General features: G+C 66.6%; 30 protein-coding genes (1 of these 30 running past the window's edge). 14 read left to right on the forward strand and 16 right to left on the reverse strand.

Annotation, left to right across the window (positions count from 1 at the left end):
• The 5 genes from LC490_RS23385 to LC490_RS23405 form a co-directional block, all read right to left on the reverse strand.
• A partial coding sequence (locus tag LC490_RS23385; RefSeq protein ID WP_223621793.1) for an autotransporter-associated beta strand repeat-containing protein occupies positions 1-9,982 on the reverse strand: 9,982 nt, incomplete at its 3' end.
• 516 nt (positions 9,983-10,498) lie between these two features.
• A complete protein-coding gene (locus LC490_RS23390) occupies positions 10,499-10,819 on the reverse strand; it encodes a hypothetical protein (protein WP_223621794.1) in 321 nt (106 codons plus the stop codon).
• Positions 10,820-11,086: 267 nt separating this feature from the next.
• Positions 11,087-11,467, reverse strand: a complete 381-nt coding sequence (locus tag LC490_RS23395) for a hypothetical protein (RefSeq protein WP_031370128.1) — start codon at positions 11,465-11,467, stop codon at positions 11,087-11,089.
• A 252-nt stretch (positions 11,468-11,719) separates the two neighbouring features.
• Positions 11,720-12,364 (reverse strand): response regulator transcription factor, encoded by a 645-nt coding sequence (locus LC490_RS23400; protein WP_223621795.1) that lies wholly within the window; start codon positions 12,362-12,364, stop codon positions 11,720-11,722.
• Positions 12,361-12,723: an Hpt domain-containing protein gene (locus tag LC490_RS23405; protein WP_031370130.1), complete on the reverse strand. Its 363-nt coding sequence runs from the start codon at positions 12,721-12,723 to the stop codon at positions 12,361-12,363. Before LC490_RS23405 ends, LC490_RS23400 begins: the two co-directional genes overlap by 4 nt.
• A 135-nt stretch (positions 12,724-12,858) precedes the next feature.
• Between LC490_RS23405 and LC490_RS23410 the strand changes: the two genes are divergently transcribed.
• Positions 12,859-14,076, forward strand: a complete 1,218-nt coding sequence (locus tag LC490_RS23410; RefSeq protein WP_161786054.1) for an EAL domain-containing response regulator — start codon at positions 12,859-12,861, stop codon at positions 14,074-14,076.
• A 399-nt stretch (positions 14,077-14,475) separates the two neighbouring features.
• On the opposite strand, the gene LC490_RS23415 is transcribed toward LC490_RS23410, so the two are convergent.
• Together LC490_RS23415 and LC490_RS23420 are read right to left on the reverse strand one after the other, a co-directional pair.
• The gene (locus LC490_RS23415) at positions 14,476-15,507 is read right to left on the reverse strand and encodes a LysR family transcriptional regulator (RefSeq protein WP_223621796.1); all 1,032 of its coding nucleotides are present in this window, start codon (positions 15,505-15,507) and stop codon (positions 14,476-14,478) included.
• Between the two features lie 371 nt (positions 15,508-15,878).
• Entirely contained in the window at positions 15,879-19,655 is a 3,777-nt protein-coding gene (locus LC490_RS23420; protein ID WP_223621797.1) for a response regulator, read from the reverse strand.
• Positions 19,656-19,981: 326 nt separating this feature from the next.
• Here LC490_RS23420 and LC490_RS23425 point away from each other — a divergent pair, with 326 nt between their 5' ends.
• The 3 genes from LC490_RS23425 (at position 19,982) to LC490_RS23435 (ending at position 23,109) form a co-directional block, all read left to right on the forward strand.
• On the forward strand, positions 19,982-20,662 hold the full coding sequence (locus LC490_RS23425) for a response regulator transcription factor (protein WP_031370134.1): 681 nt from the start codon (positions 19,982-19,984) through the stop codon (positions 20,660-20,662).
• On the forward strand, positions 20,643-21,875 hold the full coding sequence (locus tag LC490_RS23430) for a HAMP domain-containing sensor histidine kinase (RefSeq protein WP_223621798.1): 1,233 nt from the start codon (positions 20,643-20,645) through the stop codon (positions 21,873-21,875). Before LC490_RS23425 ends, LC490_RS23430 begins: the two co-directional genes overlap by 20 nt.
• A 142-nt stretch (positions 21,876-22,017) precedes the next feature.
• Entirely contained in the window at positions 22,018-23,109 is a 1,092-nt protein-coding gene (locus tag LC490_RS23435) for an agmatine deiminase family protein (RefSeq protein WP_223621799.1), read from the forward strand.
• 591 nt (positions 23,110-23,700) lie between these two features.
• Here LC490_RS23435 and LC490_RS23440 read toward each other — a convergent pair.
• The 4 genes from LC490_RS23440 to LC490_RS23455 all read right to left on the reverse strand — a co-directional run bounded on the left by LC490_RS23440 (position 23,701) and on the right by LC490_RS23455 (position 29,565).
• A complete protein-coding gene (locus LC490_RS23440; RefSeq protein WP_223621800.1) occupies positions 23,701-24,651 on the reverse strand; it encodes an alpha/beta hydrolase in 951 nt (316 codons plus the stop codon).
• Positions 24,652-24,862: 211 nt separating this feature from the next.
• Positions 24,863-27,286 (reverse strand): penicillin acylase family protein, encoded by a 2,424-nt coding sequence (locus LC490_RS23445; protein WP_223621801.1) that lies wholly within the window; start codon positions 27,284-27,286, stop codon positions 24,863-24,865.
• Positions 27,287-27,411: 125 nt separating this feature from the next.
• Entirely contained in the window at positions 27,412-28,482 is a 1,071-nt protein-coding gene (locus LC490_RS23450) for a helix-turn-helix transcriptional regulator (protein ID WP_223621802.1), read from the reverse strand.
• A 63-nt stretch (positions 28,483-28,545) separates the two neighbouring features.
• Positions 28,546-29,565 carry a sugar kinase gene (locus tag LC490_RS23455; protein ID WP_223621803.1) on the reverse strand — a complete coding sequence of 340 codons (1,020 nt, stop codon included), beginning with the start codon at positions 29,563-29,565 and terminating at the stop codon, positions 28,546-28,548.
• Positions 29,566-29,767: 202 nt separating this feature from the next.
• Here LC490_RS23455 and LC490_RS23460 point away from each other — a divergent pair, with 202 nt between their 5' ends.
• Entirely contained in the window at positions 29,768-32,617 is a 2,850-nt protein-coding gene (locus LC490_RS23460; RefSeq protein ID WP_223621804.1) for a TonB-dependent receptor, read from the forward strand.
• Positions 32,618-32,720: 103 nt separating this feature from the next.
• Positions 32,721-33,530, forward strand: a complete 810-nt coding sequence (locus LC490_RS23465; RefSeq protein WP_223621805.1) for a rhamnogalacturonan acetylesterase — start codon at positions 32,721-32,723, stop codon at positions 33,528-33,530.
• Here LC490_RS23465 and LC490_RS23470 read toward each other — a convergent pair.
• Positions 33,527-35,164: a carboxylesterase family protein gene (locus LC490_RS23470; protein ID WP_223621806.1), complete on the reverse strand. Its 1,638-nt coding sequence runs from the start codon at positions 35,162-35,164 to the stop codon at positions 33,527-33,529. The genes LC490_RS23465 and LC490_RS23470 overlap by 4 nt on opposite strands.
• A 7-nt stretch (positions 35,165-35,171) precedes the next feature.
• Positions 35,172-36,518, reverse strand: a complete 1,347-nt coding sequence (locus LC490_RS23475) for a hypothetical protein (protein ID WP_223621807.1) — start codon at positions 36,516-36,518, stop codon at positions 35,172-35,174.
• Between the two features lie 219 nt (positions 36,519-36,737).
• On the opposite strand from LC490_RS23475, the gene LC490_RS23480 reads away from it, so the two are divergent.
• From LC490_RS23480 to LC490_RS23515, 8 genes are all read left to right on the forward strand, one after another.
• Complete coding sequence (locus LC490_RS23480) at positions 36,738-37,574, forward strand: 2-keto-4-pentenoate hydratase (protein ID WP_223621808.1); 837 nt, start codon at positions 36,738-36,740, stop codon at positions 37,572-37,574.
• Complete coding sequence (locus LC490_RS23485; RefSeq protein ID WP_223621809.1) at positions 37,571-38,566, forward strand: TRAP transporter substrate-binding protein; 996 nt, start codon at positions 37,571-37,573, stop codon at positions 38,564-38,566. Before LC490_RS23480 ends, LC490_RS23485 begins: the two co-directional genes overlap by 4 nt.
• A 64-nt stretch (positions 38,567-38,630) precedes the next feature.
• On the forward strand, positions 38,631-39,107 hold the full coding sequence (locus LC490_RS23490) for a TRAP transporter small permease (RefSeq protein ID WP_223621838.1): 477 nt from the start codon (positions 38,631-38,633) through the stop codon (positions 39,105-39,107).
• Positions 39,107-40,390, forward strand: a complete 1,284-nt coding sequence (locus tag LC490_RS23495; RefSeq protein ID WP_223621810.1) for a TRAP transporter large permease — start codon at positions 39,107-39,109, stop codon at positions 40,388-40,390. Before LC490_RS23490 ends, LC490_RS23495 begins: the two co-directional genes overlap by 1 nt.
• Positions 40,391-40,489: 99 nt before the next feature.
• Positions 40,490-41,566, forward strand: a complete 1,077-nt coding sequence (locus tag LC490_RS23500; RefSeq protein WP_223621839.1) for a LacI family DNA-binding transcriptional regulator — start codon at positions 40,490-40,492, stop codon at positions 41,564-41,566.
• A 1,378-nt stretch (positions 41,567-42,944) separates the two neighbouring features.
• On the forward strand, positions 42,945-43,790 hold the full coding sequence (gene kduI, locus LC490_RS23505) for a 5-dehydro-4-deoxy-D-glucuronate isomerase (protein ID WP_223621811.1): 846 nt from the start codon (positions 42,945-42,947) through the stop codon (positions 43,788-43,790).
• A gap of 10 nt (positions 43,791-43,800) precedes the next feature.
• Positions 43,801-44,574, forward strand: coding sequence for a 2-dehydro-3-deoxy-D-gluconate 5-dehydrogenase KduD (gene kduD, locus LC490_RS23510; RefSeq protein ID WP_223621812.1), 774 nt, complete (start codon positions 43,801-43,803; stop codon positions 44,572-44,574).
• 25 nt (positions 44,575-44,599) lie between these two features.
• Positions 44,600-45,058 carry a cupin domain-containing protein gene (locus tag LC490_RS23515; RefSeq protein ID WP_223621813.1) on the forward strand — a complete coding sequence of 153 codons (459 nt, stop codon included), beginning with the start codon at positions 44,600-44,602 and terminating at the stop codon, positions 45,056-45,058.
• A gap of 12 nt (positions 45,059-45,070) precedes the next feature.
• On the opposite strand, the gene LC490_RS23520 is transcribed toward LC490_RS23515, so the two are convergent.
• The 3 genes from LC490_RS23520 to LC490_RS23530 form a co-directional block, all read right to left on the reverse strand.
• Positions 45,071-46,843: a ShlB/FhaC/HecB family hemolysin secretion/activation protein gene (locus tag LC490_RS23520; RefSeq protein ID WP_223621814.1), complete on the reverse strand. Its 1,773-nt coding sequence runs from the start codon at positions 46,841-46,843 to the stop codon at positions 45,071-45,073.
• A gap of 88 nt (positions 46,844-46,931) precedes the next feature.
• Positions 46,932-47,798: a hypothetical protein gene (locus LC490_RS23525; RefSeq protein ID WP_031370141.1), complete on the reverse strand. Its 867-nt coding sequence runs from the start codon at positions 47,796-47,798 to the stop codon at positions 46,932-46,934.
• Positions 47,795-57,671: the 3' portion of a hemagglutinin repeat-containing protein gene (locus tag LC490_RS23530; RefSeq protein WP_223621815.1), read on the reverse strand. 650 nt of this gene lie beyond the right edge of the window; only the last 9,877 of its 10,527 coding nucleotides appear in the window; its start codon lies off the right edge, out of view; the stop codon is at positions 47,795-47,797. Before LC490_RS23530 ends, LC490_RS23525 begins: the two co-directional genes overlap by 4 nt.

Here is a 57,671-nt window from a genome sequence, read left to right on the forward strand (position 1 = left end):
CCAGCGAGCCCAGGTTGGCGCTCAGGTTGATGTCGTAGACGCGCGTATCCAGGCCGGCGCCGCCGTCGATGGTGCCGAGCACGGTGGTGCCGTCGTGGACGACGAAGCTGTCGTCGCCGTCGCCCAGTGCGAAGGTGCCGCCCAAGGTGTCCAGCGTGCCGACCACGTCGAGCACGTCCTCGCCGGCGCCCAGATCGCCGTTGGCCAAAGCCGAACCGTTGATAGTCACCGTGTTGACGCCGACGCTGCCGGTGATCGCGGTGGCGATGCCCGCCCCTGCGTCCAGACTGCCGTCGACGGTCAACGTGGTGTCGTCGTTCATCGCCACGGTCGGCGTGCTCAGCGCGCCGGCGACCGCGAGCTCGCCGCCGTTGAGGGTGGTGCCGCCGCTGAAGCTTTGGGTGCCGGTCAGGGTCGCGATGCCTGCGTTGTCCTTCTGCAGAAATTCGAAGTTGACCGTATTGCCGGCGCCGAAGCTCAACGCCCCGGCGTTATTGAGCACGACCGTATCGCCGCCGCCGGCGCCGCCGTCGAGCACGCCGCCGAAGCCGCTCAGGTCGGCACCGTCATTGAGGGTCAGGGTGTCGTCGCCGTCGTCGAAGGCGATCGCGCCGCTGCCGGCAATCGCACCGGACACCGTCATCGTGTCGCCGCCGGCCGTGCCGGCGAAGTTGCCGTCCACGTTCAAGGTGGCGCCGTTAGCGACCGTGCTGGTGGCTACGCCACTGACGCTGCCGGCGACGCCGATGTCGAGCGTGCCGCCGTCGACGTTGACGGTGGTGAAGTCCGACGCGGCCGGGCCGTCGATGTTCAAGGTACCGGTGTTGGTCTTGGTCAGGGTCTCGAAGTCGGTGGCGCCGCCGAGGGTTGCGTTGCCGGCGAAGTCGGCGGTCAGAGTGTCGATGCCGGCACCGCCGTCGATCGGCGTGGCCAGGCCGCTCATGTCGGCGCCATCCTGCAGGATCAGATGATCGTCGCCGTCGAGCATGTCGATGACGCTCGATCCGCTGACGTTGCCGGCCACGGTGAAGCTGTCCGCGCCCGTAGTGAAGCCGAAGGCGCCGTCGACGATCAGGTTCGCGCCGTTGGCTACGGTGGCGGTGTTGACGCCGCCGATATCGCCGCCGGCGCCGATGTCGAGGGTGCCGCCGTCGACGTTGACGGTGGTGAACGCCGAGACGGCCGGACCGTCGACGTGCAGGGTGCCGGTGTTGGTCTTGGTCAGGGTCTCGAAGCCGATCGCCCCGCCGAGGGTCGCCGTGCCGGCCAGATCGGCGACGAAGGTATCGCTGCCGGTGCCGCCATCGACGGCATTGCTCAGTCCTGAGAGATCGGCACCGTCCTGGATCGTGAACGTGTCGTCGCCGTCGAGCAGGTTCACCGCGCCGTTGCCGGCGACCGTGCCGGCGACGGTGAAGCTGTCGTTGCCGGTGGTGCCCGAGTAACTGCCGTCCAGGTTCAAGGCCGCACCGCTGGCGATGGTGGTGTTCTGCGCGACCACGCTGCCGGCGGCGTTGACGTTCAAGCTGCCGGCGAGCACATCGACGACGACGAAGTCCGAACCCGCCGGGCCGTTGATGTTCAGCGCGCCGAGGCCGGTCTTGCTGAGCGTCTCGAAGCCCTGTACCGCACCAAGATCGGCGCTGGTGGCGATGTCGGCGTTCAACAGATCGGTGCCGGCACCGGCGGCGACCGTGCCGACGATGTTGGTGCCGTCGTGGATGCTCAGGGTGTCGTCGCCCGCGCCCAGGTCGAATACGCCGCCGTCAGTGTCGAGGCTGCCGGCGACATCGAGGACGTCGCTGCCATCGCCCAGGTCGCCGTTGGCCAACAGGCTTGCGCTCGCCGCAACGTTGATGGTGTTGTTGCCGGCGCTGCCGGTGATGGTCGCTGCGGTGCCGGCTGCCGCCTGCAGGCTGCCGTCGACATTCAGTGTGGTGCCGTCGCCCATCGTCACGGTCGGCGTGTCCAGGCTGTCGGCGACGGTCAGGGTGCCTCCATTCAAGGCGGTGCCGCTGCTGAACCCGTGTGCGCCCGTGAGGAGCGCCTCGCCGCCGTTGTCCTTCTGCAGCGCTTCGAAATTGGCGATGTCGCCGCCGTCCAGCGTCAGCAGGCCGGCGTTGTCGAGCACCACCCGGTCGTCGCCGGCATCGCCGTCGATCGGATTCAGCAGCCCGGCGATGTCGGCGCCGTCGCCCAGCGTCAGGGTGTCGTCTCCCCCGCACAGATTGACGCTGCCGCTACCGCTGACCGTGCCGGACACGCTCAGAGTGTCCGCCTGGCTGCCGCAGCCGAAGGCGCCATCCACGTTCAATGTGGCGCCGGCGGCCACCACGGCATTCAGCGAACTGCCCGCGGAGGCGACGATGCTGGCGCCCGCATGCACGTCCAGGCGGCCTTCGAGCACTTGCACATCCTGCAGGTCGGTGGCGCCCGGGCCGGTGATATTGAGCACGCCGGTGCCGCTCTTGGTCACGCCCTCGAAGTTCTGCAGCGCACCGAGGTCGGCGCTGGTGTTGATGTCGTAGGTGCGGGTATCGACGCCGGCGCCGCCGTCGATCGTGCCGATCACCACGGTGCCGTCGTGAACCACGAAATTGTCGTCGCCGTCGCCCAGCGCGAACACGCCGCCCCCCGTGTCGAAGGTGCCGAGCACGTCGAGCACGTCGTTGCCCGCGCCCAGGTCGCCGTTCGCCAGCAGCGTGCCACTCGCGCCGACACGGACAGTGTTGATGCCGGCATCGCCGGTCAGCGCGGCCGCACTGCCGGCACCGGCCTGCACGGTCCCGTCCACGTTGAGCGTGGTGCCGTCGACGAGGGCGACGGTCGGCGTCTCCAGCGTCCCGTCCACGTCCAGCGTGCCGCCGTCGATCGTCGCGCCGCCGGCGAAACTCTGGCTGCCGGTCAGCGTCGCGGTACCGGTGTTGGTTTTCTGCAACAGTTCGAAACCATCGGTGTTGCCGGCATCGAAGTCGAGCTGGCCGGCATTGTCGAGTACCAGACTGTCGTTGCCGCCCAGGCCGCCGTCGATGGCGTTGTTGAGCACCGCGCCATCCTGCAGGGTCAGGCGATCGTCGCCGCCGCACAGGTCGATGGTGCCGGTGCCGGCCACGGTGCCGGCCACGGTCATCGTGTCGTTGCCGCCACCGCAGCCGTAGCTGCCGTCGACGACCAGGGTCGCCCCGTTCGCCACCGTGGTATCCAGCGTGCTGCCAGGCGCGGGGACCACGCTGCCGGCCGCGGCGATGTTCAAGGTGCCCGCAGCGACCGTCACCGCCGTGAAATCCGAGCTCATCGGCCCGTTGATGGTCAGCACGCCCGAGCCGGTCTTGCTCAGCGTCTCGAAGCCCTGCACGGCGCCCAAGTCGGCGACCGTGTCGATATGGGTGTCGAAGGTATCGTTGCCGGCGCCGGCCGAGACGGTGCCGATGATGTTGGTGTTCTCGTGGATGGTCAGGGTGTCGTCGCCGTCGCCGAGCGCGAACACCCCGCCGGCGGTGTCGAGGCTGCCGGCGACATCCAAGACGTCGTTGCCGGCGCCGAGGTCGCCGTTCGCCAGCAGCGTTCCGCCCGCGCCCACGCTGACCGTATTCGCGCCGGTACTGCCGCCGATCGCGGCGGCGGGGCCGACGCTGCCGCCGACCGTGCCGTCCACGGCCAATGCGGTGTCGTCGGCCAAGGTAATGGTCGGCGTCTGCAGCGTGCCGTCGATATCCAACGTCCCCGCGTCGATCGCGACGCCGCCGCTGAAGCTCTGGCTACCGGTCATGCTGGCGGTACCGGTGTTCTGCTTGGTCAAGGTCTCGAAGCCGGCCGTCTGGCTGCCGTCGAAGACCATCGCCGAGGCGTTGTCCAGGATCAGCCGGTCGCTACCGCCCGCGCCGGCGTCCACACCGCCGGAACCGCTCTCGATAACTGCTCCGTCCCGCAGCGTCAGCACGTCGTCGCCGGCGCCCAGGCCCAAGGTGCCGGCGCCGGTGCCGAGCAGTCCGGCCAGGGTCACCGCGTCGTTGCCGTCGCCGAGGTCGCCGGCCGCGCGTAGCGTGCCGGTGAGACCGACATCGATCGTGTTGACGCCGGCGCTGCCACTGACGGCCGTCGGCGTGTTGCCGGCGGCTTCGACGATGCCGTCCACGTCGAGCACGGTACCGTCGGCCATCGACAGGGCCGACGTCTCCAGCCGGCCGTCCACATCGAGCGTGCCGCCGTCGAGCTCAGTGGCGACGGCGAAAACGTGATCGCCGGTCAGGGTCAGCGCGCCGGTGTTCTGCTTGGTCAGAATTTCGAAGGTGTCGATGCTGCCGCCGTCCAGGGCGTAGCCGAGCGCGGTGTTGACCACCAGGGTATCGGTGCCTCCGCCGGAGGTGCTCATGCCGCCGCCGAGCATTTGCGCGCCGTCGTTCAACACCAGCGTGTCGTCGCCGTCGCCGAGCTGCAACGTGCCCGTGCCGGTATCGAGGATGCCGGTAAGGGCGATCGTGTCGTTACCGCCGCCCAGGTCGCCGGCGGCGCGCAGCGTACCGGCGGTGCCGACGGTGACGGTCTGAGCGCCGGCATCGCCGCTGAGCGCGACCTGAGTGCCGCCCGCGGCCTGCACCGTACCGTTCACCCTCAGCGCGGAGGTCCCGGTCATGCCCACCGTCGCCGTCGCCAGACCGCCGTCCACCTGCAAGGTGCCGGCGGCGATGGTGGTGGCGCCGATGCTGTTGCCGGGCGAGGTCAGCACGCTGGTGCCGCTGCCGATCTGGGCCAGCGTGCCCGGCCCGCTCAGGGTGCCGCTGAAGGTGAAGGTGTCGTTGCGGTTGAGCGACAGGGTCGACGTCGGCGAATCCACGATTACGTTGCCGACGCCGGCATTGCCGGTGGTGCCGCCGTTGCCGATCACCAGGTTGCCGTTGTTGATGACCGTATTGCCGGAATAGGTGTTGTTTCCGGTCAGGATCCAGGTGCCGCTGTCGTTCTTGGCCAGGGTGGTGGCGCCGGTGCCGTTATTGCCGATAGTGCCGCCCATCGTGTTGTTGCCGGCATTGGTGCCGCCCAGGGCGATGGTGCGCGCGGTGTTGGTGCCGCTCAGCGTCACCGGCCCGGTGTTGGTGAACTGCAGCGCGCCGGTGCCCGAAGACTCGATGAAGGTGACACCGGGAGCCAGAGTGAACTGGCGGTTGGTGCTGTCGCCCGCGCCGGTGTAGCGCAAGGTGGAACCGTTGCCGATCACCAGGTTGGCGGCGGCGGCGGACGAGGCGCCGATGCTGCTGGCCAGACCGCCGTCGGCCATCTGGTCGACACTGAGCACGCCGCCGCTGATGGTGGTGATGCCGGTGTAGGTGCTGTTGTTGTTGCTCAGGCGCCAGGTGCCGGTGCCGGTCTTGGTCAGCGAAGTGACGCCCGCGCCGTTGTTGTTCAACTGCGCGGCGAACAGGTTGTCACCGGTGTTGGTGCCGGTCAGGGTGAACGTGCGGGCGACGTTGGCGCCCGCCAGGGTCACCGGCGCGGTGGAGGCGAAATGGACGATGCCGGTGCCGGACGCGTCGAGCGAACCGCCGCTGGTACCCAGAGTGAATTGCCGGTCGGTGCTGCTGCCCGTACCCACGTAACGCAGGGTGCCGCCACTGAGCGTCAGATTGGCGGGGTCGGCGGCGGAGGCGCCGATCGAGCTGTTGACCCCGCCGTTCTCCAGGCAGTTGACCGCCAGCACGCCGGCATTGATCGTCGTCGTGCCGGTGTAGCTGCTGTTGCAGCCTGACAGTGTCTGAAGACCGGGGCCGTTCTTGATCAGGTTGCCGGAGCCGGCGATCGCGCCGGCATAGATCTGACTCAAGCCGTCGCGGATAGTCAGCGTGCCGGTGCCCAAGGCGATGTTGCCGCCCAGGGGGCCGCCGCCGGTCAGAGCGCCCGCGTTGACGTTGAAGTTATTCAGATCCAGCAGTACGCCGGCGCCATTGGTCATCACGAAGGCGTTGGTGGTGCCGAAAGCCGTGGCCGAGCCGGCGCGCAGGGTGCCGCCTCTTACTTGTGTGTTGGCGCCGTAGGCGTTGTTGCCGGACAACACCAGCGTGCCGGGGCCGTCCTTGTATATCTCGCCGCCGCCCGTAACCTGGCCACCGAAGGCGAGCGTGCTAGCAGCGTTGGTCACGTCGATGACGGCATAGCCCGTCAACTGAAAACCGCGATCGATGCTGACGGTCGCGCCGGTGTAGTTCAAGTTGCCGTTGCTGAACACCAGATTGGTCGACGCGCTGCCGGAGGCACCGATGCCGCTGGCCTGACCGCCATTGGCCAGGCAGTCGGTAGTCAGGCTGGCGGCTTGCAATGTGGTGGCGCCGGTGTAGGTATGGTTGCAGCCGTTGAAGATCTGTACGCCGCCGCCCGAACGCCAGACGCCGCCGGTGCCGCTGATCGTGCCCGAGTAATTGCCGTTACCGCCATTGATGCGCAACGTGGCCGAGCCGAGGGTGACGTTGCCACCGTTGGCGCCGCCGCCGTTGAGCGGGCCGATCATATTGTCGAAATTATTCAGATCTAGGGTCACGCCGGCGGTATTGGACAGGTTCATGGCGCCACCGGCGCCGAACGCATTGGTCGCTGTTCCTGCACGCAGCACGCCGCCGGTCACGTTGTTGGCGCCGGTATAGGTATTGGCACCCGACAGCACTAGGGTGCCTGCGCCAGATTTGGTGAATGCGCCCGCCCCCACCGCCGTGCCGCTGACTGTCAGCGTCGTAGCCGAATCGCTCACATCGATGCCAGCGCCGCTCGCGCCCAGGGTGAAACCGCGATTGATGCTGGTGGTCGTGCCGGTGTACTGCAGGCCGCCTCCGTTGAGCACCAAACTGGCCGAGGCGTTGGTGCCCGCGCCGATGCCGCTGACCTGGCCTCCGTTGGCCAGGGTATCGACCGACAACAGGCCGCCCGTGACCGTGACGATGCCGGTGTTGTTGTTGGTGTCGTTGGCCAGGGTCAGCGTACCGGCGCCGCTCTTGGTGAAATCGGCGCCGTCGGCACTGGTCAACAGGCCTTGGAAGGTGAGATTGGTCGCGGCATTAGTCACCTCGATGCCGCTACCCAGGATCGCGCCGGACTTGCCGATGGTGAAACCGCGATCGCTGGTCGTGGTACCGCCGGTGTAGCGCAGCGTGCTTCCTTCCAGCACCAGATTGGTTGGACCGGCCGCGGATGCGCCGATGCTGCTGGCCGCGCCGCCGTTGCCGATGTTGTTGACCGCCAGCGTACCCTGCACCACGCGGGTCGGACCGGTGTAGCTGTTGCTGGCATTGGTAAGCGTGACCAGTCCGGTACCGGACTTGGTGAAACCCGTGGCCCCGCCGTTGTCGACGATCTGCGAGGCGATGGTGAAGTTGCCGGTGCTGTTCTGCTGCACCGCCAGGTCGCCGCCGCTGGCGCCCGTCAGCTGTCCGCCGGTGATCGTCTGATTGGTATTGAGCACCGTGGGCGCAACGATGATGGTGCCGTCCACGCCGAGAGTGTTGCCGGGCGACACGGTCACGGTGGTCGACACCGGACGGGTGTAGCGCAGTCCACCGAGCTGCTTGGTGCCGGTCACCGTGCCGAAGAAGCCGGCGGTGTCGGTGATGAACTCGTTGTCGAGCCAATTGGCGGCATTGTCTTTCTGGGTGTAGTCGGCAAGGGTGAAGGCGGTGATGTTGCCGCCCACCACCTTGGCGTAGTCGGTGCCGTTGACCGTCGCCCAGCCGCCCAGGGCCGTGTTGGTGGTGGTGATGTTGCCGCTGGTCGGCAGGTTGAAATTGATCAGGCCGCCGGTGCGGTTGATGGCGCCCAGGTTGAGGGTCGCGCTGCCGCCGCTGCCGGAGGTGACGCCGATGGTGTTGTTGCTGGCGGTGACGTTCAGGCCGTTGAAGGTCTGGGTATTGGCTTCGCCGGCCGCGCCTGTCACGTTGAGCGTACCGCCCATCATGTTCAGCGTGGAGGGGCCGGCGATGATGCCGCTGGTCGGGCCTCCCGCGGTGCTGAAATCCAGGCGCAGCGTTCCGCCCCCGACAGTGGTGGCGCCGGTATAGGTACTGGCGCCGGTCAGGGTCTGGGTGCTGGCCCCCAGTTTGGTCAGACCGCCGCTCCCGGTGATGCTGCCGGCATAAGTCGAGGTAACACCCGTGGCACCGTTCAGAGTCAGGAGGGCGCTGTCCAGCTCGACCGTGCCGCCGGTGCCGGACAGCGTGTCGAAAGTCCTGTCGAACCCGTTCAAGTCCAGCGTGCCGCCGTTGACCTGGGCCGCAGCGGACGCGCCGAAGGCGGTAGCGGTGCCGGCGCGCAATACGCCGTTGTCGACGATGGTGGTCCCGGTGTAGGTATTGGCGCCGGTGAGCAGCCAGGTCGCGGCGCCGCCGCTGCGCAGGCTGCTGTTGCCGGAGATCACGCCGGTAATGACGTTGTCCGCGCCGGTGTAGCTGCCGGCAAGGGTGGCGTTGGTGGTGAGGGCCATCGAGCCGCTCAACGTCAGTGCGCCGGTGCCATCGTTGGCGAGCGTGCCGACGCCTATCTGCCAATCGCGATCGCTGCTGGCACCTGCACCGGTATAACTCAGGGTGCCGTTCGCACTGAGGTTGACGATGCTGCCGGCGCCCAACGAACTGACGACGCCGCGGTCGGCGAGAGTGTTGACCACCACCCGCCCTGCATCGCGGATCACCGCCCGGCCGGTGAAGGTGTTGGCGTCGCCGAGGCGAACGGTGCGGCCTGCCTGGGCGACGAACCAGGCATCGCGGGCGTTGTTGCTGCTGATTACGCCCAGCAGTTCCATGTCGGCGGTCAAGGCCTGGAACTGAGCGGAGTTGCCCGAGCCGCCGCCCAGGGCGATGTTGCCGGTCAGGGTCAGAGTGCCCGTCCCGCGGTTGCGCAGATACGCAGCCTCGCCGCTCGGACCCGCCGGCGGATTGATTTGCCAGCCGCGGTTGGAGGTGTCGCCATCGCCGAAATAGTCGAGAACGGCGTTGGTCTGGCCTGGAGCACCGATGGTAATGATGCCGTTCGCGACGGTGGTGGGCGCTCCGAGAGAACTGGCGATGCCCAGGTCGGCGATGGAGGTGAAGCTGGACGCGGCCCCACTGGAGAAAGTGGTCCTGCCCGTGTAGTTGCTGAAGTTGTTGGTCAGTGCCAAACCGAAGAAATTGGCGTTGCCGCTGCCGGTATAGAAGCCGCTGCCGGCGCCGCCACCGGAGATCGCGACGGTCCCGGTGAGCGAAACCGTCCGTCCTGCCAGACCGCCCCCGGTGGTGCCCACGCTCAGTTGGGTAGCGTTGGCCATGTTGACGACATTGGCGATGTTGCCGAGGGCGCCGTTGCCGCTCGCGGTCAAGCTGCCGGCGTTGACATTGACCGCGCCGGTGAACGTGTTCGCACCACTCAGGGACAGGCTGCCGGTGCCGGCCTTGGTCAGGCCGGCGCTGCCGGCGATGACCGAACCGATGGTGGTGGTGACGCCGGCATTGGTCGTAACGGTGGGCGTCGCGCCGGCCAGGGTCAGGGTGCTGCCGGTGAGGGTGTAGCCGTTGCTCAGGAAGGTCAGATTGTGAGCGGTTATCGGCACGCCCAGGGTTACCGTTCCGGCGGTTCCGCCGAAGAACGCATCGTCGAGCGCAGCGTTGCTCCAGGCGCTGAAAGGACCGCTGACGCCGTCGCTGTTCGGGCTCCAGAACGGACTGGCGAGGTTCCAGGTTCCGCTGCCGCCGGTACCGACCGCCGTGCCGTTGAAATCCCAGTACCGGTCTGCCGCCCATGCTGGCGCATACAGCGCCAGCAAGGCGAAGAACACGCCCAGTTGCAACGGCCACGCGCGCTCAGGAGGCGTACCTTCGACCTGGTCGCGGTCGAGCGTCAGCGCCAGCGCGCCCGCGCGCTTGCGCTGGTCGACCCCGCCCGCGCTCTTGCCGCGGGACGTGGCGAGCTCGGAAACGACCACCCAGGTGTTCAGTGCCTGCGACCAGAGGATGCGGAAGATTCGGTTCATGTGTTTCTCCATGTGAGTCGCGTGCGCGTGCGCATAACGGACGAGGCGCCGTCGGCTACGTCGGTGACCGTCTTGCAGGTACGGATAAGTCGATGGCCGGTGAGGCCGGCACGCCAGGGTGAATCAAGTCGGCAAAGTGCGGCTACAGCGAGTCAGGTGCGGCGATCACGGCAGCGGCCTGAGCAAAATTAGCGACAAGCAAAAGCACGATGCACGGCACCGCAACGGCACTGGCCTCCCCTGCCAGGCGTAATCTCTTGTTGTTGTCGAGCTTGCGACACTTGCAAAATGGCAAGCGTCGCAAGCTCGCGTCATGCCGAATTTAAATCAATAACGATCCAAGACACGATGCCGACCGTCGAACGCCAACCACCGTCAATCCTCGCGGTGAGAAAGCGTTATTTTCGGTGAGCGTCGGATAGGAATGCGCCCGACGCTGCAACGAGATGGTGCAGAACAGCGATTCATACAGCCCCCGCCATCAGTCTCCATATCCGATGGAGCCGCGATGTTGTTTCAGTGCTCGAAATCTTCGGTATGGCTCAATAGCGCGGCGATGACCGGCCGATGCCGGGCATAGGCGGCAGCGAAGCGTTCGCCCGCGACTTGACGCAGTTCCGCGGCGACCTTGGCGCCATCGTGTTCGGACAACTGCAGACAGACGGTGTGGATGCGCTGCGACAGTTCGCTGACGACCTGCCATTCGTTGGCCGCGGCAGCGCCCTCCAGCCGCTGCAGATCCGCGGCGACGCCGCGGTAGAACACCCGTGCCACATGCCGGACCTTGTCCGGGTCGTGTTCGAGCAGTTCGCAGAACTCGCCCATCTGTGCGGACATCGCTACCCCCGACACGATCAGTTTCGTGCCATTGATCACATTCTAGGCAGGCGGTCGGCGACCCCGGAATAGGGAAAAGTCTTAGAGCCAGGGGCTTGGAAGTGTCGGCAAACCACTGGCGCGGTGTCGTCGAGGAAAGCCCGCTGCGCTCGGCTTAGCCCCTTATCGCCGCGGACTGCACCGGCATGGGCGAAGCCGTTTGCAGCGGACTTTCATCGTTGACCTCGACCGGGGCGTGCGCAGCCGGCCGAGACTCTAGGGACGCGATCAGTGCCTGATGCTGCCGACGCCGAGCGAATCGGGCGGCGACTTCCGCTCGGCGATGCCGCGTCCTACGAATTCCTCGGCGCGATCCAGGGTCCGCACGATCCGCGGCCGCCGCTGGCGATAAGCATCGGCGAAGCACTCGCCCGCAGTGTGGGTCAGGCCGGCCGCCGCTTCCGCGGCGTCGTGCTCGCCTACCTGCAGACAGCTGACTTGAATTCGCCATGCCAATGCACGAACGGTCGACCACTCATTGGCGGCCGCAGCCTGCTCCAGGCGGTGCAGATCCTTGATCGCCGAACGGTAGAACTCCCAGATCACCCGCCGCACTTTGTGCTGGTCGTTTTTCAGCAGTCGGGCGAGCTCGGGAAAATGGACGGTCATCGCCTGCTCCTGGGGACATGAGTGGGCCTGCGTCCGCTGCCGATGAGCCTGGGGCCCAGACGAGTCCGTCGTCCGGCCTGCCAGGCACCCGAAGCATGATGAATGCAGGGCCCGGCGGCGGGAATTAGGAAAAATCTTAGTGCTCGGCAATGCCGGCAGGTGATGCACGGACCTCAGGAAGTGCGGCTCGATCGCGCCGCCATCGGTGCGGCATGCGCGGCATGCGCGAGTCCGGGCCGAGCGCGGCGATCTCTATAACAGGTAGTCGAGCCCATGCTGCTCGAGATAGTGGCCGAGCTCGTCCTTGGACCTCAAGCCGAGCTTGCGCAACGCGTTGTATTTGTGCGTCGTCACGGTTTTGTAGCTGCGATTGCTGTCGATGGCGATGGCTTGCAGGTTCTCGCCCCGCGCCAAGGCGATCATCACCGTCCGCTCGCCCGTGGTGAGCTGGTGCCATGGATGCTTGCGCGCGATATCGAGATCGACCAGTGGGTCGACATAACTGTTTCCAGCCACGACCGCGCCGATGGCGTCGATCGCCACTTGCGGGCCGCTGGCCTTGGAAACGAAAGCGCGGGCGCCGAGATCCAGCAGCGCCTGGGCCAGACAGGGGTGCTCCTCTCCGGTGTAGATCACCACTTGCAGCGAGGGCTGCGCGGCCAGGATCGCCTGCAGCAGCGGGGCGCTGTTCAATCGACCCGGCATGCGCAGGTCCAGGACCAGATATTCCCAGGATTCGGCCTGCAAACGGGACAGCAGGCTGTCGCTGTCGGTGACCGAATCGACCAGAACGCGGTCCTGGCCGAGCGCGGTTTTCAGCATTTCCGCAAGCGCGACGATGATGATCGGGTGATCGTCCGCGATCAGTATCCTTGCCGGCAACGCGTTCGCCTTCATGTTTCACCCGCCTCATCCGGATACGCCAGGTACGCGAGGACGCGCATCATCACCCTATCCAGTTCGTCTCGCGTGCTTGCGAATGTTTGTCCGAGACAGTCGCCCGGAGAGCCGGCGGACACCGCCCGTTCGATCGAGGCTAACCCCTGCGCTGCGGCCGTCTCGCCGATCTGCAGGCAGCCCGACTTCATCTTGTGCGTCAGCGCCCCGATCGTCGCCCAGTCGCGGCTTGCCCAGGCCCGGTCCAGTCGCTGCAGGTCCTCGCCGGTACAGCGGGCGAAAACATCCAGCACCCTGCGCACCCGGGCGGTATCGCCTCGCAACAGACGGCTCAAGGGCTCGAAATTGGAGGCCTTCATCGCAATCCGAATCCGCCTCCCGCCCAGGTTGAGAACGGTGCATGATATAGGCAAGTCGTCCGTTCTTTGATCGCTGCGCGCATATGCTGGCGTTCTAAGACAACTCGTCGCGATTGTCCATGACGGAGACCACGTTTGCCCAACTCGCCGTACCCGGTCGGATTGAGGGCTCTGGTCGTCGACGACGATCCGGTGATGCTCGAGATCATCTCCGCGCTGCTCGGCGACGCCGGGCTGCTGCTTCCGGAAACCGCGGACAAAGGCGAGCTCGCCCTCGAACGGTTGGCGGCCCGCCCCTTCGACCTGCTGATATGCGACCTCAACATGCCAGGCATGGACGGGATCCGTTTGCTGAGCCATGTCGCCGCGCTGTCGCGCCACCCCGCGGTCATCCTGCTCAGCGGCGAGGATTCCCGCGTGCTCGACGTCAGCCGGCAGTTCGCCGAAGCCAAAGGCTTGACGATACTCGGGGTGCTGGGAAAACCGGTCGATCTGCAGTCCCTGACCACGGTGTTGGCGCGATATCGTCCGGCGGAAGGCCGCTCGTGGCAGGACGCGCCCGACGTGGCGATCGACGGCGACGCCATCCGTGGCGGCATCGACGGAGGCGCGTTGCATCTGGCCTATCAACCCAAGCTGGAACTGGGCAAGCGCTCGTTCGTCGGTGCCGAAGCGCTGTTGCGCTGGCAGGACCCGAAGCTCGGTGCGGTTCCACCGTCGGACGTGGTGCGGGCCGCGGAAAACGCGGGCCTGGTCGATCTGCTCACCCTGGCCGTCCTTACCCGGGCGGTGGCCGATCGCGCCGCACTGATGCGCAACGGCATCGACATCAATCTCGCCTTCAACGTATCGATGCATAACCTGCACAACCTGTCGATCATCGACCGGATGTCGGAGATCGTCGCCGCGGCCGACGATCGGCCGGATCGTTACACCCTGGAGGTAACCGAGACGCACCTCATGAAGGAGCCGGCGCATGTGATCGAGGCCTTGATCCGCTCTCGCCTGCGCGGCTTCAAGGTCGCCATCGACGATTACGGCACCGGCGCGGCGACGATGCAGTTTCTGATGCAGCTGCCGAGCACGGAGTTGAAGATCGACCGCAGCTTCGTCGCCGCCGGGCCGCGCAGCGAGCACGGGCGCGTCCTGTTGCAGTCCGCCATCGAACTGGGCCTTAGCCTCGGTCAAACCGTCACCGTCGAAGGCGTGGAGACCGATCAGGAGGATCGGCTGGCGCGCGAACTCGGTGGCCATCTGGGCCAAGGTTACCTGTATGGGCGTCCGATGGAACTGAGCGAACTGATCGCATGGGCGTGTACGCATCCGGTCGGCGTTCCTGCGAACCCAGGCTAGGTCCGTGCGCCACCTACCCTGGGATCAATGAGCGTATCTGCGCAGACTTGAGCGAGACGGAACGGGGCGCCTATGCGGACATCACCCGCCCGTCTGCTCACCGGCCGTCATCACGACGGGCGCTGACCGTGCACGACATCCTTGGAACGCGGTCAGTGCACTCGATGCCTGCAGAGGAGTCCGAATCAGGAACAGCCCTCGCCGGGGGCATGGCAAGAACTGCTCATCGAGTGCGGGGCCACTCTATGCGGCGATCGCAGTCGCAGATAGTCCCGCAACGACAACATCGGGTTGACCGTTCGCGAACGCTCGCGGGATGCGATCTTGATCGCACCGAACGATCCACCGGCATCGCTGCTTCGGCCTTGCGATCGACTGCGATGTTTCGCAAGCCCTGCATCATGCAAGCGCGATCGGCGCGCGAACGAGGCTGTCGTGGGCGAGCCGCTCGCTGAGGAACCCGATCAGCGCTTGTACCTTTAGCGACGATCGCCTGCTGGAGGGATACACCAACGACACCGGGCCGGCGGGCGGCGCGCAGTCGGGCATGACGACCTTCAATCGGCCGGTGGCTATCGCATCGGCAATAACATAGTCGGGCAACAAAGCCAAACCCAGACCGGAGCGCGCGGCCTGTAACAGTTGGAAGCAACAAGGGCTGCGGATGCGTTCGCGAACGCGGGCCGTCCTCAGCTCGCCCTCGACCAGCAACTGCCATCCAGCCGACGTCCCGTTGCCCGAATTGACGAGGCAGTCGTGATAAGCCAGTTCGCCCGGGAGTTTCGGAGTACCTCTTGCGGCCAGGTACTCGGGGCTGGCGCAAATCCAAGAGCGCGTCGCACCCAAGCGTTTGGCGAGCAGGCTCGAGTTCGCGAGGTGACCGATGCGTATCGATAAATCGTAGTTTGTGCCGTTGCCGCCCGCGTCGCATTCTTCGACGCCGAGGTCGATCCTGAGGCCGGAGTATATCGAAGCGAATTCGTTGAACAGCGGCGCCAACACCTGCGCGCCGTAGAAATGCGGCACCGAGACCCGCAGGGTGCCGTGGATCCCTCCGTTGAAGCCGGCGGCCAGATCGTTGGCGGCCTCCACCGACTCGATGATCGACACGCAACGCTCGTAGTAGGCATTGCCGACGTCGGTAACGCTGATCCTGCTGCCGCTGCGATCGATCAGTTGAGTTCCGAGCTGCAGCTCGATCTCGCTGATGCGGCGACTGATGACGGATTTCGAAGTGCCGAGCTGGCGCGCGGCGCCGGTAAAGCTGGTCGCGTTCACGACCGCGACGAACGCGAGCATCTCGGAGAAGCTGATCAGCGCAGGGTTTCTGCGCGGGGCGATCTCGTAGTTCACGTTCATTGCGGCATCCATCGAATGAGCGGAAGCCGGTGCAGCCTTGCCCGGCGTCTCGCTGCGGCGATGCTTCTTCATTCTTCATAGAAGCAGCAGGCAAGGCGGAACGCTCGTGACCGAACGACGAATCGTCGCGATCGATTCCGATCGGATTAAGTGCCCCGCATCGCCTTCACCGGTGCAGGCGGCGGTCGGCTTTGTTCCGCACCGCCTGTCAGCGAATTCTTAGTTCGAGCGGATACTAATGCGATGAGCATCACGATTTGAATTGGGAAAATTCTTAGGCGATCCCCGTCGCCAGTGCCCATGCGCCGGCCACGGCGCGGCTGCGAATCCGCCAACCGGGTGTTGCCGATGCTTGGCCAGGCAGCCCGGATACCCGTTGCCACGTGGAAGTGGCGTGCCGGGGAGCGCTGCCGGCGCGATGGCGGCAGCATCTGCCGTTGGCGTCACCTTCTGCCGATCCATTCGGCCAACAGGTCCAACAATTCGTCGGGGTCGATCGGTTTGGCGACGAAGTCGTCCATGCCCGCATCGGCGCAGCGTTTGCGGTCTTCCTGCATCACGTTGGCCGTCATCGCCAGGATCGGGACTCTGGGCTGCGGCATCAGCCGGCGGATTTCCCGGGTCGCGGTCAGCCCATCCATGACCGGCATCTGCATGTCCATCAGGATGATGTCGTAAGCCTGGGCTTGGGCCATGCCCACCGCGATGGCGCCGTCGTCGGCCACGTCGACCCGCAGTCCGGCATCGCTCAGGACCGCCCGCGCCACTTCCTGGTTGAAATCATTGTCTTCCACCAGCAGCACGCGCTTGCCGATGAGCGCGCCGTGCCGGCCCTCCTCTTGGGTCGGCCCCTCGGAAGCCTCTTCTTCGGAGGCTCCTATCATGCCGACCACCGAATCGATCATCTGCGAAGGTTCGATCGGCTTGATCAGCCGCACACCGCCCACGTCTCCCGTCTGCGCTACCGACTCCATGCGCTTGGCGCTGGCAACCGCGATGAGACGGATCGTCCGCGACGGTGCGTAGGCTCTGATGCGTTCCACGACCGACGGCCCCTCGAGGCGCGGGATATCCAGGTCCAGGACCACGACATCGAACGGTCTTTCGGATTCCACCGACGATTTGAAAGCGGCCAGCACGCTCCTGCCGTCGCAGACGGTCGCGACCGTGAACCCCAGGCCGGTCAACATTCTCGAGAGTTCGCCATGGCATTCGGCGACCAGGATGCGCCGGCCCCTTACCGTCGCAGGCAGTTCCTCGGCGTTGAGCTGCAACTCGCCGCGCCCCAATCGTGCGGTGAACCAGAAGGTGCTGCCTCGGCCGAGCTCGCTGTCCACCCCCACCTCGCCGCCCATCAGCTCGACCAGGTTCTTGCAGATCGCCAGGCCAAGTCCGGCGCCCTCGTACTTGCGCGTGGTGGAGCTGTCACCCTGCTGAAACGCCTCGAATATCAAACCGACCTGATCGAGGTCCAAGCCGATGCCGGTATCGCGTACGGTGAAACGTAGCAGCATATCGCGCTCATCGCGTTGATCGACTCCGACCGATATCCGGATCCCGCCACGGTCGGTGAACTTGACCGCGTTGGTGGCGTAGTTGATCAGCACCTGGCCCAAACGCAAGCGGTCGCCCATGAGCGCCGCGGGCACGTCGGATGCCACATCGAATTGGATCTGCAGCCCCTTTTCTTCCACCTTGTCCCCGACCACGCTCGCGACGTCGCCCAATAGCTGCGATAGCGTGAAGTACGATTGCTCGATGGTCAGCTTGCCGGCCTCGACCTTGGAAATATCCAGGATGTCGCTGATGATGCTGAGCAGGTGCTGGCCTGCGCGCTGGATCTTGTCGAGGTAGGCGCGCTGTCCCGGGTCGGCGCTGTCCTTCAGCGCGAGATGCGACATGCCGAGAATGGCGTTCATCGGCGTGCGGATCTCATGGCTCATATTGGCGAGGAACTGGCTCTTGGCCGCATTGGCCGCATCGGCCATGGCCTTGGCCTGTCTCAGATCCTCTTGCGCCCGCACCAGTGCGGTGATGTCCTGGGTCGTGCCGCTGACCTGCAAGGGAGCACCGTCGAGGTCGGAGTAGACGCGGCCGCGCGTAGTCAGCCAGCGCGTGTTGCCGCCCGGCAAGACCACGCGGTATTCGACCGAAAGGCGTCCGGCCCGCCGCGCATCGTCGACCGCGGCCTGCAAGTGCGCGCGGTCCTGCGGGTGAACCAGCTTGAAGAACGCCTCGATCGAAATAGGCGTCCCCTGAGGAATGCCGAACATCGAGAAATTCCGGTCGGACCCGGTCAACAACCCGGTCCTCATGTCGTACTGCCAAGTCGCCAGATCGCCACCCTCGATGGCCAGGCTCAGGCGCTCCTCGCTCTCGCGCAATGCAGCTTCGGCGCGGCGGCTCTCGGTGATGTCGTCCAGGGTGAATTGCAGTATCTGTCTGCCGCGATGGCTGAAGGCCATCAAGTGAACCATGGCATCCCAGGTCTGGCCGTTCGGCCGCCGATGCCGCCACTCGAAGGTCTCCATGCCCTTGGTGAGCGCGGCTTGATCGTAATGCTCGATGGCCGTCGCCGAGTCGGTCCCATCGTACTGAGTCGGGTCCGATACATCGAGCGGCGTCTTGCCCAGGAGTTCTTCGCGGCGGGCATAGCCATACACCTTCACCGCGGCTTCGTTGCAGTCGATGAAGCCCGCGCCGTCGGGGTCGTAGACCACCATCGCCCGGTGCGAGCCCTGGAACAGCAGTTTGTTGAAGGCCTCGCTCTCTTTCAACGAATCTTCCGCGAGTTTGCGCCGGGTCACATCGCGCACGATCGCCAGCACGCCGTCCTGATTGCGCAGTTGAATTCCGTGCATCACGATTTCGGCGAAGAACGGCGTCTTGCCGCCGCGCAAATGCTGCCACTGCACGTGCACCACATCGCCTTCGATGTGTGCGGTCAGGCCCTCCGGCAGCGGCGGATCGCCCCCGCTCACCAGCCGCCCCAGCACGAAAGCGCGCGTCCTGTTGCCCAGCTCGATGCTGTCCTGACCGCCCGGCTGAGTCGCCGGGGTGATCAGCGGATCCGACAGGCGACGACCGATTAGATCCGTCTTCGACGACACGCCATATAACTTCACCGCCGCTTCGTTCACATCGACGATGCCTTCGTGAGTCATGAACAGATAGCAGTCGGGCGATCGATCCCATAGCGCACGCAATTGCTCGGTGGCTTTATCGGCGCATTTTTCGGCTTCACGACGATCGGTGATGTCGACGGCGATGCCACAGATCGAGTGAGGGACTCCGGCATCGTCGGTCAAGGGGAACTTGGTGCTCTGGAAGATGCGCGGCCCGTCGGCTCCGAGCACTTCTTCTTCGACTTCCTTGACCTGGCCGGCCGACAGCACTTCGGCATCGTTGGCGCGCACCCGCAGGGCGGCGTCGCGCGGAATGATGTCGAAGTCGGTCTTTCCGAGCGCTGCGCCGCGCGCAAGAGCGAAGAATCGCTCATAGGCGCGGTTGGTGAGGATCAGGCGGCCGAGCATATCCTTGACGAAGACGATGGCCGGATACTCGTCGATTACCTCCTGGATCAGTCGCTGCGAAAATCGCTGCTTGCGCAAGGCCCGCATCAGCAGCCACGACAGCATCATGCCGACCAACAGGCACGCGAGGATCGAGATCGTAATGACCGCGACGACCACTACGAAGTCCTGCCGAGCCGCCCGCTGCTGTTGCCTGGCGACTCGCGGTTGCAGTTCGATCAAACGATGCAGATCGGCGATGAGCGCATCCAGGGATGCGCCGAACCTGGCCGTCTCGGAATCCGGCTCGCCTCGACGCCGGCCGGCAAGGACGACTGCGTCGGCGTCGCGCACCAACACGCCGACTTGCCGATCGGCCTGAATGGCCAACCCCCGCTCCTCCGCGGTCATGCGGGTGGCCATATAGTCGCGCCAACGTTCGCTGCGCAAACCAATCAACGCGCCCGCTTTGGACGAGGAAGACTCGGTCGCCGGCAGCTCGCCGTGGAGATGAACCCTCAGGGCCTGGGCGCTTTCCAGAACCGCGGACACGTGCCCAAGGGCCAGTGTCCGGTCTTCGTAGACGGTGTCCAGCCGCTGCATCACGCTGCGCAGCCCGACGATGCCCGCGGCCCCCGCGATCATGACGAACAGACACGAGACCGCGACCAGCAACCTGAGCCTTGTGTCGATCTTCAACTGATTCAAGCGACCCCCTTGGCCGGGATGTCGTCGCCCCCGCTGGCGATAGCGGGCAGCTTCGGCACCCTGCTTGGTTCAGATAGCGCTAGCGCAGCACCCACGGTCCTCTCTTATGGCAAACCATCGCAATTGTCCAGGCTCGATCATTCAGGCTGGATGGCCCAACCGTGGCTGCCACTGCCGGGGGGCGCGGCACCGCAGCGTCCGCGAATCGGCTGCGCTTTGCCAGGGTGGGTATCGACACGGCCGAATTGGCGAGCTTCTCGACCGACCATGGCCCAGGCCGGTGCTGCCCCACGATCCGCGCCGACGGCCTGTAGTAGCCTAACGCCATGCGCCTGCTCGTCCTCGAAGATCAAGCCGATTTGCGCCGGGCCGTTGCCGGACGCCTGCGCTCGCACGGGCATGCGGTCGACGAGGCGCCCGATCGCGGTACGGCGGAATCGTTCGTGCGCTCGTATGCCTACGATGCCTTCGTGCTCGACCGACTGCTGCCGGATGGCGATGGCCTGTCGCTGCTGCGGCAGTGGCGCGAACGCGGCGTGTCGACGCCGGCCTTGTTTCTCACTGCCTGCGACCGGGTCGAAGACCGTATCGAGGGTTTCGCGAACGGCGCCGACGACTATCTGGTGAAACCCTTTTCGATGGACGAGCTGATGGCGCGCATATCGGCCATCGCCCGCCGCAGCGGCGAAATCCGCCCCAGCATAGTGCGCGTGTCGGATCTGGAGGTCGACCTCGGCCGTCGTGAGGTCAGGCGCCGCGGGGTGCTGTTGCCGCTGCGCCCGAAAGAGTTCGCCTTGCTGCAGTTGCTGGCCGAGCGTGCCGGCCGCGTGGTCTCGCGCAGCGACATCATCGCCGCGTGCTGGGGCGAAAGCCAGGAGCCTGCCTCGAACGCCGAGGAAGTGATCGTCGCGGCGCTGCGCCGCAAGCTCGGCGCTCCTGCGCTGCTGCGCACGATCCGCGGCGCCGGCTATCTGCTGGAAGAGCCGGATGCCGCAACGAAGCCGTGAGCAAGTGCTGCGCAGCCTCCACCTGCGTTTGACCGCAGGCTGGACCCTGGCCTGGCTGCTGTGCGTGGCGACGCTATGCATCGTGGCCATCAGCGTGCATGCGCGTCTCAGTCAACTCGATTTCGAGTCGCGGATGCAGCTTCGCGCCACGGCGATATACGGACTCACCTGGTTCGACGAGCGCGGCGCCTTCCACGATGAAGTGTTGCGCAAAGAGCCCGGCGTGCTGGATGCCGGCAGCGACGTCTGGGTCATCGCTCCCGGACCGCCGGACCGGATACTGCTGCAGCCTGGGCAGCCCCGTTTCGATCCGGCTTCGCCCGCCGCCCTGGCCGCGTCGGTCCTGCGCCGCGGCGATTTCGCCGAGGACGGGCGGGATCGGCGCGGCAGGTCTTATCGATTGCAGGCCAAGCTCACCTACGACCATGCCGACCGGCCCATCGCAGCGATCCTGGTGCTGGCCGATCCGGGCGCACGCGATGCCGCACAGGCCGCCTTCGTGCGCTGGACCTTGCTGGCCGTCGCCGTGCTCGCCGCGGTCGGCGTGCTGGTCGGCAACGCCCTGGCCCGCCGTTCGCTGCGGCCGGTCGTGCAATCGTTCGAAATACAGGAGCGCTTCATCGCCGCGGCGGCGCACGAGTTGCGCACGCCGGTGGCCGGCCTGCTGGCGCTTTGCGAATCGGCCGACGCCGGCGAGGCGCCTCCGGCGCAGACGCTCGGCCGCGTCAATCGGATCGCCGCGCAGACCGCGGGCCTGGTCGACAAACTGCTGTTGCTGGCGCGACTCGATTCGGCGAACGCCCAACTCGCGAACGAACAGGTGCGTCTCGATCTGCTGGTCGAGGCGGTCCTGCCCGAGGACGGTTCGGTGTCGCTGGATGCCTGCGAGTCGGTGATCCGGGCCGACCCGCGGCTGGTGCAGATCGCGGTACGCAATCTGGTCGAGAACGCATTGGCGCATGCACCGGCCGACGGCACGCGCGAGCCGGTCGCGGTGACTGTTCGCGGCCGGACCGTCGTCGTCGAAGACCGCGGCAGCGGTTTCCCCGCCGAGCTGATGCAGCGGCTCACCGAGCCGTTCGTGGCCCGTGCCGCCAGCCCGGGCTCCGGGCTGGGCCTGTCCATCGTGCAGCACATCGCACAACTGCATGGCGGCCGGCTGCGCCTGGAGAACCGCGCCGGCGGAGGCGCCCGGGCGATTCTCCAGCTTTGACCTGGTATCAGCTGGATGTCAGGTTCGCCCCGTAGATTGCCGCTCCAGACGCCCCGCCCGGGGCCTGGAGACCATCGCAATGCAAGCCGATCCGCGGTTTTCGAACCCATCCGCCCTGCCCGTCCCGGGCTGGCACAAGCTCATGGCCGGCGCCCTGCTGGCCGTCGCCCTGGCGACTGCCGGCGCCGCCCACGCCCGTACGGCGTCGGGCTACATGCCGGACGAGACGGCGCGTCATGAAGGCACCTGGCTGCAGTGGCCGCATGCCTATACCTATGGCCGGACCTATCGCGACCGGATCGAGCCGACCTGGATCGCCATGACCCAGGCGCTGGTGCGCAGCGAGAACGTGCACATCATCGTCTACGACGCCGGCGAACAGACGCGCGTTCGCAACAAGTTGGCGGCCGCCGGGGTGTCCCTGGCGAAGGTGAGCTTCCTGATCCGCCAGACCGACGACGTGTGGGTGCGCGACAACGGCCCGATCTTCGTCTACGACGCGAACGACCGACTCAAGATCACCGACTGGGGCTTCAACGGTTGGGGCTTCGATGCGGCTTACCGTAAGGACGACGCCGTTCCGGTCACCGTGGCCGGGCAGTTGGGCATGGCGCGGGTCGATCTCAACGACGTGGTTCTGGAAGGCGGTTCGATCGAGACCGACGGGCGCGGCGTGCTGATGGCGACCCGCAGTTCGATCCTGGAACCGAACCGCAACCCGGACATCACCGAGGCGGAGCTGGAGGCCGTGCTCGCCGACCAGCTTGGGGTCGACAAGTTCATCTGGTTGGACGGCGCGCCCGGCGGCAAGGACGACATCACCGACATGCACATCGACGGCTTCGCCCGTTTCGGCACGCCGCATGCCATCGTCACCATGAGCCGCAGCGACTTGAGTCATTGGGGCCTGCCGGCGGGCGACATCGACCGCCTTTATAGGGCCACCGATATCGACGGCGCGCCCTACGATTTCGTGCAGCTGCCGCTGACCGCGCGCGATGTCGTCACCAGCTATGGCTACAAGCTTGGCTACCGAGGCTCGTACGTGAACTACTACGTCGGCAACACCGTGGTGCTGGTGCCGGAGTACAAGGACCCGAACGACGCCGTGGCGAAGTCGATCCTGCAACGGCTCTATCCGGGCCGCAGCGTCGTCGGGATCGATGTGCGCAACCTGTATCGCAATGGCGGCATGGTGCATTGCGTGACGCAGCAGCAGCCTGCGGCGTTGTGAGGCACTGACCACGGCTACGGCTGTCGCGTCGGCTTATGGCCGGCGCGATGGCGAGGGTTACTTCGCCTTAGGAGGCGGCGGCCATTCCAATGTAGGAGCGGTGTGAGCCGCGACCGCGCTGTAACGGTCTCGCGGCGTCTCGTTGCCGCAAGATAAAGATCTAGATCAAACGCCAAAAGCTTCCGCCACTAAAGCGGCGGGTTACTTTCTTTTGTCTAAAGCAACAAAAGTCCGTCTGGATTCCCTTCGGTCAAAGGTAACCAAAGAAAAATGCTTTGTTTTGAATCACAGGCCCGCGCGTCCGATGCCGTCGCAGGGCTCTACATACGGGACATCCCTGTCCCGATGAAAAACGGCCTGCATCCCTGCAGGCCGCCCTCCGGGTCTTCTGTTGCCTTCGCGAGTGTTTCACGACGCACAGCAACAGAAACAGAAACAGAAACAGCAATCCTGCAGCCACGACGACTCAAAGGGTAGGAGCGACGCGAGTCGCGACCGCGTTGCAGCGGTCTCGCGGCGCATGGCCGGTTTCTGCGTAGGAGCGGCGTGAGCCGCGACCCGTACCGCGTCGCATCTATGAAAAATCCGCCCTCAGAAGAACCCCGCCGGCATCGGCGGCGTCGCATCGTCGAGGAACGGCACGGTCGCGGCCACGACGGTCTCGGCTTCGGCCATGATGCCGATATGGGAGGTGCCTGGCAGGACCAGCAGGCGGGCCGGCGGCGGGGCCGACAAAAAGCCTTGCGCCGCTAGCGCGGGGGCGCCGCCGCCGCGCATGCGGAACATCTCCACGCCGTGTTCCGGGCCCATGATGTCGTAGTCGCCCATGACGATCATGGTCTTGTGCTTCAGCGCCTTCATGCCGCTGCCCCAGTCGAAGGGCGTGGCATCGAGCACTTTCAGTTTTTCGACCAGCACCGGGAAATCCTCTCGCCTGGGCGCGAGCCGGTCGTATTCCTTCCTGATCGGCGTGTTGTCGAACACCGCAGGGGTGATATGTCCGATGCCCGCCAACACTTCCTTGTAGGCCGCGTCCAGGCGGGTGCCCGCCGAGGCCGAGACCAGTTTCGCGACCTTGGCCGGATGACGGATGGCGAGCTGGATGGCGGCGCCGCCTCCCATCGAGTAACCGAAGACGTCGGCTTGCTTCACCCCCGCTGCGTCGAGCACGGCCGCGGCATCGTCGGCCAAGGCTTCATAGGTGATCGGGCCTGGGCCATCGCCGGTGCGGCCGTGGCCGCGTTGATCCAGAACGATCACCGGACGGGTGCGGGCGAAACGATCGACGATGGCGGCCATGGTATCGGCCGACATATAGGCACCGTGCAGGACCAGCAGCGGGGCCTTGGCCGATTTCAAGTCGCCGACGATGTCGTAGTGAATGGCCAGGTCGTCGCGTTTGACGATGGCGGCACGTTTGGCGGGCGCTGCTACTTGCGACGGTTCCGCCGCGAGTGCGGTGACGGTGGGCGCGGCGAACAGCGCCAAGCCGGTCAACACGGCCGCGGCCAGCGATCGACAACCGGAATGAGACAGGGACATAGGGGCTCCTTTATTGGTTCGGTGAAAGTATTGGGTGGATGTGCCGGTTCATCGGGGACTGGATCGGCAGCGCCGTCGTCGGCCATCCAAAACGACCGATCTATGGATTAGACGAACGAGGAATCGGCGATTCGACATGCCCTCGATATGCCGGGTCATCGGCCAGCCGATGCCCGGGCCGTTGCGACGGCCCAGGCTGGACGGCGGATCTTCAAAGTTTGCGTTCGGGCGTCAGCACCAGCGAGTAGACCGCAGGGCCAGGCAGGAACGGCGAGCGCCGCCCCTGCACCCAATCGTCGTGCCCGCGCCCCCAGAACGGCGAGAACACGTGCCCGCTCTGCCCTCCCGGCATGTGGGCGATACCCGAGTCTTCGTGCCCGGGCGAGACCACCATGCGTTCGGTGGCGCCGAAGGCCGGGCCCTGCACGCGCGGCATGCCGCTGTCGCCCGGCAGCGGATCGCGTGGCATGCACAGCAGGCGCTTGCCCAGCAGCGGTACGGCCGAAGCCAAGGGGTGACATATCGCCGCGGTATTCCGCTCGCCCCAGGTGCGCTGCGCCAGCGCTCCCTGGCCGGACAACTCCTGCCGTACTTCCTGCGCCGCATCCTCGAATAGCGCCTCCCAGGACGGATAGCGCCTCGACAACAGATGCTTCGGCTGGGCCGTGGCCAGGGGCCAGGCCACGCCTTCGAACTGCGGCAACTGCGGCATGACGAAACGGTGCTTCATCCTCGCCTGGGCCGGTGCCGTCAGGCCATCGAGGATGCGCGCATGCACCGCCAGCCGCCATGCGCGTACCAAGCGGTAACTCACCGAGTCGGCGCTCGCGCGTCCCTCCCAGCGAGCGGCCGCCTGGGCCATTGCAGCCAATGCGGAATCGCTGCGGCCACGACGCGCCTGGGCCTGCATCAACTCCCACCATGGCGTCAGCATCAACGCCCGGTCGTCGAGCTGGACCGCCAGGAGATCGGGCTCGGCGAAAGTTCGCCGCTGCTGCAAGGCATCGCGTATCTGCCCGGCTCGTGCGCCGTGCGAATAGCCGCCATCGCCTATCCGGTTCAGCGACGCGGCATCCAGGGTGCGGTTGTTCGCGGTCCACAGGCGATGGTCCGGCGGGTCGATGATGAAGGGCGGGATGAAGGGCGGGATGGAAGGCGGCGCAGCGTATTCGGCCGAGGCGTCCGGGCAATTTCTCTGCATCGAACTGTCCGGGCCGGCCTTTGTCGCCGCTCGCTCGCTCGACGCTCGCTCGGTGCCGGGCCATCGGCAATCGCTGGAGTCATGCGCGGATATCGTCGGGCCGATCAGGGTCCAGGCAATCCGGCCGCGGCGATCGGCCAGCATCAGATTGGCCGTGGGCAGGCCCACCGTGCGGGCCTGGGACAATGCCTCGCGCACGTCGCGGGCGTGGTGAAGTGTCGCCAGATCGAGGTTGAGGCCTTCGGGGCGATAGGCCGTCCAATGCAGTTGCATCGGTGGCTGGCCGACCGCATCGTCGATCAAGGGGCCGCGTTCGTCATCGAGCACCCGCAGCACGACCGGGTCGCGCCCCTTGACCCGGATGATTTCCACCGCGGGTTTGCGTTGCAGCAACGCGGCGCAGCTGCTCGCCTCCTTGCCCCCGCAATGCGGATCCCAATCGAGCGTGTCCGCATAGCCGTTGGTGAACCCCCAGGCGACCTTGCCGTTGCTGCCTGCGATGACCACCGGCAAGCCCGGCAGGGTGAACCCGGAAACGTCCACCCGCCCGGTTTCGTGACCGTAACGCAGCCGCGCCCGGAACCACACGTTCGGAACGCTCAGCCTGGAGTGCATGTCGTCGGCCAGGATCGCGCGGCCATCGCTCGTCAGCGCCCCGGCGACGGCGAAGTTGTTGCTGCCCGGCGTGCCGCTGCTGTCGATTGGGGCCGGGCGCGGCCGAACCGGGCCGGGCAGTTTGCGCAGATCCACGGCATCCGCATCCGGCAACACGGCGTCGCCGCGGGCTTGTCCTTGCATCGGTGCATCCCAGCGGGTTCCGTCGCGCATCAGCAGATCGAACACCGCCGCAGGCAGGTGCGGCCGCATGGAACGCAACGCAGCTTCGCGCCCGTTCGACGCATCCTGCAGGTTGACGTACATCGCGTATCCCGCCAGCGCCGAGTCCTCGGCTTGCCACGGCTGCGGCGCTTGGCCCAGCAGCAGATAGGGCCACGGCCGCACCTTCAGATGTGCCAGGCCGGCATTCACGCCCTCGGTGTAGGCACGCAAGGTCTCCGCGTGACCGCCGGCGAAGGCCTCGGAGTGGAGCCTGGCGCGATGGCGGAAACGATGGATCCGATGTTTGCGGTCGGCCTTGAGCATGGAGGGGCCGAGCAGCTCCGCCAATTCGCCGGCGGCGGTGCGCCGCATCAGATCCATTTCGAAATAGCGCTCCTGGGCATGGACGTAGCCCAAGGCACGCGCGGCGTCGGACTGGTTGGAGGCATCGATGGTGACCACGCCATCGCGATCGCGCTCTACTTCGACTGCGGCGGAAAGCCCGGCCAGGTCCAACCGCCCGTCCAGGGTCGGCAGGCTGCCGCGCACCAGCCACCACGCCGCGAACGGGAGCAAGGCGAACAGCGCTGCCAGCCCCCACAAGATCGACCGCAACCGCTTCGCCATTTCGCCTCGCCCATCGGGATGTCGGTCCGCCGCTGCGGCGGAGAGGAATTATTTTGCGCCTGCGCACCGGAGCAGACCACGCATGGGCCAGCGCCGCCCTGCCCCACAACGGACTAAGGCTGCGGCTCCGACTCCGAGCCGGCCTGTAGTCCCTGCCTGGATTGCAGGCTAGTTCGCAGCCACTGCTCCGTCGCCGGGTCGGCCGGCAAGAAGGTCTCGACGGCCAGTTCGCACAGGCTCAGGTCCAGCGGGTTCTTGAACATCGTGGTGGTGCTGATGAAGGACAACACGCCGCAGGATGCGCGCAATCGCAGGGGGACGACGAAGCCGTGCGCGGCCGATGCGAGCGCCTCTGCCGCCGGTCCGGGGTAATCGCTGAGCTCTCGATGCAAGGCTCGAAGCATTGGGTCGGCGGTGGCTTCGGCCTGCCGGCGCAGGCGATGCAGCAGATGCGCACGCCATGACCCCAGATTGAGAATCCGCGGTGCCAAGCCTTGTGGGTGCAGGCTCAGACGCAGCACGTTGAGCGGTGCCTGCAACAGGAACGGGGCGATGCCGCCGTCGTGCAAAACACTCAGCGCGTGATTACGCGCCAACAAGTTCCAGTAGCGGTCGACGGCGATCGCCGGGTACGGCTCGTGGCCGCGCAATACCAGCTCCACGGCCTCGCGCGCCGGTTCGAGTGCCGGGTCGTCCTGGATGCGGCCCTCGGAATAGATCGCCGACCACCCGCCAGCCCGCATCAGCAGATTGCGTTCGCGCGGCGGCACGTCGAGGCGGTCGGCCAGGCGCATCAACATGGTCCGGCTCGGCTGCGAGCGACCGGTCTCGATGAAGCTCATATGGCGCGCAGAGGTATTCGCAAGCTCGGCCAGGTTCGACTGGCTGAGACCACGGCGCTGGCGCCAGTCGCGGATGAGTTCGCCTACGGGTCGGATCGCGTTCATGCGGCCACGATAGTCAGAGCGCAGGGCTTGGCCATTACCTGTGGGGTAAACGACATGGCCGACCCATTGGCTGCGCTGCCGCTGTCGATGCACCTCACCGAGGCGACCATCACATCGCTTCGTGGCCGCTGTGCGCTCGCCGATCCGTGCCGCTAGAGCCGACTGGTCCGGGCGGCCGCCTCGGTGCCGTGCCCGACCGCCCCTGCGGTAGCCGATAAAAAAGTCGCCCGGACGCACCGGGCGACTCCTGTTTCGCAGGCGCGGCCCCGCACTGCTCTCTAGGACGGTGCTCAGGCCATCCTAGCGACGGACGTGGAAGCCGCCGCCGGCGATCAAGTCGTTCACGTCCTGGGCGCTGACCAGGTTGAAGTCGCCGGGCGCGGAATGCTTCAGGCTCGCTGCGGCCAAGGCAAAGCTCAGGCCGTCTTCGTCGCTCATCCCGTCCAACAGGCCATGCAGGAAGCCGGCGGCGAAGGCATCGCCCGCACCGATCCGATCGACGATGCCATGCAGCTCCCGGGACGCGGTATGCACAGCGCTGCCGTCGCGATGGAACAGCGACGCCGACAACAGGTGATGATCGACGTCGCGTTGCTCGCGCCGGGTGCAGGCCAGCCGTTGCAGGTTCGGGAAGGCCTCGAACGCGAGCCGCGCGGCGGCGGCCGGGTCGTCGCCGCCGGAATCTCCGCTGGCCTTGGCTGCCAGCACGACCGCGATGTCGCGGTGATCGGCAAATGCCAGGTCGGCCAGGCTCATCAAGGTATGCAGGATCGGAGCGGGGTTGCACTTCGATTCCTGCCATAACGAGCTGCGGAAATTGCCGTCGAAGCAGACCCGGACGCCGGCATCGCGGGCGGCACGCGCGGCGACGATGGCGACTTCCGCGCCGCGTTCGCCGAGTGCGGGCGTGACGCCGGACAAATGCAGCCAGGAGGCGCCGGCGAGCAAGGCCGGCCAGTCGTAGGGCGCGGTCCCCGCGATCGCGAACGCCGAGCCGGCGCGGTCGTAAAGCACCCGGCTGGGCCGTTGTATCGCCCCGGTTTCGAGGAAATACAGGCCCATCCGCCCGACTCCGGTCAGCACCGCCCGGGTGTCGACGCCCTGTCGCCGCAGTTCGCCGCGTGCGGCGTCGCCGAGCGGGTTGTCCGGCACCAGGCTGACCATCACCGCTTCGTGCCCGAACCGGGCCAGGGATACGGCGACATTGGCCTCGGCGCCGCCGACATGCACCTCGAGTTGCGGGGACTGCAACAGCCGCTGGCGTCCGGGCGCGCCGAGCCTGAGCAACAGCTCGCCGAAACATACGACTCGTCCGCTCATACCACCCCCTTCAGAATGATCCACCGGCCGATCGTGACCGGCCTCCCATAAGCGTTTGCGCACCGCAGCATGCTGTTCGGTCAAGCTTTTGTTAGGGTTTTGACCAGCGGTGTCATTTTTGTTCAGGGGACACCATATCAGGCGCAGCAAGCCCGTCAAGACCGGTTCCCGAGCGGTCTGGCACCTTCGGAAGGGGAGAGGAATGCAAGTGCAACTAGAGACCAGAAAGACACCGGTTACCGTGCTCGCCGCCGCCATCGCGCTGGGGCTGTCGATGTCGCCATCGACAGGGTATGCGCAACAATCGGCGCAATCGGCGCAATCGGCCCAGGCCGGTGCCGAAGCGGCTCCGGCAGAATCGGTTCCGGCAGAGGCGGCTCAGTCAAAATCAGCGCCGCTTGAAGACGCCAAGAATCTCGATGCGGTAGTCGTCACCGGCTTTCGCGCCAGCCTGCAGCAGGCACTGGACATCAAGCGCGAGGAAGTCGGAGTGGTCGACGCCATCGTCGCCGAGGACATCGCCGACTTTCCCGATCTCAACCTGGCCGAGTCGCTGCAGCGCATTCCCGGCGTCTCGATCGCACGCGATGCCGGCGAAGGCCGGCAGATCTCGGTGCGCGGCTTGGGCCCGGATTTCACTCGCGTGCGCATCAACGGCATGGAGGCGCTGACCACCGCCGGCGGCACCGACAGTTCCGGCGGCGCCAATCGCGGCCGCGGTTTCGACTTCAACGTCTTCGCCTCGGAGTTGTTCAACAGCCTGAAAGTGCGCAAGACCGCCTCGGCCGACGTCGAGGAAGGCTCGCTCGGCGCCACCGTGGACCTGCAGACCGCCCGGCCCTTCGACTACGACGGCCTGACCTTCGTCGCCGGCGGCCAACTGGGCTTCAACGATCTGTCCAAGGACATCGACCCCCGCGCCACCGCGCTGATCAGCAACACCTGGGCCGATGGCCGCTTCGGCGCCCTGCTCTCGGTGGCCTACACCGACCGGCGCCTGGTCGAGGAAGGCCACAGCACCGTGCGTTGGGACAACGGCCCGAGCAGCGGCGGTTTCGCCGCGAGTTCGCCGTTCGCCGCTGCCCGCCTTCCAGGCACGTTCCATCCGCGTATCCCGCGTTACGGGGTGATGGAGCACGACCAACAACGCCTGGGCATCACCAGCGCCCTGCAATTCAAGCTCAGCGACAAGACCGAGCTCGGCCTGGACCTGCTGTACGCCAAGTTCGACGCGACCCGTACCGAGAATTTCCTCAACGGCATTTCTTTCAGCCGCACCGGCACCGGCAAGCCGCAGACCGTGGTCCTCGACGGCGAAGTCGACGAACGCGGCAACCTGGTCTACGGCCGCTTCAACAACGTCGACGTGCGCTCGGAAGCGCGCTACGACGAGCTCAGCACGAAGTTCAGCCAGGCCAATTTCTACGGCGAACACAAGTTCAGCGACGACTTCGCAGTGAGCGGCCAGATCGGCCGGGCCAAGTCCGAATTCGACAACCCGATCCAGACCACGATCACCCTCGACCGCAGTAACGCGCAGGGCTATGTCTACGATTATCGCGACAGCAGTCGCCTGCCGATCATCGACAACGGCTTCGACGTCAACGACCCCAATGCCTGGAGCTTCGCCAACGGCGTGTCCGAGATCCGCCTGCGCCCCCAGGCCTCGGAAAACACCTTCGATAACCGGCAACTGGATTTCCGCTGGACCCTCGCCCCGGGCTTCAAGCTCAAGGGCGGCATCCAGTCGAAGAAATACCAGTTCGACAGCCGCGAGATGCGTCGTGTTTCCGAGCTGGCCGTGCCGTCGTTGCCGGCCGGCACCAATCTGGCCGACCTGACCCGCTCGGTCGCCCTGCAGGGCACCAGCGTCGGCGGCGCCAACGATTCGCGCTGGCTGATCCCGGACATCGGCGCCTTCGACCGGCTGTTCGACATCTACAGCAACTCCGGCACCTTCGCGCTTTCGCCCGACGTGGCCAGCGCCCGCGGTAACAACCGCAGCGTCGAGGAAAAGGACCTGGGCTATTACCTGCAGACCGATTTCTCGACGAACCTGGGCGAGATCCCGATCAGCGGCAACTTCGGCGTGCGCCACGTCAAGACCAAGCAGTCTTCGACCGGTTTTGCCCTGGCCGGCACCACGCCGGTATTGACCACGGTCGAGCGCGAATACAACGACACCCTGCCCTCGTTGAACCTGGTCGCCGACATCACCCCGGACTTCCTGATCCGCTTCGGCGCCGCCAAGGTGATGTCGCGGCCGGGCCTGGCCAATCTGACCCCGGGCGTGACGGTAAGCGTGAGCGGCGGCAACCGCGTCGTCGCCGGCGGCAACCCCCTGCTCGACCCGTTCCGCGCCAAGACCTACGACCTGGGCCTGGAATGGTATTTCGCCGAAGAGGCCTTGCTCGGCCTCGGGTTCTTCTACAAGAACATCGACAGCTTCGTGCAGACCTCGCGCGAGATCCGCCCCTACAACACCTCCGGCCTGCCCAATGAATTGTTGGCCGGGACCGGCGCGCTGCCGACCGACGAATTCCAGTTCAACATCCCGGTCAACACGCCGGGCGGCAAGCTGCGCGGCGTCGAGTTGAGCTATCAACAGCCCTTCAGCTTCCTGCCGGGCTTCTGGAACGATTTCGGCGTGCAGTTCAACTACACCTACGTCGATTCGAAGATCCAGTACGTCACCGCCGCCGGCGCCTCGGCGCTCAAGACCGACCTGGTCGGGCTGTCCAAGAACGCCTATAACGCGACCCTGTACTACGAAGGCGAACGTTTCAGCGCACGGGTGTCGGCGGCCTATCGCGACGACTACCTGACCACGGTGCCGGGCCGTAACAACGCCGACGTCGAAGGCACTAAGGGCACGACCACCATCGACATGTCGGCCTCGTGGAAGATCAACGACAAGCTGGAGCTGACCTTGGAAGGCCTCAATCTGACCGACGAATACAACGATCAATGGGTCGATTCCCTAGCCGATCGCGTCTCGGTCTATCACCACACCGGGCGCCAGTACTTCCTCGGCCTGCGCTTCAAGTTGTAAGGCGTCGCTTCGCGACGCGAACCGGTGCGGCTCGCTCGTACGAGTCGCACCGGCTGCGACGGCCGCGCAGGTCCCTGCCCTTAACCTTCTCATCGGTGCGTCGATGCGTGCATTGCTGCTGATTGCCTGCCTGGCCTTGTGGCCGCTGGCTGCCTGCGCCGATCCGGTGCCGACCGTGTTCCTGGCCGGCGATTCGACGATGGCGATCAAGCGCGCCGAGAAACGCCCCGAGACCGGTTGGGGCGAGGCGTTCGAGGCGCAGTTCCAGCCCGGCCGGATCAGGCTCGACAATCGCGCCATGAACGGTCGCAGCACGCGCAGCTTCATCGAGGAAGGACGCTGGCAGGATCTGCTCGACGAGGTCGGCGCGGGCGATTACGTGTTCATCCAGTTCGGCCACAACGACCAATCCAGGCACAAGGCCGACCGCTACACCCCGCCGCCCGACTACCGGCGCAACCTCGAAGGTTTCGTCGATCAGGTCCGCGAGCGCGGCGCCACTGCGATCCTGCTGACGCCGGTGGCGCGGCGCCGCTTCGACCGGGCCGGTGCAGTGCTCGACAGCCATGGCGACTATCCCGGCCTGGTCCGGCAAGTCGCCGCCGAACGCGCGGTGGCGCTGATCGACATGGAGCGGCGCAGTCAGGCCGTGCTCGGCGCATGGGGCGATGCGGGCTCCAAGGCCTTGTTCCTGTGGCTGCAAGCGGGCGAACACGGCAACTACCCCGAAGGCTTGCGCGACGACACGCATTTCTCGCCACAGGGCGCACGATGCATGGCCGCGGAAGTCGCCGATGGCCTGCGTCTGCTCGGCCTGCCCTTGAGCGCATCGCTCAAGCCGCCGGCACGATGCCTGCGGCCGGTTCCGACCGGGGCCGCAGCGGCTCGACCGGGCACGGCTTTGCGAGGCTAGAACGTCCCGCGCTGCACGAACGGCACACGCTCATACAGCTTGCGCTCGCCGGCGCGCGGATCCTCGACCAGGCGCGGCTGCGCATCGAACAACAGGGTTTCGCGCCGCTGCAACGAGTACGGCGCCCAGGCCGGCAAGCCGTCGTGGTTCGGGTCGCCGTGCCGCGCCAAGGCGATCAAGGCATCGCTCATGCGCGCCGCCAGCGCCCGAGCTTGCGCGTCGTCGCCGGTGCGCGAGCCGGCTTGGCCGGTATTGTCGAACACCAGGGCGATGTCGAGCGTATGCATGGCGCCCCATCGCCCGCCATCGAGCGGCGACCCCCAATCCAGTTGATAGACCCAGGTCGGTGCGCCCTGGCGCGCCCGGGCTTCGGCCTCGATGATCGCCGCGCGCCAGGAGCGGCCGGCGGTGGTCGCGGCGAAGAAGATCTGCGACGGCGTGTAGCCGGGATACAGGCGCCGGTACTCGGCGATCACCGTGTCCGGGTCCAGGTCGACGTACTGGTGCTCGCGCAGTTTGCCCGGCAGTTCGTCCCAGCCCAGGGCGAGGTTGGCCGCATCGCCGGCGAGGAAGGCGCGGGTTTCGTCGCGGGTGTTGCCGATCACCATCGGGATCGCGGCCGATTGTGCGGGCGCGTCGGGATAGAACGGATGCCGGTGCAGAGATTTCGCATCCAGCACCGGCCCGAAATACAGAGCAGTGTCCTCGATACGCGAAAAATCGCGCAGCGACGTCACCTCCACCAGGGCCTGCATCGGCAGTGAGCGCAGCCGCGAGAGGCCCTCCGGCGCGATCTTCAGCGCATCGAGCAGGCGTAGCGCACGCTGCGTCGCGGCACGCGGCCCGGCCGCGGTGACCTGTTGCCCGCTCATGGTCAGGGCGCGGTGAAACAGCCCCTGCGCCGCAGGCATCGCCATCAGGCTGGCGATCTTGGCGCCGCCGCCGGACTGGCCGAACAAGGTCACGTTGCCGGCATCGCCGCCGAACTCGGCCGCGTGATCGCGCACCCAGTGCAGGGCCTGGATCAGGTCGAGTTGGCCGACGTTGCCGGACCAGGCGTAGTCGTCGCCGCCGAGCTGCGCCAGGTACAGATAGCCGAAGGCGTTCAACCGATGATTGAGGGTGATCACCACGACATCGCCGCGCCGGCACAGACGCACGCCGTCGTAGAGCGGGCTGCTGCCGGAGCCGCTGTCGTAACCGCCGCCGTGCAGATACACCAACACCGGCCGCGCGACGCCATCGCGCAATGCCGGGGTGAACACGTTCGCGTACAGGCAGTCTTCGCTGATGCGGGCGTCGGGTTTGCGTTGCGGCGCCGACGCGCCGTGTGCGAGCGCATCGCGAACGCCCTGCCACGGCCGCTCGCGCAGCGCCGGCATGAAGCGGCGCGTGGAGGTGTCGGCGCCGTAGGGAATGCCCTTGAACACCAGCACGCCGCGGTCGCGATAACCGCGCACGCGACCGCTGCGGGTGGTGGCGACCGGGGTCTCGGTGCCCGGATGCGCAAAGCTAGCCGCCCCGGCCGCCGATGGCGCGCTTTTATCGGCTGCCAGCGCCGCGGACGGCAAGCAAGCGCCGGCCAAGGCACCTGCAAGCGCTTTCAAGCTGTCGCGACGCCCTGGATCCTGCATCGCCGCCTCAGCGCAGCGGCGCCCGACGCGGCAGCGGTTTCAACGGCTCCATCGTCGCCAGGTCCCAGTCCGCGGCGACGAAGGCTTGCCGGGTCGGCTCGACCTTCGGATAGCCGCCGACCTCGTTCTCGCTGTCGATGATCTTGCCGCGGCCTTCGACGGTGTCGGCCAGGATGCGGCGATCGATGTCGTCGCGGTCCCAGGGCCGCGCACCGGCATCGGCGATGACCGCGTCCTGCACCTTCGATGCCGGCAGCAGGCGCACGCCGAACGGCAGCGCCGGCGCCTGTTTCATCTCGCTCACTGCGAGCGGCGTCGTGGTGTAGCGCCCGACTTGCGGCAAGGGCCGGCCGAGCCGGTCGACCGCGATATTGTCCTCGGCGAAGTACGACAGCGCGCCCGAGCCGCCGACCATGAGCAAGGCGACGTCCTCGGTCGATGGACCGGCGCGCATCACGTTGCCGCGCAGCACCATTTCGCCGCTGGAATAGGCGTGGCCCAGCCACTCCTCGGCGATCAGGTTGTAGTGCGCCGCTCGCTGCCCCGGGTCGTAGATCAGGTTGTTGAGGACCTGGCCGCGCGCCCCGCCCTTGAACAGCGGATTGCGCTCGTAGTTGTGCGCGTACAGGTTGCCGGCGATCAGGACCTCGTTGACGTGGTCGTGGATCAGCGTGCCTTTGGAATGCTCGCCCTTGCCGTGGGTGGCGTTGGCCAGGCCCTCGGCGATCAGGTTGTTGCTGAAGGTGATGCGCCTGGAGGCCGCCTGCATCCACTCGGCCTCGGTTTCGCCGGCGAAGCGCGTGCTCGAGGCCGACAGGTTTTCGTCGGTGGCCCAGGTCAGCGAGCAATGATCGACGATCACGTCGTGGGCGCCGCGCACGGTGTTGATGGCGTCGAAATCCACGCCTGCGCGTTTTTCCAGACCGGCCTCGCCGGGCCGTATCCGGATGTGGCGCACGACCACATCGTGGGTGGCGATGGTCAGGCCGCCACGGATGAAGGTGACGCCCGGTTGCGGCGCGGTCTGGCCGGCGATGGTCAGATAAGGCTCGCTGATGCGCAGTTCCTTGCGGGCCAGATCGATCACGCCGGCGACCTCGAAAACGACGATGCGCGGGCCCGGCGTCGCCACCGCTTCGGCGAACGAACCGGGGCCCTCGCCGGCCAGGGTAGTGACCCTCAGGATCTTGCCGCCGCGCCCTGCCGGCGTATGCGCCGCCCACCCCATGGCGCCGGGGAACGCCAGGGCCCGCGCCGCGCTGTCGGCGGCGAAATCGGCGGCGGAATTCGTCGATGTCTGCGCCGTCGCGATGCCGGCGATCGCGGCGAACATCGCGAGCAGAACACTGCGCACCGCCCTGCTCCGATCGTTTTGCCGATTGCTGCGCCGGCCTCCGTCGCGATGGCGGGTTCGATCAATCCCCGCGGCCTTGCCGTCGATGCCTTGCCCCACCTCGCCACTCCCCATCGCGCCCTCCCAGGTCTGATCCGAGCATACGCCGGATTGTCAGTGACACCGGTTTCCTATACAACACCCGGACGCACAATCGAGCCCCCGGGGGACCGTTCAGGCATGCCAACACACCCGTTCGATGACCAGCGCGACGAGCTGGCGATCGCGATCCGCCTGGTGCGGGCCCGCTGGCAGGCGAAGGCGCTTGCGGCCTATCCAGGCCTGCAACCGCAGACTCTAGACGCCGGCTACCGGGTCCAGGACCAGGCCATCGCGCTATGGCGGCAAGCCGTCGCGGGCTGGAAGGTCGGGCGCATTCCGGACGCCTGGCAGGCCACGCTCGGCGAAGACCGCCTGGTCGGCCCGATCTTCGCTGGCGCGGTGCAGAATGTCCCGGCAGGACAAACAGGCCGTTTCCCGGTGATCGAACATGGCTTCGCCGCGATCGAGGCCGAATACGTATTCACCCTCGGCAGCGATGCTCCTGTCGGCAAGACCGAGTACAGCGAAGACGAAGCCGCGGAACTGGTCGCTTCCCTTTCGATCGGCATCGAACTGGCCGGCAGCCCCCTGGCGTCCATCAACCGACTTGGCCCGGCGGTGGTGGTGTCGGATTTCGGTAACAACGCCGGGCTGATTGTCGGCCCGGCGATCGCCGACTGGCGCCGCCTCGACGATCGCGAACTGACCTGCGAAAGCTTCATCGACGAGCGCTCGGTCGGAACCGGCGGCGCCGCTTCCATACCCGGTGGGCCGTTGGCGGCTTTGGCCTTCGCCCTGGGGCGTTGCGCGCGGCGCGGTTATCCGCTCAGCGCTGGCATGCACGTCACCACTGGCGCAGCCACCGGCATCCACGACATCCTCGCCGGTCAGTCCGCCTGCGTGGATTTCGGTCGTTGGGGCCGCCTGGCCTGCGAGACCGCCACCGCCACCGCGACGATGGAGAGCCTGCCATGACCACGCGACGCAAGTTCCTGCTCGGCCTCGGCGCCGCCGGCCTGTCGGCGAGCGCGGCTTCCACCTCGTGGGGCAGCGGCGACGACGGACGCGTGCTCACCGCGACCGACGTCCACGTCAAGGACTATCCCACCGTCGCCGCGGTCGACTGGATCGGCCGCCAACTCGAGGAGGCGACCGGCGGACGTCTGCGCCTGCGCATGTACCACTCCGGCCAGCTCGGCCGCGAGTCCGAGGCGATCGACATGGCACGCTTCGGCGCGATCGACATCACCCGCGTCTACAGCGGCGCGCTCAACAACGCCTTTCCGCTCACCCAGGTCTTGTCGCTGCCCTATGTGTTCGACTCAGTCGCGCACCTGCGCCGGGTGCTCGACGGCGCGGTCGGCGCGCAGGTGCTGCGCGGCTTCGCTGCGCGCGAATTGGTCGGCCTGGCGATGTACGACTGCGGAGCGCGCTGCTTCTACAACGTGCGCCAGCCGATCCGCACGCCGGCCGACATGCGCGGGCTCAAGTTCCGGGTGCCGTCGTCGGACATCTTCATGCGCATGATCCGCCTGCTCGGCGGCAACCCCACGCCCCTGGCCTACGGCGAAGTGTTCTCGGCCCTGCAGACGCATTTGATCGACGGCGCCGAGAACAACCTGCGCAGCTTTCATTCGAGCCGGCAGTTCGAGGCCGCCCGGCATTGGTCGCAGAGCGAGCATTCCTATGCGCCGGACGTGCTGCTGATGTCGAAACGCAGTCACGACGCATTGGCTCTGCGCGACCGCGGCTTGCTGCTGGAGATCGCCCGGGCCTCGGTGGCGGTGATGCGACGCCTGTGGGACGAATCCGAGGCGGTCGCGCGGCGCTCGCTGATCGAGGCCGGCGTGCGCATGAACGACTGCGACCTGCCCGCTTTCCGCAAGGCGGTGGCGCCGCTGTTGGACGACTACCACCGCGTGCCCGCGCTCGAAGCGCTGTACCGCGACGTACGCTCACTGGCTTGAGGCCCTACCCGTGAATGAAGCACGCGATGTCGATCCGCAGGTCCTGCCCTCCACGTCCAGCGGCATGCTGGACCGTATCGCCGCGCTTGCCGTGGCCGTCGCCGGCGCCGCCCTGGTCGGCATGGTGGCGGTGCAGGCGATACAGGTGTTCGCCCGTTACGTCCTCAACGATTCGCCCGGCTGGACCGAGCCGGTCGCACTGATCCTGCTCAACACGGCGATGAGTTTCGGCGCCGCGGCCGGCGTGCATCGCGGCTCGCACTTCGGCTTCTTCATCCTGCTGCATGTCGTGCCGCCACCGCTGCGGCGGTTCCTGACCGCCCTGTCGCAAACGGTGATCGCGATCATCGGCGCCGCATTGGCGTTCTGGGGCGGCGAACTGCTGCTCGACGGGCTGGACATACCGATGGCCGGCGCCCCCTTGCCGCAAAGCGCCGCGTTCGCGCCGATGGCGATCGGCGGCGCATTGATGACCGTGTTCGCGCTGCAACGCATCGTGCAGGTGTATGCGCCGTCGCCCCGTATCGAAGGGAGCCCCTGATGGAAGTCACGATCCTGTTCGGCGTGTTCGCCGTGCTGTTGCTGATCGGCGTGCCGGTCGCCTATTCGTTGTCGTCGGCGGCGCTGGCGACGCTGATGTACATCGGCCTGCCGCCGATCGTGGTGGTCCAGCAGACCGCCGCGGGGGCCGGATCCGCCTCGCTGATCGCGATCCCGCTCTTCATCTTCGCCGGCGAGATCATGCTGCGCGGCGGCATCTCCGAACGCCTGATCGGCCTGGCCTCGGCCCTGGTCGGGCATCTGCGCGGCGGCCTGGGCCAGGTCAGCGTGCTGTCGTCGCTGTTCTTCGGCGGCGTTTCGGGCTCGGCCATCGCCGACGTCTCGGCGATCGGCGGGGCGATGATCCCGCAGATGGTCAAGCGCGGCTTCGACCGCGATTTCGCCGTCAACGTCACCATGACCGCGGCGATGGTGGCCCTGCTGGTGCCGCCCTCGCACAACCTGATCCTGTACTCGGCCTCGGCCGGCGGCAGCATCTCGATCGCCGACCTGTTCGCCGCCGGCATCGTGCCGGCGCTGCTGATGACCGTGACCCTGATGGTGACCTGCTGGATCATCGCGCGCCGGCGCGGCTACGCCATCGAGCCGTTTCCGGGCTTCGGCATCGTGCTGCGGCGTTTCGTCTCGGCCTTGCCGGGGCTGCTGCTGGTGGCCTTGATCTTCGTCGGCATCCGCGCGGGCATCTTCACCGCGGTGGAAAGCGCGGCCATCGCGGTGGTTTATGCCTTGCTGGTCACCACCCTGGTGTACCGCAAGCTGCGCTGGAAGGATTTCCTGGAGACGGTCGCCGGCGCCGCCCGTACCACCGGCATGATCCTGTTCGTGATCGCCTCGGCGGCATCGTTCGGCTGGCTGCTGGCCTATCTGCAGGTGCCCAGCGCCGCGGTCGAGGCCTTGACCGGGCTGACCACCGACAAGAACCTGCTGCTGTTGCTGATGATCCTGATTCTGTTGGTGCTCGGTACCTTCATGGACCTGGCGCCGATGATCATCATCTGCACGCCGATCTTCCTGCCCCTGGCCAAGGCCATCGGCGTCGACCCGGTGCACTTCGGCATCATCCTGGTCCTCAAGGGCGGCATCAGCCTGATTTCGCCGCCGTTGGGTTCGGTGCTGTTCGTCGGCACCGCCATCGGCCAGATCAGCATCGGCGAGACCTTGCGCACGATCTGGCCGTTCTGGCTGTCCGCGCTCGGCGTCTTGCTGGTGGTGACCTTCGTGCCGGAACTGTCGCTATGGCTGCCGGCCTTGCTGAAGCATTGAGCACGGAGCGCGGATCGCCGCCGCAGGCGGGCGCGGGCGCGCTCGGCCTGCGATGCGGGCTAGAATCCCCCTATCCCTTCGGTGCCCCCCGCCTTGTCCATGCCGCCGCGCAAGAAAACTGAACGCATCGCACCGCCGGCCAAGAGCGCGAGCGCGGTGCCCGGCAAGGCGCAGACGATCAACGACATCGCGCGCCTGGCCGAAGTGTCGAAGAAGACCGTCTCGCGGGTGATCAACCAATCGCCGCTGGTGCACAAGGAAACCCGCGACCGGGTCGAAGCGGTGATGCGGGAGTTCAACTACACCCCGGATCCGTTCGCCCGCGGCCTGGCCTTCCGCCGTTCGTTCCTGATCGGCATGGTCTACGACAACCCGACCGCGCAATACATCGTCAACATGCAATACGGCGCGCTCGATGCGATCCGCGATTCGGGCTTCGAGCTGGTGGTCCACCCTTGCGACAGCCGTAGTCCGGGCTACATCGACGGCGTGCGCCGCTTCGTGCAACAGCAGAAGCTGCACGGGGTGATGCTGGTGCCGCGCGTATCCGAAGACCAGGCCCTGGCCGACATGCTGGCAGAGATCGACTGCCGTTATTCGCGCATCGCCTCGGTCTCGCTGGACCAGGCCTCGCGCATGGTCATCACCCACGACCGCGACGGTGCCGCCGAGGCCGCCGACTACCTGCAATCGCTCGGCCACCGCGACATCGCCCTGATTACCGGCCCGAGCAGTTATCGCTCGGCGCACGAGCGCACCGCCGGCTTCGTCGAGGCGCTGGCCAAGCGCGGCATCGAGTTGCCGCGCGAGCGCGTCGTCGAAGCCGGTTACACCTTCGAGTCCGGCGTCGCCTCGGCCGAGCGCCTGTTGGCCGGCAATCGGCGGCCGACCGCGATCTTCGCCGGCAACGACGAGATGGCCGCGGGCGTCTACAAAGTGGCCTTACGCGCCGGCATCAGCATTCCGCAAGAGCTGTCGGTGATCGGTTTCGACGACAGCCCCCTGGCCTCGCGCCTGTGGCCTGCGCTGAGCTCGGTACGCCTGCCGATCCGCGACATGGGCCGTATCGCCGCCTCGATGCTGCTGGCCGAGCCGGCCGCCGCTTCGGCCCTGGCGGCGGCCAGCGTCCGCCCCCACCTGATCGTCCGCGACTCCTGCCAACCGCCGGCGCATTGATCCGCCGAGCAGTTCGAGCTCGTTGATTTCTTTGTAGTGCATGAATGGTTTCCGGCCGGCAGTTGCCGAGCGTGCCGTTGCCGTTGCCGTTGCCGTAAAGATTTTGCGGTTGTTGTGCGTCGCCGCGCACTCGCGAAGGCAATCGAAGACCCGGAGGGCGGCGCGCAAGGATGCGCGCCGTTTTTCATCGGGACAGGGATGTCCCGCATGAAAAATCCCCGCGGATACACCGCTCGTGCGGGCCTGTGATTCAAAGCAAAAGCAACTTCTTTGGTGACTTTTGACCGAAGGGAATCCAGAGGGACTTTTGTTGCTTTAGACAAAAGAAAGTTACCCGCCGCTTTAGTGGCGGAAGCTTTAGGCGTTTGATCCTGATCTTGTTTTTGAAGAAGCCATAAGCAAGTGCAGAGCTTCCGTCCGCTACGCGGCCGGGTTACTTTCTTTTGCTGGCCGAAAAGAAAAGTAACCAAAGAAAAGGGCTCTCCTTGCAAGGGCACAGGCCACGAGTTCGCAGCTAGCGCCGGGATTTTTCGATAGGACATCCTTGTCCTATCGAAAAACGGCGCACGTTCTGTGCGCCGCCCTCCGGGTCTACAGTTGCATCGCGAGTTCGGAACTACGCTAAGCTTTCGCGGCACCAGCAACAGCAATGGAAAATTTGCCGCTTCCGCAAGGGTTTTCTGTTCTGTTGTGCGCCGCCGCGCACTCGCGAAGGCAATCGAAGACCCGGAGGGCGGCCTGCATGGATGCAGGCCGTTTTTCATCGGGACAGGGATGTCCCGTATGAAAAAGCCCTGCGGAGGCACCGCTCGTGCGGGCTCTTGACTCAAAGAAAAGCATTTTTCTTTGGTTAGCTTTCTTTTGTTGCTTATGACAAAAGAAAGTAACCCGCCGCTTTAGTGGCGGAAGCTTTTAGCGTTTGATCTTGATATTGATCCTGATCTTGCTTGAGCGAAACGCCGCAAGATCAAAACAGCGCGGTCGCGGCTTGTGACCAAAGGAAATCCAGTAGAACGCCACTCCTGCCCTCGCGACGATCCACTCCTTCTATCGATGACAAAGGCGTTGCGGATTCTGCGCGTCCCTTGGTCGCGGCTTACGCCGCTCCTACAGGAGCAGGTACATCGCGACTGCCCGGTTTCGCACTCGCGGCGTGGCTTACCCAGCTGATTCGGGACATCAGATAATGGCGGTAATAGGCTGATTTAAAAAGATATTCACGGCAGCCGCCATGCCTGACTGCCCATCCGAAAGTGCCAACAGCAACCTCAAACCTATCGCCGTCGCAAACGAATGACACCGGTTAACCTTCCGGTCTAGAATCGTCTCTACCCCGGCCCTGTCGCCTGCCCGGGGCCCCGACCCGACGGAGCTTTCGATGTTCCAAAAGACCTACCACGCCACCCATCCCGACATGATGGCCGGCGCCAGCAACGAGCAACTACGCGATCGCTACCTCATCGGCGATCTGTTCGCCGACGGCGAGGTTCGTCTCAACTACTCGCACAACGAACGCTTCGTCATCGGCGGCGCCGCACCGACCCACGAGCCGATCGCGCTGCCGCCGCACAGCGAGCCGGCCTCGGCGGCGGGCAAGTCGTTCCTGGAACGCAGGGAACTCGGCATCGTCAACGTCGGCCAGGGTGCGGGCAGCGTGCGCGTCGACGGCCAGACCTATGCGCTCAAGCCGAAGGACGGCCTTTACGTGCCGATGGGCACGCAGAACGTCGTGTTCGCTTCCGACGATGCGGCCGAGCCGGCCAAGTTCTATCTGGCCTCGACACCCGCGCATGCGCGCCACGAGACCGTGCACATCTCGATCGACCAGGCCGTGCCGCTGCAACGCGGCGCGTTGGAGACCTCGAACGAGCGGGTGATCTATCAGTACATCGTGCCGGCCACCTGCCGCTCCTGCCAGTTGCTGCTGGGCCTGACCGTGCTCAAGCCGGGCAGCGTCTGGAACACCATGCCGCCGCATCTGCACGACCGCCGCTCGGAGGTCTATTTCTACTTCGAACTGGGCGACCAGCGGGTCATGCACTTCATGGGCGAGCCGGCCGAGATGCGCCATATCGTGATCCGCAACGACGAGGCCGTCGTGTCGCCGCCGTGGTCGATCCACATGGGCTCGGGCACGCAGAACTATTGCTTCATCTGGGCGATGGGCGGCGAGAACCTCGACTACACCGACATGCACCAGCTCGACATCTGCCAACTCAAGTGAGGGCACGCGCATGAATACCGATCCGCATCCGCGCAACCCGTTCGGCCTCGAGGGCTCGGTCGCCCTGGTGACCGGCGCCAATCGCGGACTCGGCCAGGCCATCGCTCTGGCGCTGGCCCAGGCCGGCGCCGACATCGCCGCGGTGGCCAGCGGCACGATGGACGAGACCGCCGAACTGGTGCGCGGCCTCGGCCGCCGGCTACTGCCCTTGCAAGCCGATCTGTCCAGTCTGGAACCGATCGACCGTATCGTCGCCGAGACGGTCGAAACCCTGGGGTCGGTCGATATCCTGGTCAACAACGCCGGCCTGATCCGACGCGCCGACGCGCTGGATTTCAGCGAGGCCGACTGGGACGCGGTCATGAACGTCAATCTCAAGAGCGCGTTCTTTCTGGCCCAGGCAGTGGGGCGCGGCATGGTGGCCCGCGGACGCGGCAAGATCATCAACGTCGCCTCGATGCTGTCGTTCCAGGGCGGCATCCGCGTGCCCTCCTACACCGCCAGCAAGTCCGGCCTGGCCGGCATCACCCGCCTGCTCGCCAACGAGTGGGCCGGCAAGGGGCTCAACGTCAACGCGATCGCGCCCGGCTACATGACCACCGACAACACCGCGCAACTGCGCTCCGACGAGGCGCGCAACCGCGACATCCTGGCGCGGATTCCGGCCGGACGCTGGGGGCAACCGGCGGACATCGGCGGCGCGGCGGTATTCCTGGCAAGTCGTGCCTCGGACTACGTCAACGGTGCGGTGCTGCCCGTCGACGGAGGTTGGCTGGCGCGCTGAGCGCCGTTATCCGCGGAGATCCACCATGATCCTGCCATCGATTCGCCGATGCTCGGCCGTTGCATCGGCCTTCGTCTTCGCCGCGACGGCGATCGCGCCGGCTCATGCCGCGGCCCCGGCATCGAAGCCGCGCTCGGGTTCGTATGTCGAGCAGGCTCGCGACATCGCGCAAGCGCAGCCGGGCCCGCACGAAGGCGAAGGCCGCACCACGGCCTATCCGTTCTTCGCCCAGGCCGAAGGCTTCGACATCGTGTTCCGTCAGCGCAGCCTGCATCCGGGCGCGAGCATCGGTGAGCACACGAACGACAAAGACGAGATCTATTACGTCCTGTCCGGGCGCGGCGAACTGATGCTCGATGGCCGCCGTCGCCAGGTCGGTCCGGGCGACGCGGTCCTCACCCGCAACGGCAGTCGCCACGGCCTGCGCCAACTCGGCGATGAAGACCTGACCATCATCGTGGTCTACCGCAAGCCTGCGCCCTGACCCGCCCGTGCGCTAGAAGCTCGCGCTGAGATTGAAGCCGAAGCTGATGTCGGCGGTCGGATAGCCGCGCGGTTTGGAGATCGGCGCGCCGGCGAACAGGTCGTAACTCAAGCGCTTCCAGCCGCCGCGTGCGCCGACCACGCCGCCGGCGAGGTCGCGGCCGATCAGCTCGGCGACCGAGCGGCCGCCGACGCGGCCGTAATCGATGCCGACATAGAGCTCGGTGCCGCTCTGGCCAGGGACCCAGCCGAGGTCGTTGCGGATCAGCCAGCCGCGGTCGCTGACCAGGCTGGTTTCGCCGTCGAAGCCGCGCACCGAATAGCGGCCGCCGATCGCGAAGCGGTCCTGCGGGGTCAAGGGCGTGCGGTTCCATTGCGCCCGCAGCAGGCCGACATAGCGCAGCCGGCGCTCGCCACCGGCGAGCTTGAGCTTGAACGGCGCGGTGAGGCTGACTTCGGCGGTATACAGCTTCATCCGCGAAGTGCCTTCGCCGAAGCTCTCTTCGGGAGAGACGATGGAACCGAAGGCGCCGGTGCCGCGCTTGTGGGCGAGCGTGGCTTCGAGGGTCGCGCTGCCGACGAACTCCTTGTGGTTGAGGCTCAGCTCCCATCCGCCGACCACGCGGTGCTGCACTTCGATCTCGGTGTCGTCGACGAAGTTGCGCGAGGATCGACGGAAGGCCTTGAGCGCCATCGCAGTCTTGCGATGTTGGTCGCGGTACAGCAGGCGCGACAGCTTGACCTCGCCGTTGCCGCTCTCGCCCGAATAGACATAGGTCTGGTTGAGGCCGGCGACGCGCTGGTGATACTCGCTCTGCGATGCGGTCAGGGCCAGCGCCCAATAGCCGTACGGCAAGGAGTAATGCGCAGTCTGGCTTTCGTTGCCCTTGGCGGCGCCGTGGAACAGCGGGCTGGCCACGCCGTGGTTGGCGCTGACGTAGAACAGGTCGTTGAGGCCGAACGGATTATCCAGCGACAAGGTCGCGCCGCCCTGGTTGCGGCCGGTCGAATCGGTGCCGCTGTCGTCGAGGTTCAGGTTCACCCGCCAGTGGCGCGGCTGCACGTACTTGACCACCAGATCGCTGTCGCCGGGCCTGGCGTCCTTGGCGCTGGACGGCTCGATCTTGATGTCGGCGTCGGCGGTGGGCGCGCGCTTGAGGTTCTCCAGGCCTTGTTCGATGTCGCGCAGGTTCAGCAGGTCGCCGACGCGGGCCGGAATCGCGCTGAGCAACAGCGCCGAACTGCCGAGCAGCGGCGACGCCGAATCGGCGCCGAGCCGGATCGCGGCGATGCGCCCGGGCAACAGGGTCAAGCTCAGCGTGCCCTTCGACAGGTCTTGCGGCGCGGCGAGTACCCGCGTGGTCACCCAGCCCTTGGCGATCACCGCGGCCTGGACGCGTTCCATGACCACGTTGACGCCGTCGGTGCCCAGGCACCGGCCGAGCGCCGGATCGTCGCCGTCGGGGCCATCGAGATGATCGAGCGCCCATTGGAAGGACTCGGCGCGATCGCCGACCAGCAAGACACGGTCGATGCGGAAACACGGCGACTCGGATGCGGGAATGCGCTGGGTCGGCGCCGCCAACGCGGTCGGCAGGCGCTCGTCGATGCTGCGTTCGTTCTGCTCGCGCAACGCCCGCTCGCGCTCCTGCTGGCGTTGCTGCTCGATGATCGGTTGCGGCGTGGTGGCGACCTGGGCGGCGCAGATCGCTGGTGCGGCGACCGCGCAGGCGATCATCGTCGCGCGGGTGGTGACTCGCATCGCCTTGCGACAGGGATTGTTCAAAGCGCTTCCTCTGGGAAATCGTCCATGTTCAAGCAAGCCGCAATCGGTGCCGGCGAAAGCCCGCGAACTCAGCCGGGTTGAAACCGGTCTACTCGCTGATCAATCCGATCAACGCTTTCATGCCGGGATCGACAGGTCTATCGAGCAAATAGCGTTGCTTGATCGTCGCCAGCGCCAGGCGCAGTAAAGACCAACTCGACGAAACGATGGCGTCTCCGCGTTGCGCAGCCTCGTGCGAAGCCGCTCCGGTCCTGAGCAACGAAGTGGGGTGTCGCGCCTCGTCGAACAGCGAATGGAACTGCAGCCAAAGCGTCGAGTCGGAAGCGACGCTTTGCCCCGCCGGAACCGCCAGAAGCGCATCGGCCAGACCCCGGGCCCAAGCGTGATAACGCGCGGTGTACGAGAACGGGCGCCGGACCTGGAGGATCGAATGAGCCAGGTCCGGGCGTCCCCAAGCCAGCGCGACGACCGCGCATTCTATGAATCTCGCCTGGTAGCCATCCTGCCAATCCCGATCGGGCAACAGCGCATACTCTGCGGCGCTTCCTTGCAGCGCATCGAAATGGAGCGGCTCCACCGCGAACGCTTCGCCGAGCAGCGACCGGCTATACAGCTCGACCCTCACGAAGTCGTACCACCGCGCAGCTTTCAGCGTCGAGGTTCCCCATCCTCCTGCCCCCCCGCGCTGCCATCGCTCTGGCTCGGCTTCGGCGCGCTCGATCTGAGCGCGTACATAGCCCAGGAATTTCGCCGCCAGGTCGCTTTCGTCCGGAGCGCCGCAGAGCAGTTCCACGGCGCAGTCGAGATAGTGCGAGCTGACGGGCACGTCCATCCGAGACCAGAATCGGAACAGCCCTTCCCCGTCGATACGCTCGACCGTGCCCGGATAGCCCTCCGGCCCGAGATTAGCGGCCACGAACTCGCGCCATGCCTGCTGGGTGGATACCGCATTCATCGTTTGATCGGCTCTCTCACGCGGGGCAATACCGTGATGTTCGTCAGGGAGAATTGGTTGTTGGTGAGCTGGCGTATGTTGTCGAGTTGGGCGAGCGAAGGGTTGGAGCTCGGTCCGACGAAGAGCTGGACCAGGAAGGTCCTCCTGTCGATCTGATCCAACGCCGATATTTTGGCCAGATTGGGAATCGTCGGGTCGTTGAGGATCGTATCGCGCATGGACGCCAGGTTCTTGATGAATTGAGCCTCGCCGTTCTTGCCTTCGCCGAACGCGGTGATCTTGGGCATCGACCCCGATTTGTCTTCGACGATGACCAGTTGGTAGTTCCCGTTAGCATCTCTCTTGATGTAGGACGGATCGAAGCCGTTGTTGTTGCCTCGTCTCGCATCGACCATGCTCACGACGTCCACGGTCGAGCGGATGAAGCGCTCCGCGGCGCGCTCATGATCGACGTTCTGCGAACCGATGAGATTCTTGGGGTCGGTCGGCCCCCAGGCGAATTTATCGCTCGCTATCACCACCGGGATCGAGGTGCCGCTGGAATCCTTCATCGGCATGATCACGTAGCCGGCCGGTGCAGGCAGTCCGATCGGCGGCGCTCCCGGCAACGGCGGATTCTGCGACGGCAGGCTCGGCACTTCCGCGCCGGCCCCGATCGGCTCGTAGCGATCGGTCGCCGGGTTGTACCGGCTCACCGTGCCGTTGCGTTCGATGATGTCGACATCCTTGTCCCCGATCCGGATGGTCGTGGACTTGCCGGCCCCCACCTCGTCGGTGACCTGCCTGTTGCTCTTCCCGGGCGAGACGTTGGACAGCATGGTTCCGAGCGCACTGACGAAGGTCCCGCGCCGCAACAAGGCCAAGGCGTCGGCTTCGTCCTTGGTCAGGTAACCGTTCGCGTATAGCGTGGCCGGTGTGGCGTAGGTCGAGCCGAGTTCGTTGGCGCCGATCGCCGCGAGCCGTTCCAGGTTGGCCTGGTACAGGGCCGCGACCTGACTCAGGTTGGTCCATTCTTCCGAGGTATAGGGATTGATGCCCTTGCCGCTGGCGTATTGCTTCAGCTCCAGGAGGTCCTCGCGCATGTCGTCGAGGTTCGCCCGGCACTGTTCCGGTGCCTGCATCGTGCAGCTCATGTCGATCTGGCGGTTGCGTTCGATGCTGACCTCGTTCCAATACGCCTCGCGCGCCTCGATGCAGGGCCCAAAGCCTCGGCAAGCAACGATTTCTTTGTTCTTCTGCACGACCTCCATGTGCTTGAGGTAGTTGTTGGAGGTGGCGGTATTGGCCAAATCCGCACCCAGGCCCGCATCGCCCAAGGCAGCGCCGACTGCGGCGCCCAACAGCGTCGAACCTGCCTTCACCAGGGCCTTGTAGGCGTCGCTCTTGGGGTCCAGGCCCTGACTCTTCAGGTACTCGCCGATCATCGGCGTCAACTGCTCGTTGATCGTGCCGACGGCGAGTCCGAGCAGCGCACTGCCGTCGCCGATCTTGGCCTGGATCGCGCCGGCCAATCCGTGCAGCAGGGTCTTCTCGATCGAGCCGTCCTGCCAGGCGGTGACCGGCCTGGGCGACTCGCCGGCCGCTTCGGCGCGCTTTCTTTCGTCTTCCTGCGCCTGCTTGTTGAGTTTTTCGCTGACGTCGCCGATGACGCTGTTGACCACGCCGCCGACGATGTCGAGCGCGCGCTGGCGCTCTTTCGCTTCTTGCTGGCGCTTCGGAATCTCCTCGGCCTGTTGCAGGGTCAGGGTATTGACGAGCGCGCCGTTCGCGGTTTCAGGGTCGCGCACGGTCAGGGTGGCGACGTTCTCGCGGCTCTTGTCGTCGATCTCGGCGTTGCCGGTGCCGGTGATCCTGATGTTGCCCGGGCTGATGACGCTGAGCGTATGGCTGCTCTCGTCGTTTTTCGCGGGCAATCCGGCGCCGCCGGTGAGATTCGCCAACGCCGTACTGGTCGCGCTCGATATCGCATTGCCCGCCAGGCTGGTGCCCTGCGAATACGCATTCGCCCCCGAGCTGAAACTCATATTCAGGCTCGAACTCGACGAATTGGTCTTCTGCTGGTTGACCAGGTCGCTGCTGGTCAGGCTGGCGGTGGTCAGGCTGTTCTTGTCCGGCGCCGCGGTGCTGGTGATGGCGCCGCCCTTGAGGTCGGTGTTGCCGCGCACGACGATGTCGTAGCCGCCGCTGCCGGCGCTGATGCCGCTTTGCCCCGTGGCGCTCTGGTAGAGATGATTGACGCGCTGGCTGGAGGTGTTGACCGAGCCCGAGACGTATTCGCCGTAGCAGATCGGCGGGATGCACAGGCTGAGGCTGAAGCCGCTGCTGCTTTCGCGGCTGACGTAGCTGGTGACGTCCTGCAGCGACTCGATGTTGAGATTCCGCCCGACGTTCATCTCGACGCTGTCGCCGGCCAGCTGCGCGCCGCGCAGGTTGGTGTCGCGGCCGCTCTTTACCTTGAGCGAGTCGGTGGCGGTGACGAGGGTGTTGTCGTGGCTGACCTCGAAGCCGGTCTGGCGTCCCGACTTGTTGCCGGCCTCGACCTGGATGCTGAAGCCGTTCTGCGAGCCGAAGCCGAACGTCACGCCGCCGCCGAGGTTGCTGCCCGAACTCGTGCCGAGGGTCGCGGCGGTGTTGCGCGCGGCGTACAGGTTGATGTCGCGCTTGGCGTCCAGGACGATGTCGCGTGCCTGCAGCTTGCCGCCTTCGACATTGATGTCGGACTCGCGGGCGGTGATGTCGATGCTGCCGGCCTGGATGTTGGTTCCGCGCTGACTGGTGCTGACCTTGACCGTGTCGGAACGCTCGCGCGTGCGGCTTTCGCTGACCGCGATGCCGAACGCCGCGCCGGACGGATTATTGGCCAGGGCCGCCTCGCTGCTGCCGGCGGCGACCGCGGAGGCGACCTTGGTCGGGTCTTGCGCCTGGCCGAAGCTGTTGACGCCGTTGGCGATCTTGTCGCTGCTCACCAGCTTGTAGGCGTCGTAGCCGGATTTCAGCACCAAGGCGCCGCGCAGGCGATCGTCGCTGGTGGTGCGCGCCGATTCGACCCGCTTGTACAGGCTGGTGATGGCGCTGCCGGCATAACCGGTGAGTTCGGCGCCGATGGTATGGCCGCTGCTCTCCTTGTGCTTCTTGCTGGCCTCGGTCGAAGTCGCGGCCATCAGGTTGACCGCGTTGCCGGAAATGCCGACCCGGTTCTTGGCCAGCAGGTTGGCGCCTTCGGTGGTGACGTTGCCTTGCCCGGTGCCCGCGTACTTGGGATCGGCGCCGGCATACAGGCTGAGGTTGCCGTTGTTGGCGCTGATCAGGCTGGTGACCGCGGTGCTGGATTGGCCGGTGCCGTCCTCGCCCTTGCGGGTGCGGCTGTAGAAGGTCTGCTTGGGCGCGTAACCGACGCGCAGATTGAGGGTACGGTCGTTCTTGTCGCTGGCCGAAATCGTGTCGCTGGTGTCTTGCGCGGCCAGGATGTCGATGTTGCGGCCGGCGGTGATGCCCACGTTGCGGTCCGCGATGACGTTGCTGGCGATGATCTGGGCATCGCGGCCGGCATCGATGCTGACGTTGCCGCCGTTGACGCTGCTGCCGACCTGTTCGGTGCTGCGGTTGATCTCGAACTCGCTGCGCGAGCTCTTGCTGTAGGTCAGACCGTCGGTCAGGTTGCGCTTGAAGCCGCTGCTCTTGCTGGAGGCAAAGCTCGCCGACTGCGAATGCTCCTGCGCACTTTCGATGCGCACGTCGCGACCGGCGCTGAGCACCGCCTGATTGACGGCGGAGACCTCGCTGCCGCGCACGACCAGGTCGTTGCCGGCCGACATCACCACGTTGTCGCCGCTGAAGCTGCTGCCGATGACCCGGGTTTCGCTTTCGCCGTCGAGCTTGTCGCTGCTGCTGCGCGAGAGCAGCTTCTTGCTCGAAGTATGGCTGACCGCGAGCATCGCGCTCGCGGACTGGCCGGCGTCGATGCGGATGTCGTTCTCGGCGCTGACCGCGAGGGTACCGCCGGCGGCCACCTGGGCCGCGCGCGCCTGCACGTCGTGGCCGGCGCTGATCGCGACGCTGCCGCCGCCGACGATCTGCGAGCCGACTTCGCGGCTATGCGCGGCGATGCCGCTGGCGGTGGTGTCGCCGCTGCTGCCGCTGACATGGGCCGAGGTGGAGAGCGTGACCGTACCGAGATTGACGTCGCGGCCGGCGTTGGCCAGCGTGCGGCTGCCCTGGCCGACATTGGAAAGGATCGCGCCGGTCAGGTTGAGGTCGCGCTCGGCCGAGGCCAGCAGCACGCCGCCCGGATCGGTGACGTAGACGCCGGCGATGCGGTCGATGTTGCTGCCGGTCAACAGACCGGTCGAGTTCTGGGTGGTGGTGCGGATGTTGATGTCGCGACCGGCAGTCAGCACCGCCGAGTCGCGTGCGGTGATGCTGCCGCCGATATTGTTGAGGTCGTTGCGCGCGTCGATCGCCACGTTGGCGCCGGCGATGCGGCCGCCGAGGTTGTTGACGTTCTCGGCGGTGATCGACACCAGTGCGCGACCGGCGATGGTGCCGGTGTTGACCACGTCGCCGGCGCTGCCGATGCGTACCGCGTTGCCGGCGAGCAAGGCGCCGGAGCCGTCGATGTCGCCCGGACGCACGCGCACGTACACCTGCGGCACCAGCACGCGCTGGGTGCCGCCATCGGGCAGGCTCACGGTCTGTTCGACCAGCCAGACGATGTCGCTGGTCAGCTGGGCCATCTGCGCGGCGGTCAGGGCCACGCCCGGGCGCAGGCCGTATTGCTGGGCGAAGGTCGCACCGGCGTTCATCAGCGCGGTGTACTGGGTTTCGTCGCTGCCGAAGCCGTCGAGATAGCGATAACCGGTCAGCTGGGCGACCTGCTCGCGGATCAGTTTCTGCTCGTAGAAGCCGTCGCCGAGGCGCTTGAGCAGGTGCTCGGGCTGGAAGCCCATGCGGCTCAGCAGATAGTCGCTGCTCAACCACTGGCGGTGGTTGGCGAAGCGCGGGTCGGTCTCGATCAGATAGCGGCTGCCTGCATCCGGGCGCAGGCCGAACAGGCTGGCGCGCGGCACCGTCGCATTGGGCAGGCTTGTGCGCACGACCATCGGGATGGTCTCGTTGCTGCCGGTGCCGTCGGCGCCATTCGCACCGCCGGCCGTGCCGGCGCTGGCGCCCGAGGCGCGGATCACCGCGCCGACCTGAGCCGGCACTTCGACCAACGCGCCCGGACCGGCGCCGCCGTTCACCCCGCCCGCGCCGCCGCCGTGGGCGTCGACGTTGGCCGTGCCGGCCGCGCCGGGGTTGTAACCCTGCACCGCGTTGACGTTCTGCAGCGGGGTGTATTTCTCCAGGTCGATGGTTTCGTTGATGTCGGGGTGGCTGACGCTGCCCTGGATCTCGCCCTTGTGGTTCATGACGATCGTCGAGCTGACGATGCGGCGGTTGCCGGTCAAACCTTCATTAGTCACGTCGCTCGCGGTCAGGGTGCCGCCGGCGATGATCTTGCTGCTCTTGTTGTGCACGGCGCCGGACAGCGCCATGTCGCCGCCGGCGACGATGCGCGAGGGGTCGACATCGGTCGCGGTGTCTTCGGTGACCGCGTACGAGGTCGTCCACAGGCCGAAGCCTTCGACCGTCAGCAACTGGCCCGGTGTGCCGTCGGGGTTGCGCAGATAGACGATCGGCGAGCCCATGACGAAGATGACTTGGTCGAGGGTGTAGAAGCCGCTGCCGCCGATCGGCGCCAGCAATACCGTCGGAGCCTTCGGCGGCATCGCCTGCGGCCCCTTGCGGATGTGCACGTCCCAGTTGTTGATGCGGCCCATCGCGATCGACAGGTCGCCCAGCGACTCGATGTCGGCGCTGAAGTTGTTGAGCGTGCCGCCCTGCCCGGTCGCCTCGCGCTCGCCGTTGAGCGCACCGCCGATGTACAGGTCGCCGGCGCTGAAGATCAACGCGTGCTCGCGGTTGTTGAGGGTGCCGGCGCCGATGTCCAGGCGGCTGCGCGCGGCAATGGTGCCGGCCTTGATCGTGCCGCCGACGTTCTCGGCGTCGTTGTTCACGGTGCCGGCGCCGATCGAGACCACGTCGCCGTAAATGCGGCCGGTGCCGATATTGTTGAGAGTGCCGGCGTCGAGACGGGTGTCGTGGCCGTCGATGAGGCCGCGGTTGGTCAGCGTGTCGGCGGCGCGGACGATGGTGGTGCCGGCGCTGATTTCGGCGCCGGCGGTGTTGTCGACGTTGCGCCCGGCGACGGTCAGGGTCTGGCCGGCAACGAGCTTGCCGTGATTGGTGAAGTTGCCGGTCGTGGTGTAGCTGACGTTGCCGTTGGCGCCGACCTCGCCGTTGTTCACCACGTCCTGGGTCAGGGCGATGCTGAGGTCCTTGCCCGACACCGCGCGGCCGTCGCCGCTGAAGCGCGCGGCGTCGATCTTGAGCATCTTGTCGGCGACCAGGGTGCCGTTGCCGTTGATCAGGTCGAGCGTCTTGGCCGCCGGGTTGGCGGCGTTGGGATCGACGATCGCGACGGTGTCGCCGGCCGAGATCAGACCACCGCGGTTGTCGACGGTGCCGCCGCTGGCGATGGTGACGTTGGCATCGGCGCGGATCGCACCGGAGCGGTTGTCGAGGCCGCCGGTGTTGATCGCAACGCTGCCGCCCTCGATGCCCAGGTTCGCGCCCGAGGTGCCGGCGTTGACGACGTGGCCGGCATTTAGGGTGGTCTTGCCGAGCGAGCGAATCAGCGCGCCGCTGTTGTCGAGCGCGCCGGCGCTGATCGTGAGATCGCCCTTGGCCTGGGTACGGCCGCCGCGGTTGTCAAAGGCCGCGCCATGGGTGTCGATGCTGACGCCGCTTTCGCCCAGCACCGTGCCGCTGTTGCTGACCGCGCCGGTGTTGGCGACCAAGGCCTGCTTGGCGCCGATGAAGCCGGCGTTGTTGTTCACCGTGCCGGCGTTGAGGGTCAGGGTATCGGCGCTGCTGATGCCGCCCTGGCCGTTGCTGGCGCCGGCAGCGTTGGTGTTGATCAAGGCCTGGCCACCGGTATCGATGCTCATCGCCTTGCCGGACTGGATCACGCCGCTGTCGTTGTTCAACAGGCCCGATTTCAGGGTGACGGTTTGGGTGGCCGCCAACGCGCCCTTGCCGCTGTTGTCGAGGGCATGGCCGCGGGTATCGACCGACAGGCTGTCGCCGAACACCTTGCCGCCGCGATTGCTCAAGCCGCCGTTGGCCAGCATGGTGCGGGCGCCGGCCTGCAGGCTGCCGCCGTCGTTGCGGGTCAGGCCGGCGGTGGCGATGTCGAGGTTGCCGCGCACCGCGGCGACGGTGCCGCCGCTGTTGTCGAGGCTGGCCGCAAGGATGCGGGCATTGCCGTTGCCGGCGATGGTGCCGCCGATGTTGGTCGCGGCGCCGCCCTGGGTATCGACGGCGACGTCGCCGACCGAGGTGATGCGGCCGCTGTCGTTGTTCAAGCCCCCCGCGCGCAGGTCGACGTTGCCGCCGGCGCCGATCTCGCCCTTGAGGCTGTTGTCGAGTAGACCCTCGACGCTGAGGCCGAGTGCCGAGCCCTCGGCTGCACGCAGGGTGCCGGCCCGGTTGCTGAGGCTGCCGGCGGCGACGCGGGTCTGACCGTTGCTGGCGATGATGCCGCCGCTATTGTCGAGCACGCCGCGCACGCCGATGCGCGTGTCGGAGGCGCCGGTCTGGACGATCTGTCCGCCGCGATTGCTCAGCTCGCCGGCCTCGATGGCGATCTGCTTGGCGCTGGTCTTGCCGCCGTCCTGGTTGAAGGCGTCGGCCAGCTCGACGAGCAAGCCACCGTTGCCGGTGATGTGGCCGTTGTCGCCGTCGAAACGGCCGCCGGCGATCTTCAGCGCGCCGCTGCCGGCGTGTTCGATCTTGCCGCCGCGGTTGCTGATTGCCGCGCCCTGCAGCCCCAGGTCCTGGCCGTTGCTGGCGATGCGGCCGCCGTCGTTATTCAGCGTACCGCTGACTGCGAGCGTGCTGGCCGCGGTGCCGGTCTGGACGATCTCGCCGCCCTGGGTGTTGGCGATGTTGGCGGCGCGGATATCGAGTTCGCCGGCATTGAGTTTGCCGGCTTGGTTGATCAGCGACTGCGCGCCGTTCGTGTTGGCGACGACGCTCAAGCGGCCGGCCGTGGCCACGGTGGCGCGGCTGGTGTCGACGTTGCCTTGGGTGGCGGTCAGCGCGATCTCGGCTGCGCTGGTCTGGCCCGCGGAAATATCCACGCTCGCGCCCTGCAAGCTGACTTTGCCGGCGGCGAGCTGGGTGCCGTGGGCGACCAGGGCGCCACTCGTGGTGACCTGCAACTGGCCCGCCCCGGCGAGTTTGCCGTCGGCCTGGATGCCGGCGCCGAGCACGCCGCTGCCGCCGCCTTGCAGGCTGCCGGCGGCGATCAGTGCGTTGCGACCGGCGGTGATGCTGCCGTCGTTGCCCAACACGCCGCCGGTCGTGATCGTGACGTCGTTGGCGCCGCGCAGGCTGCCGCTGTTGGCGAGGCTGCCGGCTTGCAGATGCAGGTCGCCGGCCGCGCCGATCTGGCCCTGGGCGTTGCTCACGGCGCCGACCACGTTCAAGCGCGCGCCGGCCTGCGCCGACTGGATGCTGCCTTTGGCGTTGTCGAGCGTGGCGGCGGTCAGGCCGACATCGCGATTGGCGATCAAGGTGCCGGCGTTGTTGATCGCCGCGCCGCTCACCGCCGCGGCCAGGACACCGGTGGCGGCGATGGTGCCGCCGCTGTTGTCGAGCGTTCCGCCGACCGCGAGCTGGGCGTCGCTGGCGCTGGTCAGCGTGCCGCCGCGATTGAGCAGGTCGCCGCTCGCGCTGATGTTCAAGCGTCCGGCGTTGAGCTTGCCGCCGCTGTTATCGAACTGTTCGACCCGGGCGTTGAAGACGTTGCCGATATTGAGCGTGCCGCCGCGATTGTCGAAACGCGGCTGATCGACCGTCATGTCGGCGACGCTGAGGCTGCCGCCCTGGTTGTCCAGGTCCGCGCTGTGCAACGCGATCGCGCCGCCGGCATAGATGCGCCCGCCGTCGTTGCGCAGCGTGCCCGCCGCGGCGATCAGGCCTGGCGACGGCGGCTGGTACGGCGGCGGCACGACGCCACCGCCTTCGCCGCTGCCCGGAGTGCCACCTCCGTTGCCTGGTGTACCGCCACCAGGCGTGGTCGGTGGCGTGCCGCCATTGCCCGGCCCGGTGCCCGGTGTCGGCGTTTGCGCGATCGGCTCCAGGCCGATGTTGCCGCCGCGGTTGCTCAGGCTCGGCGCGCTCAAGGCCAGCGCCGCGCCGCTGGTCTGGCGCAAGGTGCCGCCGCGGTTGTCGAGGTCGCCCGCGCTGTTCAACTCCAGGCGCGAGCCTTCGAGCGTGCCGCCTTGCTCGCCGATGCGATTGTTGAGGGCGCCCTGGGTGGCGATCTTGAGGTTCGCGCCACTGGACACGCGACCGCTGTTGTCGAACGTCGATGCGCTCAGGCTCGCGTCGGTCGTGGCCTGCAGGGTTCCGATGTTTTCCAGGCGCCCGGCGCTGGTGACGACGAGTTGGCCGGCGCCGGCGAGCTGCGCCGCCGACGTCGACGCCGCCTGCACCGTGCCGGCGTTGCGCACACCAAGGCCGGCTTCGGTGCCGACCAGGACGATCTTGCCGGCGTACATGCCGCCGAGTGCCGCCACATCCAAGGCATAGGTCGGTGTGCTGCCGGAGGCGCCCGCCGCGGCGACCTGGGCGTGATCGGCGGAAATCTGATTGGCGCCGGTAACGACCTTGAGCTCGCTGGCCCAGATGCCGGCGTTGGCCTGCACCGCGCGGGCGAGGATCGCGGCGTAGTCGGTCTTGCTGGCGTCCAGGCCCTTGCCGTCG

Origin of the sequence: Lysobacter sp. ESA13C (assembly GCF_019970005.1) — a bacterium.
GTDB lineage: Bacteria > Pseudomonadota > Gammaproteobacteria > Xanthomonadales > Xanthomonadaceae > Lysobacter > Lysobacter antibioticus_B.

Excerpts from the sequence above, each read along its gene's own strand:
- LC490_RS23390 (WP_223621794.1), bottom strand. The coding sequence starts at position 10,819 with ATGTCCGCACAGATGGGCGAGTTCTGCGAACTGCTCGAACACGACCCG.
- LC490_RS23395 (WP_031370128.1), bottom strand. The coding sequence starts at position 11,467 with ATGACCGTCCATTTTCCCGAGCTCGCCCGACTGCTGAAAAACGACCAG.
- LC490_RS23400 (WP_223621795.1), bottom strand. The coding sequence starts at position 12,364 with ATGAAGGCGAACGCGTTGCCGGCAAGGATACTGATCGCGGACGATCAC.
- LC490_RS23405 (WP_031370130.1), bottom strand. The coding sequence starts at position 12,723 with ATGAAGGCCTCCAATTTCGAGCCCTTGAGCCGTCTGTTGCGAGGCGAT.
- LC490_RS23415 (WP_223621796.1), bottom strand. The coding sequence starts at position 15,507 with ATGAAGAAGCATCGCCGCAGCGAGACGCCGGGCAAGGCTGCACCGGCT.
- LC490_RS23425 (WP_031370134.1), top strand. The coding sequence starts at position 19,982 with ATGCGCCTGCTCGTCCTCGAAGATCAAGCCGATTTGCGCCGGGCCGTT.
- LC490_RS23430 (WP_223621798.1), top strand. The coding sequence starts at position 20,643 with ATGCCGCAACGAAGCCGTGAGCAAGTGCTGCGCAGCCTCCACCTGCGT.
- LC490_RS23435 (WP_223621799.1), top strand. The coding sequence starts at position 22,018 with ATGGCCGGCGCCCTGCTGGCCGTCGCCCTGGCGACTGCCGGCGCCGCC.
- LC490_RS23440 (WP_223621800.1), bottom strand. The coding sequence starts at position 24,651 with ATGTCCCTGTCTCATTCCGGTTGTCGATCGCTGGCCGCGGCCGTGTTG.
- LC490_RS23455 (WP_223621803.1), bottom strand. The coding sequence starts at position 29,565 with ATGAGCGGACGAGTCGTATGTTTCGGCGAGCTGTTGCTCAGGCTCGGC.
- LC490_RS23460 (WP_223621804.1), top strand. The coding sequence starts at position 29,768 with ATGCAAGTGCAACTAGAGACCAGAAAGACACCGGTTACCGTGCTCGCC.
- LC490_RS23465 (WP_223621805.1), top strand. The coding sequence starts at position 32,721 with ATGCGTGCATTGCTGCTGATTGCCTGCCTGGCCTTGTGGCCGCTGGCT.
- LC490_RS23470 (WP_223621806.1), bottom strand. The coding sequence starts at position 35,164 with ATGCAGGATCCAGGGCGTCGCGACAGCTTGAAAGCGCTTGCAGGTGCC.
- LC490_RS23480 (WP_223621808.1), top strand. The coding sequence starts at position 36,738 with ATGCCAACACACCCGTTCGATGACCAGCGCGACGAGCTGGCGATCGCG.
- LC490_RS23485 (WP_223621809.1), top strand. The coding sequence starts at position 37,571 with ATGACCACGCGACGCAAGTTCCTGCTCGGCCTCGGCGCCGCCGGCCTG.
- LC490_RS23490 (WP_223621838.1), top strand. The coding sequence starts at position 38,631 with ATGCTGGACCGTATCGCCGCGCTTGCCGTGGCCGTCGCCGGCGCCGCC.
- LC490_RS23495 (WP_223621810.1), top strand. The coding sequence starts at position 39,107 with ATGGAAGTCACGATCCTGTTCGGCGTGTTCGCCGTGCTGTTGCTGATC.
- LC490_RS23500 (WP_223621839.1), top strand. The coding sequence starts at position 40,490 with ATGCCGCCGCGCAAGAAAACTGAACGCATCGCACCGCCGGCCAAGAGC.
- kduI (WP_223621811.1), top strand. The coding sequence starts at position 42,945 with ATGTTCCAAAAGACCTACCACGCCACCCATCCCGACATGATGGCCGGC.
- kduD (WP_223621812.1), top strand. The coding sequence starts at position 43,801 with ATGAATACCGATCCGCATCCGCGCAACCCGTTCGGCCTCGAGGGCTCG.
- LC490_RS23515 (WP_223621813.1), top strand. The coding sequence starts at position 44,600 with ATGATCCTGCCATCGATTCGCCGATGCTCGGCCGTTGCATCGGCCTTC.
- LC490_RS23525 (WP_031370141.1), bottom strand. The coding sequence starts at position 47,798 with ATGAATGCGGTATCCACCCAGCAGGCATGGCGCGAGTTCGTGGCCGCT.